The sequence below is a fragment of the Marinobacterium sp. xm-d-579 genome, assembly GCF_013282935.1.
GTDB lineage: Bacteria > Pseudomonadota > Gammaproteobacteria > Pseudomonadales > Balneatricaceae > Marinobacterium_E.
On sequence record NZ_WBYP01000003.1, the window covers coordinates 1 to 57,671 of the forward strand.

General features: G+C 48.9%; 52 protein-coding genes (1 of these 52 running past the window's edge). 14 read left to right on the forward strand and 38 right to left on the reverse strand.

Annotated elements, in window-relative coordinates; genetic code table 11:
- Positions 1 to 332 precede the first annotated feature (332 nt).
- The gene (gene pfkA, locus XMD579_RS07170; RefSeq protein WP_173506145.1) at positions 333 to 1,337 is read left to right on the forward strand and encodes a 6-phosphofructokinase; all 1,005 of its coding nucleotides are present in this window, start codon (positions 333 to 335) and stop codon (positions 1,335 to 1,337) included.
- Between the two features lie 6 nt (positions 1,338 to 1,343).
- Here the strand turns inward: pfkA and XMD579_RS07175 are convergent, their stop codons facing one another.
- Entirely contained in the window at positions 1,344 to 1,985 is a 642-nt protein-coding gene (locus XMD579_RS07175; RefSeq protein WP_173489260.1) for an MBL fold metallo-hydrolase, read from the reverse strand.
- 14 nt (positions 1,986 to 1,999) lie between these two features.
- Positions 2,000 to 2,884, reverse strand: a complete 885-nt coding sequence (gene pbpG / locus XMD579_RS07180; RefSeq protein ID WP_173482137.1) for a D-alanyl-D-alanine endopeptidase — start codon at positions 2,882 to 2,884, stop codon at positions 2,000 to 2,002.
- Positions 2,885 to 2,988: 104 nt separating this feature from the next.
- Between pbpG and XMD579_RS07185 the strand changes: the two genes are divergently transcribed.
- Both XMD579_RS07185 and XMD579_RS07190 read left to right on the forward strand, forming a co-directional pair.
- Positions 2,989 to 3,867 (forward strand): SIS domain-containing protein, encoded by an 879-nt coding sequence (locus XMD579_RS07185; RefSeq protein WP_173484683.1) that lies wholly within the window; start codon positions 2,989 to 2,991, stop codon positions 3,865 to 3,867.
- 143 nt (positions 3,868 to 4,010) lie between these two features.
- A complete protein-coding gene (locus XMD579_RS07190) occupies positions 4,011 to 4,214 on the forward strand; it encodes a PA3496 family putative envelope integrity protein (RefSeq protein ID WP_173482139.1) in 204 nt (67 codons plus the stop codon).
- Positions 4,215 to 4,277: 63 nt separating this feature from the next.
- Here the strand turns inward: XMD579_RS07190 and XMD579_RS07195 are convergent, their stop codons facing one another.
- The 7 genes from XMD579_RS07195 to XMD579_RS07225 form a co-directional block, all read right to left on the reverse strand.
- Positions 4,278 to 5,258, reverse strand: coding sequence for a GlxA family transcriptional regulator (locus XMD579_RS07195; RefSeq protein ID WP_371743487.1), 981 nt, complete (start codon positions 5,256 to 5,258; stop codon positions 4,278 to 4,280).
- A gap of 121 nt (positions 5,259 to 5,379) precedes the next feature.
- Positions 5,380 to 6,717 carry a branched-chain amino acid ABC transporter permease gene (locus XMD579_RS07200; protein ID WP_173506146.1) on the reverse strand — a complete coding sequence of 446 codons (1,338 nt, stop codon included), beginning with the start codon at positions 6,715 to 6,717 and terminating at the stop codon, positions 5,380 to 5,382.
- Complete coding sequence (locus XMD579_RS07205) at positions 6,717 to 7,730, reverse strand: branched-chain amino acid ABC transporter permease (RefSeq protein ID WP_173506147.1); 1,014 nt, start codon at positions 7,728 to 7,730, stop codon at positions 6,717 to 6,719. Before XMD579_RS07205 ends, XMD579_RS07200 begins: the two co-directional genes overlap by 1 nt.
- Positions 7,731 to 7,733: 3 nt before the next feature.
- Complete coding sequence (locus XMD579_RS07210) at positions 7,734 to 8,438, reverse strand: ABC transporter ATP-binding protein (RefSeq protein WP_173482142.1); 705 nt, start codon at positions 8,436 to 8,438, stop codon at positions 7,734 to 7,736.
- Between the two features lie 6 nt (positions 8,439 to 8,444).
- Positions 8,445 to 9,215, reverse strand: coding sequence for an ABC transporter ATP-binding protein (locus XMD579_RS07215; RefSeq protein WP_173482143.1), 771 nt, complete (start codon positions 9,213 to 9,215; stop codon positions 8,445 to 8,447).
- Between the two features lie 64 nt (positions 9,216 to 9,279).
- Positions 9,280 to 10,479: an ABC transporter substrate-binding protein gene (locus tag XMD579_RS07220; protein ID WP_173482144.1), complete on the reverse strand. Its 1,200-nt coding sequence runs from the start codon at positions 10,477 to 10,479 to the stop codon at positions 9,280 to 9,282.
- Positions 10,480 to 10,770: 291 nt separating this feature from the next.
- Positions 10,771 to 11,241: an Lrp/AsnC ligand binding domain-containing protein gene (locus XMD579_RS07225; RefSeq protein WP_173482145.1), complete on the reverse strand. Its 471-nt coding sequence runs from the start codon at positions 11,239 to 11,241 to the stop codon at positions 10,771 to 10,773.
- Positions 11,242 to 11,387: 146 nt separating this feature from the next.
- Here XMD579_RS07225 and putA point away from each other — a divergent pair, with 146 nt between their 5' ends.
- Positions 11,388 to 14,819 carry a bifunctional proline dehydrogenase/L-glutamate gamma-semialdehyde dehydrogenase PutA gene (gene putA, locus XMD579_RS07230; protein ID WP_173489255.1) on the forward strand — a complete coding sequence of 1,144 codons (3,432 nt, stop codon included), beginning with the start codon at positions 11,388 to 11,390 and terminating at the stop codon, positions 14,817 to 14,819.
- A gap of 82 nt (positions 14,820 to 14,901) precedes the next feature.
- Complete coding sequence (locus XMD579_RS07235) at positions 14,902 to 15,759, forward strand: DMT family transporter (RefSeq protein WP_173483705.1); 858 nt, start codon at positions 14,902 to 14,904, stop codon at positions 15,757 to 15,759.
- A gap of 4 nt (positions 15,760 to 15,763) precedes the next feature.
- Here the strand turns inward: XMD579_RS07235 and glmS are convergent, their stop codons facing one another.
- Together glmS and glmU are read right to left on the reverse strand one after the other, a co-directional pair.
- A complete protein-coding gene (gene glmS / locus XMD579_RS07240; protein WP_173484681.1) occupies positions 15,764 to 17,587 on the reverse strand; it encodes a glutamine--fructose-6-phosphate transaminase (isomerizing) in 1,824 nt (607 codons plus the stop codon).
- Between the two features lie 5 nt (positions 17,588 to 17,592).
- Entirely contained in the window at positions 17,593 to 18,957 is a 1,365-nt protein-coding gene (gene glmU / locus XMD579_RS07245; RefSeq protein ID WP_173506148.1) for a bifunctional UDP-N-acetylglucosamine diphosphorylase/glucosamine-1-phosphate N-acetyltransferase GlmU, read from the reverse strand.
- 98 nt (positions 18,958 to 19,055) lie between these two features.
- On the opposite strand from glmU, the gene XMD579_RS07250 reads away from it, so the two are divergent.
- Entirely contained in the window at positions 19,056 to 19,796 is a 741-nt protein-coding gene (locus XMD579_RS07250) for a TrmB family transcriptional regulator (protein WP_173482150.1), read from the forward strand.
- On the opposite strand, the gene XMD579_RS07255 is transcribed toward XMD579_RS07250, so the two are convergent.
- The 19 genes from XMD579_RS07255 to XMD579_RS07345 form a co-directional block, all read right to left on the reverse strand.
- Positions 19,793 to 20,080, reverse strand: coding sequence for a TIGR03643 family protein (locus XMD579_RS07255; RefSeq protein WP_173482151.1), 288 nt, complete (start codon positions 20,078 to 20,080; stop codon positions 19,793 to 19,795). The genes XMD579_RS07250 and XMD579_RS07255 overlap by 4 nt on opposite strands.
- A gap of 289 nt (positions 20,081 to 20,369) precedes the next feature.
- Entirely contained in the window at positions 20,370 to 20,795 is a 426-nt protein-coding gene (locus XMD579_RS07260) for a F0F1 ATP synthase subunit epsilon (protein WP_173482152.1), read from the reverse strand.
- Between the two features lie 32 nt (positions 20,796 to 20,827).
- Positions 20,828 to 22,225 carry a F0F1 ATP synthase subunit beta gene (gene atpD, locus XMD579_RS07265; protein ID WP_173482153.1) on the reverse strand — a complete coding sequence of 466 codons (1,398 nt, stop codon included), beginning with the start codon at positions 22,223 to 22,225 and terminating at the stop codon, positions 20,828 to 20,830.
- A gap of 37 nt (positions 22,226 to 22,262) precedes the next feature.
- Positions 22,263 to 23,126 carry a F0F1 ATP synthase subunit gamma gene (atpG, locus tag XMD579_RS07270; protein WP_173482154.1) on the reverse strand — a complete coding sequence of 288 codons (864 nt, stop codon included), beginning with the start codon at positions 23,124 to 23,126 and terminating at the stop codon, positions 22,263 to 22,265.
- Positions 23,127 to 23,201: 75 nt separating this feature from the next.
- On the reverse strand, positions 23,202 to 24,746 hold the full coding sequence (atpA, locus tag XMD579_RS07275; protein ID WP_173482155.1) for a F0F1 ATP synthase subunit alpha: 1,545 nt from the start codon (positions 24,744 to 24,746) through the stop codon (positions 23,202 to 23,204).
- Between the two features lie 15 nt (positions 24,747 to 24,761).
- Positions 24,762 to 25,298 carry a F0F1 ATP synthase subunit delta gene (locus XMD579_RS07280; protein ID WP_173482156.1) on the reverse strand — a complete coding sequence of 179 codons (537 nt, stop codon included), beginning with the start codon at positions 25,296 to 25,298 and terminating at the stop codon, positions 24,762 to 24,764.
- A 12-nt stretch (positions 25,299 to 25,310) separates the two neighbouring features.
- Entirely contained in the window at positions 25,311 to 25,781 is a 471-nt protein-coding gene (locus XMD579_RS07285) for a F0F1 ATP synthase subunit B (RefSeq protein ID WP_173482157.1), read from the reverse strand.
- Positions 25,782 to 25,851: 70 nt separating this feature from the next.
- A complete protein-coding gene (atpE, locus tag XMD579_RS07290; RefSeq protein ID WP_169451839.1) occupies positions 25,852 to 26,085 on the reverse strand; it encodes a F0F1 ATP synthase subunit C in 234 nt (77 codons plus the stop codon).
- Between the two features lie 61 nt (positions 26,086 to 26,146).
- A complete protein-coding gene (gene atpB / locus XMD579_RS07295; protein WP_173482158.1) occupies positions 26,147 to 26,968 on the reverse strand; it encodes a F0F1 ATP synthase subunit A in 822 nt (273 codons plus the stop codon).
- Positions 26,969 to 26,993: 25 nt separating this feature from the next.
- The gene (locus XMD579_RS07300; protein WP_173482159.1) at positions 26,994 to 27,395 is read right to left on the reverse strand and encodes an ATP synthase subunit I; all 402 of its coding nucleotides are present in this window, start codon (positions 27,393 to 27,395) and stop codon (positions 26,994 to 26,996) included.
- 112 nt (positions 27,396 to 27,507) lie between these two features.
- The gene (locus XMD579_RS07305; RefSeq protein ID WP_173494535.1) at positions 27,508 to 28,374 is read right to left on the reverse strand and encodes a ParB/RepB/Spo0J family partition protein; all 867 of its coding nucleotides are present in this window, start codon (positions 28,372 to 28,374) and stop codon (positions 27,508 to 27,510) included.
- A gap of 9 nt (positions 28,375 to 28,383) precedes the next feature.
- A complete protein-coding gene (locus XMD579_RS07310) occupies positions 28,384 to 29,172 on the reverse strand; it encodes a ParA family protein (RefSeq protein WP_173489252.1) in 789 nt (262 codons plus the stop codon).
- 1 nt (position 29,173) lies between these two features.
- Positions 29,174 to 29,800 (reverse strand): 16S rRNA (guanine(527)-N(7))-methyltransferase RsmG, encoded by a 627-nt coding sequence (rsmG, locus tag XMD579_RS07315; RefSeq protein WP_173506149.1) that lies wholly within the window; start codon positions 29,798 to 29,800, stop codon positions 29,174 to 29,176.
- Positions 29,800 to 31,689 carry a tRNA uridine-5-carboxymethylaminomethyl(34) synthesis enzyme MnmG gene (gene mnmG, locus XMD579_RS07320; protein ID WP_173482163.1) on the reverse strand — a complete coding sequence of 630 codons (1,890 nt, stop codon included), beginning with the start codon at positions 31,687 to 31,689 and terminating at the stop codon, positions 29,800 to 29,802. Before mnmG ends, rsmG begins: the two co-directional genes overlap by 1 nt.
- A 500-nt stretch (positions 31,690 to 32,189) precedes the next feature.
- Complete coding sequence (gene mnmE / locus XMD579_RS07325) at positions 32,190 to 33,557, reverse strand: tRNA uridine-5-carboxymethylaminomethyl(34) synthesis GTPase MnmE (RefSeq protein ID WP_173482164.1); 1,368 nt, start codon at positions 33,555 to 33,557, stop codon at positions 32,190 to 32,192.
- A 345-nt stretch (positions 33,558 to 33,902) separates the two neighbouring features.
- Entirely contained in the window at positions 33,903 to 35,561 is a 1,659-nt protein-coding gene (gene yidC, locus XMD579_RS07330) for a membrane protein insertase YidC (protein WP_173494537.1), read from the reverse strand.
- 6 nt (positions 35,562 to 35,567) lie between these two features.
- Positions 35,568 to 35,954 carry a ribonuclease P protein component gene (gene rnpA, locus XMD579_RS07335; RefSeq protein WP_173482166.1) on the reverse strand — a complete coding sequence of 129 codons (387 nt, stop codon included), beginning with the start codon at positions 35,952 to 35,954 and terminating at the stop codon, positions 35,568 to 35,570.
- Between the two features lie 24 nt (positions 35,955 to 35,978).
- A complete protein-coding gene (rpmH, locus tag XMD579_RS07340) occupies positions 35,979 to 36,113 on the reverse strand; it encodes a 50S ribosomal protein L34 (RefSeq protein WP_173482167.1) in 135 nt (44 codons plus the stop codon).
- A 169-nt stretch (positions 36,114 to 36,282) separates the two neighbouring features.
- Positions 36,283 to 37,359 carry a TRAP transporter substrate-binding protein gene (locus XMD579_RS07345; protein ID WP_173482168.1) on the reverse strand — a complete coding sequence of 359 codons (1,077 nt, stop codon included), beginning with the start codon at positions 37,357 to 37,359 and terminating at the stop codon, positions 36,283 to 36,285.
- A gap of 342 nt (positions 37,360 to 37,701) precedes the next feature.
- On the opposite strand from XMD579_RS07345, the gene XMD579_RS07350 reads away from it, so the two are divergent.
- The 6 genes from XMD579_RS07350 (at position 37,702) to gyrB (ending at position 46,172) form a co-directional block, all read left to right on the forward strand.
- A complete protein-coding gene (locus XMD579_RS07350; RefSeq protein ID WP_173482169.1) occupies positions 37,702 to 38,265 on the forward strand; it encodes a TRAP transporter small permease subunit in 564 nt (187 codons plus the stop codon).
- Positions 38,266 to 39,735, forward strand: coding sequence for a TRAP transporter large permease subunit (locus tag XMD579_RS07355; RefSeq protein ID WP_173482170.1), 1,470 nt, complete (start codon positions 38,266 to 38,268; stop codon positions 39,733 to 39,735). It abuts the gene before it with no gap.
- A 279-nt stretch (positions 39,736 to 40,014) separates the two neighbouring features.
- Positions 40,015 to 41,475: a chromosomal replication initiator protein DnaA gene (dnaA, locus tag XMD579_RS07360; protein ID WP_173482171.1), complete on the forward strand. Its 1,461-nt coding sequence runs from the start codon at positions 40,015 to 40,017 to the stop codon at positions 41,473 to 41,475.
- 25 nt (positions 41,476 to 41,500) lie between these two features.
- A complete protein-coding gene (gene dnaN, locus XMD579_RS07365) occupies positions 41,501 to 42,604 on the forward strand; it encodes a DNA polymerase III subunit beta (RefSeq protein WP_173482172.1) in 1,104 nt (367 codons plus the stop codon).
- Positions 42,605 to 42,649: 45 nt separating this feature from the next.
- Entirely contained in the window at positions 42,650 to 43,756 is a 1,107-nt protein-coding gene (gene recF, locus XMD579_RS07370) for a DNA replication/repair protein RecF (protein WP_173482173.1), read from the forward strand.
- The gene (gyrB, locus tag XMD579_RS07375) at positions 43,749 to 46,172 is read left to right on the forward strand and encodes a DNA topoisomerase (ATP-hydrolyzing) subunit B (protein WP_173482174.1); all 2,424 of its coding nucleotides are present in this window, start codon (positions 43,749 to 43,751) and stop codon (positions 46,170 to 46,172) included. The genes recF and gyrB overlap by 8 nt, the downstream gene beginning before the upstream one ends.
- Before the next feature lie 128 nt (positions 46,173 to 46,300).
- On the opposite strand, the gene XMD579_RS07380 is transcribed toward gyrB, so the two are convergent.
- The 8 genes from XMD579_RS07380 to def all read right to left on the reverse strand — a co-directional run bounded on the left by XMD579_RS07380 (position 46,301) and on the right by def (position 55,773).
- Positions 46,301 to 46,885, reverse strand: coding sequence for a hypothetical protein (locus XMD579_RS07380; RefSeq protein ID WP_173482175.1), 585 nt, complete (start codon positions 46,883 to 46,885; stop codon positions 46,301 to 46,303).
- Positions 46,886 to 46,999: 114 nt separating this feature from the next.
- Positions 47,000 to 49,051 (reverse strand): glycine--tRNA ligase subunit beta, encoded by a 2,052-nt coding sequence (gene glyS / locus XMD579_RS07385; RefSeq protein ID WP_173506150.1) that lies wholly within the window; start codon positions 49,049 to 49,051, stop codon positions 47,000 to 47,002.
- On the reverse strand, positions 49,051 to 50,004 hold the full coding sequence (glyQ, locus tag XMD579_RS07390; RefSeq protein WP_173482177.1) for a glycine--tRNA ligase subunit alpha: 954 nt from the start codon (positions 50,002 to 50,004) through the stop codon (positions 49,051 to 49,053). Before glyQ ends, glyS begins: the two co-directional genes overlap by 1 nt.
- 102 nt (positions 50,005 to 50,106) lie before the next feature.
- On the reverse strand, positions 50,107 to 51,555 hold the full coding sequence (locus tag XMD579_RS07395) for a TrkH family potassium uptake protein (protein WP_173506151.1): 1,449 nt from the start codon (positions 51,553 to 51,555) through the stop codon (positions 50,107 to 50,109).
- Between the two features lie 7 nt (positions 51,556 to 51,562).
- On the reverse strand, positions 51,563 to 52,957 hold the full coding sequence (gene trkA, locus XMD579_RS07400) for a Trk system potassium transporter TrkA (protein ID WP_173484674.1): 1,395 nt from the start codon (positions 52,955 to 52,957) through the stop codon (positions 51,563 to 51,565).
- Positions 52,958 to 52,964: 7 nt separating this feature from the next.
- A complete protein-coding gene (gene rsmB, locus XMD579_RS07405; RefSeq protein WP_173506152.1) occupies positions 52,965 to 54,275 on the reverse strand; it encodes a 16S rRNA (cytosine(967)-C(5))-methyltransferase RsmB in 1,311 nt (436 codons plus the stop codon).
- Positions 54,268 to 55,200 carry a methionyl-tRNA formyltransferase gene (gene fmt, locus XMD579_RS07410; RefSeq protein ID WP_217364103.1) on the reverse strand — a complete coding sequence of 311 codons (933 nt, stop codon included), beginning with the start codon at positions 55,198 to 55,200 and terminating at the stop codon, positions 54,268 to 54,270. Before fmt ends, rsmB begins: the two co-directional genes overlap by 8 nt.
- Before the next feature lie 57 nt (positions 55,201 to 55,257).
- Positions 55,258 to 55,773, reverse strand: a complete 516-nt coding sequence (def, locus tag XMD579_RS07415) for a peptide deformylase (protein WP_173482181.1) — start codon at positions 55,771 to 55,773, stop codon at positions 55,258 to 55,260.
- Between the two features lie 139 nt (positions 55,774 to 55,912).
- Here def and XMD579_RS07420 point away from each other — a divergent pair, with 139 nt between their 5' ends.
- A complete protein-coding gene (locus XMD579_RS07420; RefSeq protein WP_254443775.1) occupies positions 55,913 to 56,935 on the forward strand; it encodes a LysM peptidoglycan-binding domain-containing protein in 1,023 nt (340 codons plus the stop codon).
- 53 nt (positions 56,936 to 56,988) lie between these two features.
- A protein-coding gene (gene dprA / locus XMD579_RS07425) for a DNA-processing protein DprA (protein ID WP_173482182.1) crosses the window boundary here: on the forward strand, positions 56,989 to 57,671 show its 5' portion. 391 nt of this gene lie beyond the right edge of the window; only the first 683 of its 1,074 coding nucleotides appear in the window; its start codon is at positions 56,989 to 56,991; its stop codon lies off the right edge, out of view.

Consider the following 57,671-nt stretch of genomic DNA (forward strand, 5'->3'; position numbering starts at 1 on the left):
TCAAGAAAAACATTACGCTAAATGAATTCACATATAGGTTGCTTGTCTTGTTAAGCTTTTGTGCTCAACCTCAACAAGCGCCCACACGCATTACCTGATTAATTGTTAAAGAGCGTGCCACCGATCTCTTGGCGGCTGCTTGAGTACTCGTCTCAAGCGAGGTGCATATCTTACCGATATTAGACTTAGGGTCAACGTCTATTTTGGTTTTTTTTCACTTTTTTTAAAAAAAGATTAAAACTGATCATTAACTGTACAAAAGCCCCTATTTTTTGCTCATTTTTTACCCAAATTATCGCTAGTATTCAGGGATAAGCACTTTTGGACTCTTTATGTATCAGTTACCTCAGTACTCCCACATTACATCCTTTTCTAAAGTTGCCATCTTAACCAGTGGCGGAGATTCACCTGGAATGAATCCAGCTATTCGTGCATTGGTCAGAACAGCGACCTCTTTTGGTATAGAGGTGATCGGTATTCATCGCGGATATGCAGGATTGCTGAATGAGGAGTTCGAAACACTGAATTCCAAAAGTGTCAGTGGACTCTGTCATAGAGGGGGAACCTATCTAAAGAGTGCTCGCTGTCTTGAGTTTCATGAAGCGGCCACACGACAACGCGCTTTCGATATTCTCTCCAAGCACGGCATCGAAGCATTAATTGTCATTGGGGGTGACGGCTCACTTTCAGGTGCTCACGAACTCTATCAAGAGTTCTCCATTCCCGTTATTGGTCTTCCAGGGACCATTGATAATGATATCTATGGTACTGATGACAGTATTGGGTTTGATACCGCTGTAACGACCGCCGTCGAAGGCATCGATAAAATCAGTGATACCGCCTATTCACATGATCGTCACTTCTTAGTTGAGGTAATGGGGCGTAACTACGGCCTGCTTGCCTGTCATGTTGCGATTGCCGCCGGCGCTGAAATGGTTATTGTTCCCGAACACCAGTCTGATATTACCGATATCAGCCAACAGCTGGCACAGCGACGCAAAGAGGGCATTGGTTCCAGTGGCATTATTGTCGTCGCTGAAGCTGGAAAGAGTGGCTGGTCTAATCAACTCTCTGAAGAGATGAGACAGCTCGGTGAAGACCCTAGAGTCTGTGTCTTAGGTCATCTGCAGCGTGGTGGAAAGCCAACAGCGCATGACCGCCTGCTTGCTGCTACGCTGGGTAACTGCGCCATTCATACACTGCTTGAAGGGAAAACGGATGTGATGGTGGGGGTAACAAAAGGTGCAGTGAGCACCACACCCCTAGAAGCCGTCATTACCCAGAAGAAGGGGTTGCCCGTTGAAGTGATGGACCTCATCAACGAGCTACAACACTAAGAATCACTAGCCCCAGCGATCGGCCACAAAGGGGTTGGTGAGTCGCTCATCACCAAAGGTCGATTCAGGACCGTGCCCCGGTATAAAGCGGATATCATCGCCAAGAGGAAACAGCTTCTCTTTAATAGAGCTGATTAACGTTGCATGATCACCCTGTGGGAAGTCGGTACGACCAATCGAACCTTTAAACAGGACATCACCCACCTGAGCAATTTTTGCCTTACGATCAACAAACACCACATGCCCTGGGGTATGACCCGGACAGTGAATGACATCCAGTGTGATATTACCAACCATAACGGTGTCACCATCATTGAGCCACTGATCCGGCACAAAGCCCTGCACCTGCTGAAAACCAAACATCTGACTCTGCTGCTCTAACCCTTCGATCCAGAACAGATCAGCTTGCTGAGGACCAATGATCTTTACATCCATCGATTTTGCTAGGGTAGCTGATGCACCGGCATGATCAATATGGCCGTGAGTCAGCAGAATCTTCGTCAGCGTCACGCCCTCTTCTTCGATCGCCGCCATGATTTTTTGCAAATCGCCACCTGGGTCCACAACGGCCGCCTCTTTAGTCTCTGGACACCAGAAGAGAGTGCAGTTCTGTTCAAAAGGTGTGACGGGAATGACACGATAAGCCATAGCTACCTCTGGGATCAGCGCGATGCTGTCATCAATGATTTTAATTTTTGATCACGGTAATTCGCAGCACCTCTTGGTACCTTGCCACTGCTGCCTTTTTCAAGCCAACGTTTGATGCGTTGCGCATCGGCTAGGTGGGTGCGTTTACCGTAGGAGTCCAATAGGACAATGCCTAAATTACGACCTTTGATGCGTGTTTTAAGAACCAAACACCGGCCTGCATCATCGGTATAACCGGTTTTACTGATCTGAATGGACCAACTCTTTTTATTAACCAAGGTATTAGTATTAAAAAACGCCATGGCCGTGCGTGGCCGTTTAAAGATCACATCACGTTTGGAAGAGGTCGTTACTTTGGAGAGAGTTGGATAGAGACTCACGGCCTCCAGCAGACGCATCAGATCACTTGCAGTAGAGACGTTCTTTTCAGAGAGCCCGGTAGGCTCCTGGAATCGAGTGTTGGTCATACTCAAGCCCTGTGCCGTCCAGTTCATATTATCGATGAACTGCTTAGCACCGCCAGGGTAAGCGTGAGCCAAAGTGGCCGCTGCGCGGTTTTCCGATGACATCAAAGCGATGTGTAGTACATCTGCTCGCGGAAGATTACTTCCAACACGAATGCGAGAGTGAACATTGCGCATCTCCGGTATCTGATTCACTTCAATCGTGATCCGCTCCTTCATCGGAAGGCGGCCATCTAAAGTTACTAATCCTGTCATCAACTTCGTCAACGACGCGATCGGTTGAACGCGATCGGCGTTGCGCTCATAGAGCACCTCTTGCGTGTCCAGGTCTTTGATCATGACACTGACAGAGGCAAGGTCTAGTTTAGCGGGATCAGGAGCTGCCACAGCCGTCGCGCTAAAAAGAACAAAAAATAGGGTAAATATAGATCGCATGAACCAACAAATCCTAATATCTATTATTAGGATACCGAAGCTACTGCAAGATTTGTATGCCTTGATATACTATCTCGCAACACTCTATAGAAATGGATCCTAGCGTGAACTCAGCTAACCTTCTTAAACAGATCAGCGATGCCAAAGCCAAGCTGCGTAAATCAGAACAGAAAGTGGCTGATTACGTTCTAGCTCAGCCAAATGACATCATTCATATGCGTATTGTTGATCTGGCATCTGAAGCGATGGTCTCTGAGCCGACGGTGGTTCGTTTCTGTCGAGCGCTTCAATACGATGGTTTCCAAGATTTTAAGCTGACCTTAGCGCAAGCACTGGCCAGTAACTCAACCTTCGAACAGTTCTCAATGAACCATGACGACACCGTTCTGGAGTTTAAGCAGAAGATCTTTGACTCCATGATGGGTAATCTGGTCGAAGCACGAGAGCAGTTAGATGACCGAGCGCTAGAGGAGGCCATTCAGGCGATCGCTTCAGCGCGTCGAGTGGAGTTCTATGGCCTGGGTGCATCTGCGCCGGTCTGTGCCGATGCACAACACAAACTCTACCGCCTTAAGATCTCTGCAGCCGCCTATTCAGATCCTCACATGCAGACCATCTCAGCCGTCACACTTGGCGAAGGGGATGTGGTGGTTGCCATTTCACAAACGGGTACCACCAAGGACCTTCTACACAGTGTTAAGCTTGTTAGAGATACTGGCGCAACCGTTATCACGCTCTGCCCAGCCAACACCCCACTAGCTGAACTGGCAACCATACCGATCTTTATCGACGTAGAAGAGGACAAAGACCTAAGTACTCTGATGTCATCTCGCGTGGTCCACCTTGTTGTCATCGACGTAATAGCTGTTGGAGTTGCGATGCGGTTGGGACCTAATGCCGTCGAGCATCTTAAGACGATCAAACGCAGTCTTAGAAGTCTTCGTCAAAACGATCGTCGCCTGATGATGCGCCGACCTGACTAACGCATTTTACGTTTCACTTTTTCGTAACACTTTTTTACGACAATCGTCGCGGTTGCATTACTGAGACGCTTTCAGTAAAAAGATATTAGAACAGTGTAGCCATGAGCGATCCGTTCATGGACGTTTGCTTAGGAGGTTGACCTATGCTGATTCGTGAAGAAGAACTAGATCCAGTAAAAACTCAAATTTTTGATCTGCTTGTGGGCTTCGAAGAGGAGAAGACGCAGGAGGAGCAAAAGTGTCAATCACAGCGACTGCTTAATGCTCGCAGAGCCATAGAGCAGCGTCGCGAAGAGCAAGAGCTCTCGACCTATTTCAATGAAGAGAGTTGGTTCGACGAAAAATAGTCGCAACCGCTCACAATAAAAAGAGAGATCGAGGCAGAGCCTATTGGAAATTTGATCTCTCTTTTACGCTTTTTCACCCAGTTCAATCATGCGGTGCACACCCGTTCTTGCCTCTCTTGGCGTCAATCCAAACTGCTTTTTGTAACAACGTGAAAAATAGCTAGTGGATGTAAATCCCGCTTTTTTCGCAACCGTTTGAATCGGAAGACGAGTCGACTTCAACTGCTGACGTGCAAACTCAAGACGCAAACTCATGTAGTAGTTTGTCGGTGATGAGTTCAGGTGCTGTCTAAACAGTCGCTCCAACTGTCTGGTTGAGAGCCCAACTCGATCGGAGATCTGCTCACAACTTAGAACCGGTTGAATGTGCTCACGCATCAACTCCAGCGCTTGTGTCAGGCGAGGGTGACTGCCGTGTTGGCGAAGCTGCAGCTTCATACGCTGCTTATCATGAGCAGGACGGATGTTGGGGTGAATACAGTGCTCAGCGACTTGGTGGGCTAAAGATTCACCATGGCGAATCGTAATCAGCTGAAGAATCATATCCAAACCCGACAAACCACCAGAACAAGTCATCAGGTTGCCATCAATCTCATAAAGCTCTTCACTGACGTTAAGATCTGGGTAGAGCTCCGTCAGCTGATCACGCTCCTCCCAGTGGACCGTACAGGTTTTACCCTCTAACACACCGGCTTCAGCCAATAACAGAGAGCCCGTCGAGGTTGCACCTAAACTGATACCATTGCGAACCAAATTCTGTAGCCAATCGTTCAAGTAGGTTTCGGACTCTTGTTGAGCACCGATACCGCCAACCACCAACATACGATCAATCGATTCAGTATCGTTCATGCGACGTGTGGGTTGGAAACGCATACCTGTCGAGCAGGTAACGGTCTGATCGGCTGGACCATAAAAGTGCCACTCATAAAGAGTTTGACCACTTAACTGGTTCGCAAGACGCAGCGGATCAATCGTCGCCGCAAAGGAGATGATCGAGAAACCGGGCATTAGGAAAAAGCCGAAGTGTTCTGGTTTCTGCTGCACAATTGACCTACAAGTAATAGAAGTTATTACCCTAGTCTACGCTAGTTGAGAAAAGATAGGTCACAAAAATGAAAATGGGGCCGGACTAGAAGCCCAACCCCACTCATAGTAGTGCTATGAATCAGTGCTTACGAGCCGTTCGCTCGGGGATTAATCCCTCTGGGGCATATCGTAATGCAATCAGAAGCACGATACCGACCGTCATCAGACGCATGTGAGCGGCACTGTCCATCAAGTGCAGACGTAGCCAGTGAGTTGGCTCCATGAAAGAGGTTAGGGTATCCACTAACCAAAGACCAATCGGCTCCGCTTCGATCCAGAAGAACCAGATGAAGAAACCGCCCAAGACTGCACCCCAGTTATTGCCCGAGCCACCAATGATCACCATGACCCAAATGAGGAAGGTGAAACGCAATGGCTGGTAACCAACCGGTGTAAACTGACCATCCAGAGTCGTTAGCATTGCACCAGCAAGGCCAATAACCGCTGAGCCAATCACAAAGATCATCAGGTGACGTTTAACAACATCCTTACCCATTGCGGCAGCGGCCACTTCGTTGTCACGAATAGCGCGCATCATACGACCCCAAGGTGACTTAAGTGCCGTCTCAGATAAGTACATCAAGATCGCAATGACAACGATAAACAGCCCTGCGTAACATACTTTAACGAATAGAGACGAGGCCTCTGCCACTTCCATACCCCAGTCTGCAGCAAATTGCTGGAACCAAGTTGCCTGTTGTAGATCCACCTCATAAGGAACCGGACGAGGTAGACCGTTGACGTTTTTAACACCGCGTGTCAGCCACTCTTCATTCTTAATGAAGTAGAGAACGATCTCAGAAATACCCAGCGTTGCAATCGCTAGGTAGTCAGAGCGAAGCCCCAAAGCAACTTTACCAATGACGTAAGCCGCACCGGCCGCAAACACCATACCCACAGGCCAAGAGAGGATGATTGGCAGACCTAAGCCACCAAGATATCCAGTCACTGAGGGGTTAACCGCTTCGATTGCTTCAACGGAAGGGAGGAAGAATAGACGCATCAGGGCATAACCCACAGATATGATGACAAACAGCATCCAATAGCCAGTCTTCTTACTCTTAGCCCCAAACTGTTTCCACGCCAGGATCGACACGAAAATGGTCGCAATTAGAATCAACAGGCCGACTAAAATGCCCTGACCACCCGCAGCACGCGCCTCTTCAACCGGTGGCATAGAGACCAGAACCGCGGCCAAACCACCCAGTGCTGCAAAGCCCATCACACCAACGTTAAAGAGACCGGCATAACCCCACTGCATGTTGACACCCAGTGACATGATGGCACTGATCAAACAGAGGTTAAGAATGGTAAAGGCGACAGACCACCCCTGACCCACACCGACGATGACAAGCAGAAGCGCCATCACCGAGTAGAGAATCGGAGTGCGATATTGATTAAAAAATGTCTGATTCATTACAAGGTCTTCCCACTAAAGATACCGGTAGGTCGCACAATCAGTACGATAACCAAGATGATGAATGAAACCGCAATCTTGTAATCGGTGCCCAACAGCTGAACCAACGAATCAGGTTGGAAACTATCAGGCCCCAAGTAGGTCACGACTTTCTTGTAGGCGAAGGTGACAGCAATCTCCGAGAAAGCGATCACGTAACCACCCGCAATGGCACCCAACGGGTTACCAACCCCACCGACAATCGCTGCGGCAAAGATTGGTAGGAGCAGCTGCATAAAGCTGAATGGCTTAAAGCTCTTATCCAATCCATACAGAGTACCGGCAATGGTCGCTAGCGCACCCACAAGGATCCAGGTAATCATCACGACACGATCAGGGTTGATGCCCGACAGCAGTGCTAGGTTTTCGTTGTCTGAAAAAGCACGCATCGATTTGCCGGTACGTGTTTTGTTCAGGAACCAGAACATGGCTGCTACCACAAGAATCGCAGTAATAATGGTCACCGCCTGTGTCATCTTAAGTGCGAAACCTTCATCAAGACCCGTCGCACGTTTGAAATCACGCGCCGAGAAGATGAAACGAGTTCCGTCAAAGAAGATCTGATCACCAGGGCCGATAATGAATCGCACCAGACCACCGATAAAGAACATCAAACCGATTGAGACAATCAGGAAGATTACCGGACTCGCCTTGCGCTGGCGATGATATTTGTAAACGGTTTTATCAAGGATCAACGAGAGTGCGACAGCACCGGCAATACCCAAAGGTAGCGCCAGCAGGGCCGTTGGCAGCGGTGCAATAGAGACACCCAGCGCCTGTAAACCCCAGGTACCAAAGATGGTGATCATGGTACCAAAGGCCATCATTTCACCGTGTGCGAAGTTGGAGAAACGCAACACACCGTAGACCAGAGTGACACCAAGTGCACCGAGCGCCAACTGACTGCCGTAGGTCAGTGCAGGAACAAGAATAAAGTTCGCCAGAACAATTAGGGCATTAATAAAGTCAGTCATCGATTAACCCCCCAAGAACGAGCGACGAACATCAGGGTTAGCCAACAACGCTTCGCCTGTATCTGTGAATCGGTTAGAACCCTGTACCAACACGTAGCCTTTATCGGCAATCTCTAGCGCCTGTTTCGCATTCTGCTCAACCATCAAAATCGCTACACCTGTGCGAGCAATCTCTATGATTCGATCGAATAGCTCATCCATCACAATGGGTGACACACCGGCTGTTGGCTCATCCAGAAGCAGAACCTTAGGTTGCGTCATCATGGCACGACCCACCGCGACTTGCTGGCGCTGACCGCCTGAAAGCTCACCGGCTGGTTGGCGGCGCTTCTCTTTCAAAATGGGGAAGAGTTCATAAACCTGTTCAATCGAATCGGAGATATCGTCTTCACGAATGAAGGCGCCCATCTCAAGATTCTCTTCAACCGTCATCGAGGTGAATACATTGTGGGTTTGAGGCACAAACCCCATCCCTTTAACCACGCGTTCTTCAGGTTTGAGGTGGGTAATGTCTTCACCATCAAACATGACCTGACCTTCTCGCAACGGCAACATGCCAAAGGTAGCCTTCATTGCTGTCGACTTGCCAGCACCGTTAGGGCCAACGATAACCGCGATCTCACCTCGATCCACACCAATGGTGCACTCTTTGAGGATATCCGCAGCACCGTAGCCGCCGGTCATACTCTGACCTATTAAAAAACTCATGTACGCTTACCGCTTATGTTTCAAACCGGTACCGAGGTAAGCCTCGATCACCTGCTCATTGTTCTTAACTTCATCAACCGTACCCTCGGCTAAAACAGTACCTTCCGCCATACAGATAACCGGGTCACAAAGACGCGCTATGAAGTCCATATCATGCTCAATCAGGCAGAATGTGTAACCGCGCTCCTGATTCAGCTTTTTAATCGCATCGCCAATCTTGTAGAGCAGCGTACGGTTTACACCGGCACCGACCTCATCCAAGAAGACAATTTTAGGATCCACCATCATGGTGCGACCCAGTTCCAGAAGCTTCTTCTGGCCACCTGACAGGTTGCCAGCCAGTTCATCTGCAACGTGACCAATCTCTAGAAAATCGATCACCTCGTCCGCTTTCTCACGCACACGCTGCTCGTCAGCACGCACTAGATCTTTGCGGAACCAGGTATTCATTAAGCTTTCGCCAGCTTGATTAGGTGGTACCATCATCAAGTTTTCGCGAACCGTTAATGAAGAGAATTCGTGAGCCAACTGGAAGGTGCGCAATAGACCCTTACCAAACAGCTCATGTGGCTTAAGTCCGGTAATGTCTTCACCATCAAGGGTGATGCGACCTGAAGTGGGCGAGTGGTGGCCTGCGATCACGTTAAACAGCGTCGTTTTACCTGCACCGTTTGGACCGATTAGACCGGTAATTGAGCCCTTCTTAATGTGAAGGGACGCGTCATTCACGGCATGAACACCGCCAAAGCGCTTATGGAGATTTTCTACAACAATCATAATGCTCAAATGTAAAAACGGCTCGAGATTCAGTGAACCCCGAGCCTGTTTTATGCGCTATCGCTTAGCGGTAACGAACAGTTGTGTTCTGCTGGTCTTTAACCAGAATCTCACGGTAGCTACCTGCTGACTCACCGCCGCCGATCAACTCAACCGCAGTCGCACCAACGTAGTCAATCTGACCGCCGTTAGCTAGGATCTCAAGACCTTTCGCTAGCTCACCTGGGTAGATTTTCTCGCCTGGAGCGTTTGCGATTTCAAAGACGTGATCTTTAACGACTTTAGAATCTTTAGTGCCTGCTGCCTGCATCGCTAGAAGCGTCATAGCCGCTGCATCGTAAGAGTAGTCAGAGTATGGGCCAGGTGCCGCACCGGTAGCCGCAGTGAACATCTCTTTGTAAGAGTCTGATCCAGGGCTGTCAGTACCTGGAACCGTACCGATTGAACCGTTTAGATCCGGACCGATTGCAGCTGTTAGGCTGTCACCGATCATCGCATCAGGTAGGAAGAAGTGATCAAATGCACCCGCATCTAGAGATGACTGAATGATGCCTTTACCACCTTGGTCAAGGTAACCAGCAACCACTAGGATGTCACCACCTGCCTGAGCAAGAGCACCCACTTCCGCACCGTAATCGCCTTTGCCATCTTCGTGTGGAGTGTTGATAGTCACTTTACCGCCAGCCGCTTCGAAGTTTGACTGAATGCTGTCCGCTAGGCCTTTACCGTAATCGTTGTTGGTGTAAGTCATTGCGATCGACTTGTAACCTTTCTCCTGAAGCATTTCAGCAATTACTTGACCCTGACGAGCATCAGATGGTGATGCACGGAAGAAGTAACCGTTATCTTCAAGAGTTGAAAGCGCTGGTGAAGTCGCTGAAGGAGAGAACAGAAGAACACCGTTTGGCATCGCTACGTTCTGTAGGATTGAGATCGTTGCACCAGAACAAAGAGCACCCACAATCGCATCCACTTTCTCAGCTGAGATTAGACGCTCAGCGGCTGCAGCGGCAGCAGAAGCATCAACACAGGTTGAGTCAGCACGAACTGGAGTAACCTTAGCACCACCAAGAAGCTTGCCGCTATCAGCAACTTCTTTCATAGCCATCTCTGCACCTGCAGCCATATCAGCAGCAAGTGATTCAGCAGGACCTGTAAAGCCTAGAGCAACACCAAGACGAACTTCGCTTGGCATGTGGCTGCCAGCTTGCGCCGCACCCGCGATCATTGAAGCTGCAGCTACAGCCAATGCTAATTTTTTCATTCTCTTCTCCTTATAATGAAACATCACACCACTTTATCGATTAAGTAGTAGCGATCAGTGTCTGCAGTTTTTCAACTGGCAACGCATTAACATTATCGAATGTTGACCATTCAGACAACAGATTTCAGTTACGTATTGGTCAGACCATCTGATCAATTGATGGTTAATCAATTATAGAACAGACCTGATGGGTGATTTTGCCTATTTATTGAACAGAAACTGGAAAATATTCTTTTTATTCATATTATAAAAATCAATTTTCCTAGAAATTAGAGAAATTTAGGTGATTTGCTAACCATCAAAGACTTGGCCATGCTCTTTAACAGCCTCCATACAGACAAAGGTAGAGGTACTAGAGACATAGGGTAGCTCTGAAATAGTTTCACCCAGAACCTCTCGATAGCTCGCGATATCGCGTGTACGCACTTTAAGGATGTAATCAAAGTCTGCAGCCATCATATGGCACTCCTCTATTTCAGACACAGCGCCAACTGCATCATTAAATGAAGCAAGAGCAGCAGCCCTGGTGTCACTGAGCTTAACCTGCACAAAGGCAATATGATTAGTATCGAGCAGTCCGTAATCCATGATTACGGTATAGCCACGTATCACTCCATTGCTTTCTAGCCGCTTCATTCGAATTTGGCAGGGGGTTTTAGATAATCCCACTCTATCAGCCAACTCAGTGACCGTTATCCGCCCGTTTTGCTCTAAGGTTTTTAATATCGCCAAATCATAATTATCTAAAGACACATTAGTCATATCGCCTACCAATAAAATTATTTAACTATTAGTTATCTAAATTAAAGCGAATAATAAGTTTTAAAGTCTATATATACCTATAAAAATAGACAGAAGCCCTATAAGTCTAAATCTATAATTGCATTATCAATTTAGAGGGGCTAAACATGAACGCTCAAAACACACACATCCAGATACCCTATTGCGACCAATCAGAATTAGATCAACTGCAACAGCTCATCGAGAAAGAGCAACTTCTGCAGTGGGTCACGCCTGACCTCCAGACAGTGGCGAGCAACCTAGTCACTGCGATTCGTAACAATTTTAAGCCGTCTATCCTTGAGCAATTCCTTCGTGCTTATCCTTTAGACACGCAAGAGGGACTATCGTTGATGACTTTGGCTGAGGCCTACCAACGCGTACCGGACAAACAGACGGCTAACGAACTGATTATTGATAAGCTCGCTAACCGCGACTGGTCCGTTAAAACGGCGCAGACCAGTGCACTTGTTCGCGGCGCCAGCATGGGACTGCAACTGGGCAGCGCTAGCCTCAAGATGAAACCCCTTCGCAGCGCAATACTCGCCGCGATGCGAATCGGAGTGGGTGCAGGTATGCGGCTGATGGGTCGTGCCTTCGTCCTAGGTGAAAGCATTAAAAGCGCCCAAGAGCGCGCCGGCAAACTTGAGTTCCAAGGTTACACTTTCTCTTACGATATGCTGGGTGAGGCGGCTTATACTCAGGCCGACGCCGATCGCTATTTCAATTCATACCGCAACGCCCTGCTAGCACTGATCGAGCAGTCGAAATCAACCCAGATCGAAAAGAATCCAGGCATCTCAGTAAAGTTGTCGGCGCTGCATCCGCGTTACGAGCTATTCAATGAGGACGAGGCAGTTACCCAATTAAGTGAGCGCATGCTGTCACTCTGCTCACTTGCTAAGGAGCACAATATTGGCCTCAATATTGATGCTGAAGAGTGCGCACGCCTTGAGATATCGCTCGATATCATTCGCAACCTGATTGAAGCGCCTGAGCTTTCCGGTTGGGATGGTCTGGGTATTGTTGTGCAAGCTTACAACCGCAAAGCTTATTCGGTACTGGATCAACTCTACGCTTGGGCAGATCAGAGCAATCGCAAACTGATGGTGCGTTTGGTTAAAGGTGCCTACTGGGATACCGAAATCAAACTTGCGCAGGAGCAAGGGCTGGACCATTTCCCGGTGTTCACCGCAAAGCATCACACCGATGTCAGCTACCTCGCCTGTGCGCGCAAACTGGTGCGTTACGGCGACCGCATCTACCCACAATTTGCTACTCACAATGCCCAGACAGCAGCCTGTGTACTCAACTGGGCCAAAGAGGCCGGCATTGCATTCGAAATGCAACGTCTTCATGGCATGGGAGAGGCGCTGCATCAAGAGCTCTTGGAGAAGCACCAGACAGGTTGTCGTATCTATGCGCCCGTTGGAACGCATAAAGATCTACTCGCCTACCTAGTGCGTCGTCTGCTTGAAAATGGAGCCAACTCCTCATTTGTTAGCCAGCTTGCTGACGAGGCTATCCCGCCACAGCAGGTCGTTGCGAGTCCGGTGCATCAGAAACTCATCGAGCAAGCGGTAACACCCGGCAGCGCAATATTCACTGATAGGAGTAACTCTCGCGGTTTTGACCTTGGCGAACAGGCAGAAGTCGATGCGCTTTTAGCAAGCCGCTCACTCTTTATGCAGACAATTTGGGGCGAGACAGGTGACGTCCCTGTTGTAGAGCCTTACTCGCAAGAGCTATTGGGGCACTATCAAACGACTGATCTGAGCTCAGTCGATCAGCTGTTCAATCAGGCCAAGGTTGCCCAAACGGCTTGGGCAGACAAGCCACTCAAAGGAAAACTCTTGCGACAGATCGCAGATCTTTATGAACGCGACACTCCTGAGTTACTCGCTCTACTGGCCAGAGAAGCAGGAAAGACTCTTGCTGATGCAATCAATGAAATTCGTGAAGCGGTCGACTTTCTGCGTTATTACGCCGATGAGAGCGACGGACTTGATCAACAAACTGAGGCACGAGGTGTGGCTGTCTGCATCTCACCTTGGAACTTCCCGCTGGCGATCTTTACCGGTCAAATTGCGGCTTCTGTTGGTGCCGGCAATGCAGTGTTGGCTAAACCGGCCGAACAGACCAGTTTAGTCGCTCGCAAAGCGATAGAACTCTGGAAAGAAGCGGGCATGCCAACTGACCTAGTACAACTTGTGTTCGGCACAGGCGCACAACAGGGTAATGCACTGGTCTCACACCCAGACGTGAACGCAGTGATCTTTACCGGCTCGACAGCCACAGCGAAACGTATTGAGAAGGCACTTGCGCATAACGCTGCGCCAGATACTCTGCTGGTCGCTGAAACTGGCGGCCTGAATGCGATGATTGCCGATGCATCTGCGCTACCAGAACAAGTGGTTAAAGCGGTTATGGCATCAGCCTTCCAGAGCGCCGGCCAGCGCTGTTCAGCGCTGCGTATGCTCTACGTCCAGCGAGAGGTTTACCCGCAGATCCTCGAGATGATCACCGGCGCCATGGCGCTGTTAAAGGTGGGCGATCCAAGCGAACTGAAGTGCGATGTGGGTCCTGTTATTGATGCTAAAGCTGCGCAAGCGTTGAATACTTATATTGAAGAACAACGCTCAAGAATTGTGTATCAAACTAAAACTCAAGAGCTCGACGGTCATTTTGTTACACCAACCTTGCTTGAAGTTGATGGTATCCATGATTTGGACTTCGAGCGCTTTGGCCCGATTTTACATATTGCTCCATACAATGCGGATCAACTTGATGATGTGGTCAACGATATTAACGCGCGTGGATATGGCCTAACCTTCGCAATGCATTCACGCATACAGAACAGAACTGAGCGGCTCTGTGCTGAACTCAACGTGGGGAACTGCTACATCAACCGCAACCAGATTGGGGCTATAGTCGAGTCTCAGCCTTTTGGCGGGGAAGGTATGTCAGGGACCGGACCTAAAGCGGGTGGGCCAAACTATCTCGTCAATCTAACACAACCGGAGACAATTGAGAGTCAGTATCAACCTAACCCCTTAGACCTGCTATCAGCAGAACAGGTGCAATCAGCATGGCAGACTCTGCGATCTCAATTTAAACCTCTTGCTCGTGAACTTCTAACACAATGCCCTAGTGTTACGGGTGAAGATAATCAGCTATTCACATCAGCTAGAGGTTATTGGTTAGTCGCTGGCGACGAGCAAGCTTGGCAGCAAGCCATTGCAAGTGCATCAACCGGCAACCCAACGCTACTGCTAACCAAAAAGAGTCCTGACAGTGACATCATGAAAGATCTACCCATTATCTGTTTGGCCGGCGATCTGGATCCAGGACTGTTAACTGAGCTTGCAGACTTGGCAGGCGTATCTGTTAGCGCTCACGAAGCGTTATGTAAGCAGATTCGTATTACTCTCAGTCAAAGGGAGGGGGCGATCATTCCACTTCTCAAGTCTAAAGGGCACTCGGTTTACCACCGTAAAGAGCAACATATTTGCGAAGACACCACCGCTTCAGGGGGAAATGCAGCACTGCTAATGAGTTAATAGTATCGTTAACTCAAGACAGGCAAGGGGGTGATTTGCTATAACTCTTCAGTAGATTATCCCCTAGGTATCAAAGCCCATCATGCAACCATCAACCATCGGTATTCTGTTCTGTTTAGCGTCCATGTTGTCGTTTGCTATTCAGGACATCATCACTAAACACCTGCTAGTAGGGGGTTTGCCCCTAAGTCAGTTGTTACTGGTGCGATACCTGTTTTTTACCCTGTTTGCCGTCATGCTTGCCGGAGGGTTGCGGCAATCTGTTGTGGGACTTAAATCGGCACAGCCGATGCTGCAGCTGGGTCGTGCGGCGCTGTCGATTACCGAGATAATCTTTATTAACCTGTCATTCACGCTGATGTTGGTGGCAAAGGTACACGCGATCGTCGCGCTTTTTCCCCTGATTACGTTGGTTATGGCGCGATTTATCCTGAAAGAGGAACTGACGAGAAGAAGGGTGATAGCGGTTTTGATCGGTCTTACCGGTGCGATGATTATCATTCAGCCGAGCAGTGCCGGTATCTCGATCGAGTTACTGATGCCGCTGAGTGGCGCCATTGCATTAGCCAGTTTCTCGATTCTAACCAAATACCTGAGTGGCAGAGATGGATTCAAAACACACACCCTCTACATGGGGCTAGTAGGTTTGGTGCTGGCGCTGCCATTTGGCCTGTTTCAGTGGATTCAGCCATCGACAGAGCAGAGTGCACTGCTAATCGCATTAGCCATTATGAATATTGGCTCCCAGCTTTTTTACATTAAAGCGATGGACTATGCAGATGCGAGCACCCTGCAGCCGTTTAACTACACGCTGCTACTCTTTGCCACTCTGGCTGCATTAATTCTACTGGGCGAGGTACCCACACTGATGACGCTACTTGGCGGCGCCATCATCGTTGTGGGTGGTTTGATTGCCATGGGGCGGTTAGCCCCAAGGTAGTTTGCTACTCTACGGTTACTGATTTCGCAAGGTTGCGGGGTTGGTCGACATCGGTGCCTTTTAGAACAGCTACATGATAAGAGAGTAGCTGAAGAGGAATGGTGTAAACCAGCGGTTCTAACCAGAAATCGACAACGGGCAGTTCAATGACATGAATACCCTCTTCCTCTTGGATAGTACCTTCTTCCGCGAAGACAAATAGCTCACCGCCACGCGCTCGAACTTCTTGAAGATTCGCTTTCAGCTTATCCAGCATGTCGTTACGCGGGGCAACGGCAATGACCGGCATCTCTTTGTCGACCAGAGCCAGTGGACCATGCTTTAGCTCACCGGCAGGGTAGGCTTCAGCATGAATGTAAGAGATCTCTTTGAGCTTAAGTGCGCCTTCCATTGCAACTGGATAGAGCGCGCCTCGACCTAGGAAGAGCGAGTGGTGCTTCTCAGCAAACGCTTCTGACATCTTCTGAATCTGATCATCCAAGCCAATCACTTGCTCAAGTAAACCAGGTAGTTGGCGCAGTGAGTGGATGATGTAGGCCTCTTTCTCATCGGTCAGCCCCTGTCGGCGGGCCAGCGCGACCGTTGTCAGCATCAGAGCAACAAGCTGTGACGTGAACGCTTTAGTAGACGCTACGCCAATCTCTGGACCTGCCTGTGTCATCAGAGAAAGTTGTGATTCACGGACCAGCGAGCTACCAGGAACGTTACAGATAGCTAATGAACCCGCCACTCGAGATTGAATATCACGCAGTGCGGCCAAGGTGTCAGCGGTCTCACCCGATTGAGAAATCGTCAGCAATAGAGTGCCTTCGGGTACAACGGCTTTGCGGTAACGAAACTCAGATGCCACCTCTACCGAACATGGCAAATTAGCTAATTCTTCGATCCAGTAACGCGCCACCATACCGGCATGATAGCTAGTACCACAGGCAAGAATTAAAACCTGCTTAGTGTTATCAAACAGTTCTGCAGCCTCTGCACCAAAGCACTGCTCAAGAAGACGATCTCCGGTTAAACGACCTTCAAGCACATCCGCCATTACAGTCGGCTGCTCATAGATCTCTTTCATCATAAAGTGCTTAAATTCGCCTTTTTCAGCTGCACTTGCTGAGTGCTCGTAACGCGACACTGCTCTCTCAACCGATTGACCTGTCGCATCCCAAACACGAATCTCATCACGAGTCAGGCAGCCAATATCGCCATCTTCAAGAAACATGAAACGGTCTGTAACAGGAAGCAGTGCAAGCTGATCGGATGCGATAAAGTTTTCGCCAATGCCAACACCAACAACCAGCGGACTGCCTTTGCGTGCGGTATAGAGCTGGTCTGGTAGATCCTTGTGTACCACGCCCAAGGCGAATGCACCCTCAAGACGGGCGATGACTTTTGGCAAGGCTGCAAGAAGTGAATCTTCTGATTTAAGAAGCTTAGCAAGTAAGTGAGCGATTACTTCTGTATCAGTCTCAGATGAGAATTGAAAACCATCAGCAAGCAATTCAGCTTTTAGCTCTTCGAAATTTTCGATGATACCGTTATGAACAACAGCAACACTATCTCCTGACATGTGCGGGTGAGCGTTGTGCTCTGCAGGCACACCATGAGTGGCCCAACGCGTATGCGCAATGCCAAGTGTACCTGTGATCGGTGACGCTTCTTGAGCATCCTTAAGAGCCTGTACTTTGCCAATACGGCGTAGACGATTCACAGATTGACCATCATGAATGGCCATGCCCGCTGAGTCATAGCCGCGATACTCCAATCGACTAAGACCCTCTAATAGAATACCGCTGACCTGGCGTTCAGAGACTGCACCTACAATACCGCACATAACGATTAACCTTTCTTTATTGGGCGTTTCCAGCCCGAAATATTTATCTGCTTACCACGTGCAACGGAGAGCTGATCCTCTTCCACTTTACTGGTAATGGTGGAGCCTGCACCGATGGTTGCTCCTGCTCCCACTTGCACGGGTGCGACCAATGAACTGTTTGAACCAATAAATGCACGATCGCCAATCTCGGTCAGGGATTTGTTCACACCGTCGTAATTACAGGTAATGGTGCCAGCACCAACATTTACCTCTTCACCAATCTGTGCATCGCCAATGTAAGAGAGATGGTTCAATTTAGACCCTTGACCAACCAGAGCTTTCTTCGTCTCAACAAAGTTGCCGACTTTAACTCCAGCAGCAAGTTGTGAGCCAGGACGGATACGAGCAAAGGGGCCCAACTGACAAGCATCGGCAATAACAGCACCATCAATGTGGGTGTTCGCAAGAATCTCTACACCGTCACCGATAATCGAATTTTTAACGCTGCAATTGGGCCCAATCAAAACGTTTGAGCCAATGCGTACCTCGCCTTCTGCAACGAAGTTAACGTCAATGTGGCTATCTTGCCCTACCGTCAGTTGCCCTCGCACATCGAATCGAGCTGGATCAGCCAAGGTAACACCAGCATCCATCGCAGCATTGGCCTGCTGAAGTTGATACCAACGCTCTAATTCAGCGAGTTGTCGACGATTATTCACACCCTGTACTTCGAACTCAGATGTAGGATGAAGTGCCTGAACCGTTACACCCGACTCCGCCGCCATTGCGATCAAATCAGTTAGGTAGTACTCACCCTGTGCGTTATCGGAAGAGAGTTGCGGCAACCATTCGTTTAGATGATCGGTTGGCATCGCCATAATGCCAGTGTTCACTTCAGTGATCGCCAATTGCTCTTCATTGGCATCCTTCTGTTCCACTATACCCACAACATCGTTAACCGCACTTCGAAGAATACGGCCGTATCCCGTCGGATCGTCTAGGTTAACGGTCAGAAGCGACACTTTACCCGTTTGAGCGACCTGTACCATCTGCTCTAGCACACTCGCCGGTGTTAATGGCACATCGCCGTAAAGCACTAGCGTAACACCGCCTGCACGAAGACCCGCTGAGGCCTGTGCAACGGCATGGCCCGTGCCTAGCTGCTCAGCCTGTGTATAAAATTGGCAAGATAGATCGGACAACGCCTCTTTAACCTGATCCGCACCATGGCCAACCACAATATGCATCGCGCTGTTGTTTAACTGACTCGCTTGATCAATGACGTGCTTTACCAGCGATTTTCCTGCCAAAGTGTGAAGGACTTTAGGGAGTTTAGATTTCATACGGCTGCCTTGACCGGCCGCAAGAATGACTACATCTATCGACATTAACGGGTGTTTCCAAAAACAAAATTTATCCACTTGACGATACTTTAACCTAAGTGCACACTGCTGCAAGGTTAAATGTCATAAAAAAATTGACAAATATGGATAATTCGCTGTTTTTAGAGATCGGTCTTAGCGACCGTGACGTCTCAATCTACAAGGCCCTGCTAGCGCTTGGCCCCAGTTCGATTCGTACCATTGCTGAGCGTGCAGGGGTCAATCGCGGCACAACCTATGAAGCACTGAAGCAGATGCAGGCGTTAGGTGTGGTCAGCTATCTGCCAAAAGGTAAGCGCCGCATCTTCACAGCACGTGAGCCTGAAGTGTTGGTAGAACTGGCTGAAGAACGCCGTAAACGCTTAGATCTCGCTGTTGAAGAGTTAAAGCGTCGTGTCATACCCGAGCTGCATCAACTCTCGCCTGATTTTAGCGCAGCCAATGTTCAGTGGTATGAGGGTGACGAGGGGATTGAGCAGGTACTCAGAGATATCCTTAACAGTGTTAGCTCAAACCCTGAACCGATCTACTCTGTCTTCTCATCAAAACCGATTCGAAAGCATCTCTACCGTCCCTTCCCGAACTTCACAGCACAGCGTGTTGCTCGAAAGATCAAGGTACGGGTTATCGCGATTGGGGATGGGGGTGAAAGTGCTGATCTATCAGAACGTAAATGGATCAAAACCGAGGGGCCAGTAGACGCCGCTTATATAGCGATCTATCCACCAAAAATTGCCATCATCTCTTTAGCGTCTGATAACTACCCAACTGCGGTGGTTATCGATTCAAGTGAAGTAGCGGCCGCGCAGAAGATCATATTTGATACACTCTGGCGCCTGCTTTAGCGCTTAGGCTTACTGACCATCTTGTACTGGCGAGAGCAGTAGCCGCGATCAATCCCCTCTGGACGCTTTTTAAGATGTTTAGTGTTGCGACCAGAGACCCGTTCACGCCACATACGAAACGAACTGGGCTTCATCTCACGCTGCATCAACTTGATCACTTGTGGCTCTGACAAGCTGTACAACCCCTCAATCGCTTCAAAGGGTGTGCGATCTTCCCAAGCCATCTCAATGACTCGCGAAATCGCCTCTTCTGACAGGCCGGCGTGTGCTAGCTTTTGTGACATCTAAACCTCTGAAAAATAAAGCAGATGTCGTTGTGTACGCCAGCGTATGTGTTTTAGTTCAGATGAGAGGTAGCTTATGAGTGCAGATGACAGGCTGAATGCCTGTCACTGTGTACTAAACCAGCTACGGAGTGACCGTGACAGGCTTTCAGCCTGTCATCGGCTTTGTCAGCGTCTACCAGAGACTGTAGCGTAACTCCTGAGTCGTGTCAGACTAAAGGTCAGACACGGTGCTTTTTCAAAGCACAAAAAAAGGCAGCCGAAGCTGCCTTTTTTGATCGTGTAGATCTTATTTGCCGAGTTTGCGGCGAATTGCATCGAGGGTACGAAGCTGTGCAGCTGCTTCAGCAAGCTGAGTCGCAGCACGTGAGTATTCGAACTCACCCTGCTTGTCAGCCATTGCTTGTTCAGCATGCTTCTGTGCTTCTACAGCGGTTGCTTCATCAAGGTCACCCGCACGAAGTGCAGTATCAGCCAACACAGTAATCTTGTGTGGTTGAACCTCTAGGAAGCCACCAGATACGTAGAAGATATCCTCTTCACCGCCCTGCTTGCGAAGCTCGACAGGGCCTGGTTTGATTTCCGACAAAAGCGGAGTGTGACCTGGGTAGATACCCAGCTCACCCAGGCTACCTCTCACAGAGACGAATTCGATAAGGCCAGAGAAGATCTCTTCCTCAGCACTTACGATGTCACAATGAACAGTCATAGCCATTTCAATTACCTCTTCAGGTTCCGCTTAAGGGATTACATGCCTTTGGCTTTTTCGACTGCTTCGTCGATGCCGCCAACCATGTAGAACGCCTGCTCTGGTAGAGAGTCGTATTCACCGTTCAGGATGCCTTTAAAGCCACTGATAGTGTCTTTAAGAGAGACATATTTACCTGGTGCACCAGTGAAGACTTCTGCTACGAAGAATGGCTGAGATAGGAAACGCTGGATCTTACGAGCGCGTGCTACCGTCTGCTTATCTTCTTCAGAAAGTTCGTCCATACCTAGGATCGCGATGATGTCTTTAAGCTCTTTGTAGCGCTGTAGGACACCCTGCACTTCACGTGCAGTCTCGTAGTGCTCAGAACCGATTACTAGCGGATCAAGCTGACGAGAAGTAGAGTCTAGTGGGTCTACCGCTGGGTAGATACCTAGCTCTGCGATCTGACGAGACAGTACGACTGTTGCGTCAAGGTGCGAGAAGGTTGTCGCTGGTGATGGGTCAGTCAAGTCATCCGCTGGTACGTATACCGCCTGGATAGAAGTGATCGAACCAGTCTTAGTCGACGTGATACGCTCCTGAAGTACACCCATCTCTTCTGCAAGAGTTGGCTGGTAACCTACCGCTGAAGGCATACGACCTAGCAGTGCTGATACCTCTGTACCCGCAAGTGTGTAACGGTAGATGTTGTCGACGAATAGAAGTACGTCACGACCTTCGTCACGGAACTTCTCAGCCATTGTAAGACCAGTCAACGCTACACGTAGACGGTTACCTGGTGGCTCGTTCATCTGACCGTAAACCATCGCTACTTTCGACTTGTCGAACTGCTCAACGTTTACTACGCCTGCTTCCTGCATTTCGTGGTAGAAGTCGTTACCCTCACGAGTACGCTCACCTACACCTGCGAATACAGATAGACCAGAGTGCTGAGTTGCGATGTTGTTGATCAACTCCATCATGTTTACGGTTTTACCTACGCCGGCACCACCGAACAGACCGATCTTACCACCCTTAGCGAAAGGACAAACAAGGTCGATTACCTTGATGCCTGTCTCAAGCAGTTCGTTAGTCGCTGCTTGGTCTGCGTAAGAAGGTGCTTTACGGTGAATTGGGTAACGCTCCTCTTCACCGATCGGGCCACACTCATCGATTGGGTTACCTAGTACGTCCATGATACGACCTAGGGTCGCTGTACCTACAGGTACAGATACTGGAGCACCAGTGTTTACAACGTCCAGACCACGGCTTGCACCTTCAGTCTGACCCATTGCGATAGTACGTACGACACCGTCACCCAGCTGTTGCTGAACTTCTAGTGTCAGGTTGGTTTTAGTGACGTTTAGTGCGTCATAAACCTTCGGTACATCTTCACGTGGGAATTCCACGTCAACGACTGCACCGATAATCTGAACAATACGTCCGCTACTCATGTTCGGATCCTCTTAACTTATTAGCCTGTTAACTGCTTTAAACAGCAGCAGCACCACTTACGATTTCAGAAATTTCCTGTGTAATCGCTGCCTGACGCGCTTTGTTGTAGATCAACTGAAGCTCGTCGATTAGGTTGCCGGCGTTGTCGGTTGCATTCTTCATTGCCAACATACGCGCTGCCTGTTCACAGGCGTTATTCTCAACAACTGCTTGGTACACCATTGATTCAACGTAACGAGTCAAAAGACCTGTTAGTAGATCACGAGCATCTGGCTCGTAGATGTAATCCCAGTGGTGGTTGAGAGTGTCGTCGTCTTCTTCAGCCTGAAGGGGCAGAAGCTGTTCAATAGTCGGCTTTTGCGTCATGGTGTTAACGAACTCGTTCGATACCACGTATAGACGGTCAAGTTTGCCTTCGTTGAAGCTATCAAGCATCACTTTTACTGAACCGATTAGCGCTTCCAACTCTGGTGCATCGCCTAGGCCGCTTGTTGCTGCCTTAACGTTACCGCCGTAGTTACGGAAGAAGCTAACTGCTTTACCACCAATTGCACAGAAATCGATCTCGACATTCTGTGAATTGAACTCCTTCATTTTGCCAATAGCAGCCTTGAACAAGTTAACGTTCAGGCCACCACAGAGTCCGCGATCAGAACCGACAACAATGAAACCTACTCGTTTCAGGTCGTTGTTCTGCATGTAAAGGTGTTTGTATTCAGGGTTAGCTTTCGCTAAGTGCTGAATCACACCACGGATACTGCGTGCGTATGGACGAGAAGACTCCATGCGATCTTGGGCACGGCGCATCTTAGATGCAGCAACCATTTCCATGGCGCTGGTAATCTTACGTGTGCTACCGATACTCGCGATCTGCGTCTTAATCTCTTTTCCGACTGCCATAAATCCGCCTCTATTCCTTGACTTAGTATCGGCTGAACAGAGTCTGTTCAGCCGTTCTGCTCATAACTCGAGCGCTTACCAAGTCTGGGTAGATTTGAACTTCTCGATGCCAGCTTTGAATCCAGCAGCGATTTCGTCATTGTAATCGCCTGATTCATTCACTTTAGCCATCAGGTCAGCATGCTCCGAGTTGAAGTATGCAACCAATGCAGCTTCGAATGCACCGATTTTGTTCAATTCTACGTCGCTCAGGAAGCCTTCGTTCGCAGCGTACAAGCTCAAGCCCATCTCAGCGACAGACATTGGAGAGTACTGCTTCTGCTTCATCAGTTCTGTAACGCGCTGACCGTGCTCTAGTTGTGCACGAGTCGCTTCGTCAAGGTCTGAAGCAAACTGCGAGAACGCTGCCAATTCACGGTACTGTGCAAGTGCTAGACGTACACCGCCACCCAATTTCTTGATGACTTTAGTCTGAGCCGCACCACCTACACGTGATACTGACAGACCTGCGTTGATCGCAGGACGAATACCTGAGTTAAACATACCAGTTTCAAGGAAGATCTGACCGTCTGTGATCGAGATAACGTTGGTTGGTACGAACGCCGAAACGTCGCCACCCTGAGTCTCGATTACAGGTAGAGCAGTCAATGAACCTGTTTGTCCTTTAACTTCACCTTTAGTGAACTCTTCTACGTAGTCAGCGTTAACACGCGCTGCACGCTCTAGTAGGCGTGAGTGTAGGTAGAATACGTCACCTGGGTATGCTTCACGACCTGGTGGACGACGAAGAAGAAGTGAAATCTGACGGTAAGCCCAAGCTTGTTTAGTTAGGTCATCGTAGATAATCAGTGCGTCTTCACCGCGGTCACGGAAGTACTCACCCATTGCACAGCCTGCGTATGGAGCTAGGAACTGCATTGCTGCAGGATCTGCTGCACCCGCTGCTACAACGATCGTGTGATCCATTGCGCCGTGCTCTTCAAGCTTACGTACTACGTTAGCGATAGTAGACTGTTTCTGGCCCACTGCTACGTAGATACATTTGATACCAGTACCTTTCTGGTTGATGATCGCGTCGATCGCAATTGCCGACTTACCGATCTGACGGTCACCGATGATCAACTCACGCTGACCACGGCCGATTGGTACCATTGCATCGATCGCTTTCAGACCAGTCTGAACTGGCTGGTCAACAGACTGACGAGCGATAACGCCTGGCGCTACCTTCTCTACTGCGTCTGTGATTTTTGCGTCGATAGCACCTTTACCGTCGATTGGGTTACCTAGTGCGTCTACAACGCGACCAAGTAGCTCAGGACCTACTGGTACTTCAAGGATACGGCCAGTACATTTAGCCGTCATGCCTTCTTTAAGACCTTGGTAATCACCAAGAACTACGGCACCGACAGAGTCACGCTCAAGGTTAAGCGCCATACCGTAGACGCCACCAGGGAACTCGATCATTTCGCCGTACATTACGTCAGCTAGACCGTGGATCAGGATGATACCATCGGATACGCTAACGATTGTGCCCTCGTTACGGGCTTCTGAAGACACATCAAGTGACTCGATGCGCTTCTTGAGAATCTCGCTGATCTCAGATGGATTCAGTTGCTGCATTTCTATTCCTCATTCTCAGGAATTCATCGCTTCGGCCAGTTTCGCAAGTCGAGCACGAACCGAACCGTCGATCACAAGGTCGTCTGTACGAACAATTACACCGCCTAGGATAGACTTGTCTACCTGTGCAGTGACTGCTACTTCACGACCCAACTTGGTGCTAAGCGCCTTAGCCAATTTCTGCTGCTGTTCATCAGCAAGATCGAAGGCAGTTGTCAGATCCACTTCAATTGAAGCTTCCTGAGCTGACTTCAGCTTTTTGAACTGTGCAGCGATCTCTGGCAACAGAGCCAAGCGCTGATTTTCTGCCAATAGAGCCATAAAGTTTTGGCCCGCTTGGTCGATGTCGCCTTCTAAAAGGCCATTCAGCGTCCCAGCTTTCTGCTCAGACGTTAGGGCTGGGTTTGCCAGCACCTGGGCTACTGTCGCATCCGCTACACAAGAGGCAGCGATTGACAGCATGTTAGCCCACTGATCGAGGCTGCCCTTGCTAGCTGCATATTCAAATGCAGCTTTTGTGTAGGGCCGAGCGACTGTATTGAGTTCAGCCATCGTAAACCTCGCTTAAAGCTCCGCAGCTAGTTTTTCAACTAACTGTGCGTGTGCTTTCTCGTCAACAGAGGCTTCCAGAATTTTTTCAGCGCCAGCTAGTGCTAGTGCTGCAACCTGTGCACGAAGAGCTTCCTTCGCTTGGTTGATCTCTTGTTCGATTTCCGCTTCAGCAGCAGCTTTAACGCGATTAGCTTCTTCGCGCGCTTGCTCTTTAGCTTCGTCAACAATCTGGTTAGCCCGCTTGTTGGCCTGTTCAATGATGGCAGCTGCTTGCTCTTTAGATTCGCGCAGATTATCTGTCGCTTTCTCTTGAGCTAGCTTCAGATCGCGCTCAGCGCGTTCTGCCGCATCAAGACCATCTGCAATCTTCTTCTTACGCTCAGCCAGTGCACTTGTTAGTGGTGGCCATACGTATTTCATACAAAATACGACGAAGATGAAGAACGCGATAGCCTGACCAATGATGGTGAGATTGATATTCACGCCATTATCCTCGCGGTTGTCTGATTAAAAGTAGTGAAACCCATGGGGTATCTAGTTAAAAAACTACTTGTTAGCCAGCAACAGCGAACAGTACGTATAGACCAAGACCAACACCGATCATAGGAACAGCGTCGACAAGACCCATTACGATGAAGAACTGAGTACGTAGTAGTGGGATCAGTTCTGGCTGACGAGCAGCACCTTCAAGGAATTTGCCACCTAGAACGCCGATACCGACCGCAGCGCCTACAGCGCCTAGACCCATCATCAGTGCACCAGCAATGTACAGCAATGCCATTTCCATCGTTTTTCTCCGATTTAGTTAATTTAAGGTTATTACAGTTAGTAAACTCTTGTTATTCCGCTTAGTGATCTTCGTGGGCCATCGCCAAGTAGACGATTGTTAGGACCATGAAGATAAACGCCTGAAGCGTAATAACTAGAATGTGGAAAATTGCCCATGGAACCGACAGGATCCATTGAGCCCAGAACGGCAGCAGTGCAATCAGGATGAAGATCATCTCACCTGCGTACATGTTACCGAAAAGACGTAGTGCTAATGATACTGGCTTAGCCAGTAGACCAACCACTTCTAGGAAGAGGTTGAATGGCAGCAACCATTTGCCTAAAGGCTGGAAGCTAAGCTCTGCTAGGAACCCGCCAAGACCTTTCTGCTTGATGCTGTAGTAAAGAATAAGTGCAAAGACGCTCAACGCCATACCCGCGGTCGCGTTTACGTCAGTCGTTGGAACCACTTTCATGAAGTGGATACCCATCTCTGCTGCTAGGAATGGAATCCAGTCAACGGGAACCAAGTCCATGGTGTTCATTAGGAAGATCCATACAAAGATGGTCAACGCCAATGGAGCGATGAGTGCATTTTTGTAGTGGAAGATACTCTTCACGTTGTCATCGATGAACTCGATGATGGTTTCTACAAAGTTTTGAGCGCCGCCAGGTACATCACTTGTCGCACTTTTAGCCACCTTACGGAAGAACCACACGAACGCTAGACCAAGAGCAATCGACCAGAACATTGTGTCTACGTTGATCGCCCAGAAGCCCATCTCAGCAGCTTCTTGCGCACTGTGCGCAAAGCCAAGACCGTTAACAGGGTGGTTACCAAAGGTAAGGTTGGTTAAGTGGTGAGCAATATACTCTGAGGAGGTAACTGTTCCAGATGCCATTCTCAGTTTCTCTCTTTATCGAAGGTTAAGAATCCGTTTTAACGCCGAACTGCATGATCAGATTACTGACCTGAAGCAGAATCAACATCGCAAATAAGGAAAAAACACTGATGGGTTTTACCAGCACAAACGCCAGTGAAAAACTGATGGCCATCAATGCCATTTTCCATATTTGACTCGCATACAACTCTGCGAGTGTCCCTTGTGCAGACCCCTGTGTCTGCTTGTTAAAGTGCTTGTTTGCGAAATAGGCGTTGGGAATCAAGTAGATTAAACCACCTATAAGCATTGAGTACGCTGCTACAAAATCGATAAAAACAGCGACTGCACTTAGCACTAACAGGATGCCTGACTGATATTTCAAAACGGTGAAATATCGAGCTTTCGCCCTATCAGAACGCTTACCAATGAGGTTTGGATTCATCATCTTTGCCCAAAAGTAGTGCGTTTATCCCAGCTAATGCGGGCGCAATTGTAGGTGAAAAGGGAATAAGCATCAAGCACAGAGTAGTCTAACTATGACTAAGGTCTTGTTCGGGTTAATCGCGAAGTTGTTTAACGATCGCTTTGAGTTCTTTAGCATCATTGTAGCTGATCACAATCTTACCCTGACCCTTTGCGTTTTCGCTCAGTGTCACTTTGGTAGATAGCAGTCGAGTCAGATCTTCAACGATACGCTCATGCTTGCTGGTAAGCTCTGGCTTCGCTTTAGGCTCCGTTGGATTTTGCAAAGTGCGCACCAACAACTCAGTTTGACGAACCGATAAGCCTTTAGCCACAACCTCTCGACCGGCATCGATCTGTAACGCTTCTGTGAGAGGCAGTAACGCACGCGCATGACCCATCTCAAGGTCTCCATGCTCCAACATACGTTTGACTTCGTCGGTCAGGTTAAGAAGACGCAGAAGGTTGGCAACGGCGGTACGCGATTTACCAACGGCATCAGCCACTTCTTGCTGTGACAGTTCAAACTCCTGCTGAAGGCGCTGCAAGGCTATGGCCTCTTCGATCGGGTTTAGGTTTTCACGTTGAATGTTTTCGATGAGTGCCATCGCAATGGCCGCTTCATCAGGAACATCTCGAATGACAACAGGCACACGCTCCAAACCAGCCATCTGGGCTGCACGCCAGCGACGCTCACCCGCGATGATTTCAAAATTATCACCACCGATGGGACGCACCACAATCGGCTGCATAATGCCTTGCGCTTTAATCGAAGCGGCTAGCTCTTCAAGCGCTTGAGGCTCCATATCACGGCGGGGTTGGTAACGACCACGACTTAGGCGCTCAACCGCCAGTTCAGTGAGTTGCGTAGAGTCACTCGATTGGTCGTTCGCGACAGTCGGTGCAGAACCGGAAAGTAGGGCGTCTAAACCACGACCCAATCCACGACGTTTTGTGCTCATTTCAACTCCTTAAGAAACCGCTTGGGCTTGCTCTTTGTCGGTACGACGAACCAGTTCACCCGCCAGTGCTAGGTAAGCAATCGCACCTCGAGAATTTTTATCGTACATGATCGCCGGAAGACCGTGGCTGGGGGCCTCTGCTAAACGGACATTACGTGGAATAACCGTACGGTAAACCTGATCACCAAAGTACTCTAAGAGGTGATCAGAGACATCCTTGGTCAAACTCATGCGTGGATCGAACATGGTGCGTAAAATACCCTCAATCTTCAGTCGAGGGTTTAGACGTTCATGGATCTTATCGATGGTGCCCACCAGTGCACTGATCCCTTCGAGAGCATAGTATTCACACTGCATAGGGATAATAACCCCGTCAGAGCTAGCCAGTGCATTCACCGTTAGCAAACTCAGCGAAGGTGGGTTATCGATCAGAATGAAATCGTATTGGTCAGCCACAGCATCGAGCGCCATCTTCAGACGAAACTCTCTACGTGTCATCTGCAGAAGTTCAACTTCTGCCGCCGTTAGGTCGCCATTGGCCCCTAAAACATCGTAGCCTACTTCTAAATTGGTGATGATCGACTCTTTGGCGCTCGCTTGATCGGTTAATAGCTCATAGACCGAGAGTGTAAGATCATGCTTATCAACACCAGAGCCCATGGTCGCATTACCCTGAGGATCTAGATCGATAAGCAGAACGCGCTTGTGCATAGCAGCCAGTGATGCCGCTAAGTTCACGCTGGTGGTGGTTTTACCAACCCCACCTTTCTGATTGGTGACCGTTAAAATCTTGGCCAACTTACACTCTCCCAATTTTCAACAGGTGTCGCTCTTCATCAAGACCGGGCACTTGAAGGGGGTAACTCTCGATTAAATGGTACTGATTTGGCAGATCTGCCAACTCTTGATCAGGATAACGGCCCTTCATCGCAAGAAACAGACCCTGATCCGCTAATAGCTCAGCACTTAACGTTACCATATCTTTGATAGAAGCAAAGGCCCTAGAGGTAACTTGTTGGAACGTACGTCCCGCAAACGCCTCAACCCGACCATGAACCACCTCTAAATTCGATAGATTCAACTCAACTTTTACCTGATGCTGAAACCGAGTTTTTTTACCGTTGCTGTCCAGAGTAACAACTGGCATATCAGGATTAAGAATGGCCATAGGAATTCCAGGTAACCCAGCACCACTACCGACGTCGATAAGGTCGGTTTTTTCTACGTAGGGCGCAATCGCGACACTGTCCAAAATATGTTTTATCAGCATCTGTTTTGGATCGCGTATCGCCGTCAGATTGTAGGTTTTGTTCCATTTCTGTAACAACGCTAAGTAGGCCAACAGCTGCTCAACCTGTAATTCAGATACAGACAGGTTTAACCGACTTAGACCTGACTCTAAATCGTTTTTTGGATTGTAATCCATTAACTGGCCGCCTTAGCTTGAAGCTGAAGTTTCTTCAAATGAACCAATAACAGCGAGATAGCCGCTGGCGTCATGCCCTGAATCCTTGAAGCCTGAGCAATAGTCACCGGGCGGACATGCTCTAGCTTAGATTTTAATTCGTTTGAGAGACCACCAACGGCATCATAATCGAAGTCCTCAGGCAAAGAGGTATTCTCTTGACGACGCATCTGATCAATCTCTTGCTTCTGACGATCAATATAACCGGCGTACTTGATCGAGATCTCAATCTGCTCTTCAGCCGCCGCCTCAATCTCAACCTCAGAAGGTTTAATGGATTTGATATCGGCATAGCTAAGTTCAGGACGCTTTACCAGATCAGCAAGGTTGTACTCACGTGCCAACGGTGAACTCAGCTTGGGTTCCAATGCAGCCGCTTCTGCTGACTTTGGTTGAATCCAAGTCGATGAGAGCCGTGCCATTTCACAATCAATCTGATCGCGTTTAGTCGAGAAGGCGGTCCAGCGATCATCACCAACGACACCCAGTTTGCGACCTATCTCGGTCAAACGAATATCCGCGTTATCTTCGCGCAACACCAAACGGTATTCAGCACGGGAGGTGAACATACGGTAAGGCTCTGATGTGCCGTGCGTAATCAAATCATCAACCAAGACACCGATGTAGGCTTCGTCACGACGCGGATACCACTGATCCTGATCCAGTGCACGAGCAGCGGCATTCATACCGGCCAACAACCCTTGTGCGCCCGCCTCTTCGTAGCCTGTTGTGCCATTGATTTGACCGGCAAAGTAGAGACCAGAGATCACTTTGGTCTCAAGTGTGTGTTTCAAATCCTGAGGATTGAAATAATCGTATTCGATGGCATAACCCGGACGTGTGATATGAGCGTTTTCAAAACCGCGCATTGAACGGATGACCTCAAGCTGCACATCAAATGGCAAACTGGTTGAGACACCATTTGGGTAGAGCTCGTGCGTGGTTAACCCTTCCGGCTCAACGAAAACCTGGTGGGAGTCTTTGTCCGCAAAGCGGTGAATCTTATCTTCAATGGAAGGGCAGTAACGCGGTCCTATCCCTTCAATAATCCCAGAGTACATCGGCGAGCGATCAAGGTTATTTCGAATAATCTCGTGTGTCCGCTCATTGGTATGCGTGATGTAACAACTGATCTGTTCTGGTTGGTCACTCGCCTGGCCCATAAACGACATGATAGGCGTTGGTGTATCACCAGGTTGTTCTTGCATCACTGAGAAATCGACACTGCGTGCGTCAATTCGTGGCGGTGTACCCGTTTTGAGACGGTCAACGCGAAGAGGATACTCACGTAAACGCTCTGCGAGTCGTAATGAAGGCGGATCACCGGCACGACCACCCTGATAATTTTGCATACCAATGTGAATCAAACCGCCAAGGAAGGTACCTGCTGTTAAGACAACGCTGTTTGCAAAGAAACGAATGCCAGCTTGGGTCACAGCACCGCGAACTTCATCATTTTCTACGATGAGATCATCGACCGCCTGCTGAAAGATATCGAGGTTAGGTTGGTTTTCAAGAATAGAACGGATGGCTGCTTTGTAAAGAATACGATCCGCTTGTGCACGTGTGGCACGCACAGCGGGACCTTTGCGTGCATTAAGCGTTCTAAACTGAATACCGCCCTTATCGGTAGCACGAGCCATCGCACCATCCAGTGCATCAATCTCTTTAACAAGATGACTCTTACCAATACCACCGATGGCCGGGTTACATGACATTTGACCCAGTGTCTCAATATTGTGAGTCAATAGCAGGGTTTTAGCCCCTTTACGTGCTGATGCTAATGCCGCTTCAGTGCCAGCGTGACCGCCACCAATAATCAACACGTCATAACGATCTGGATAATCCACTCTCTACCTCTTAGCTGCCTTTTCAAACCTAGACAGAAATATGGCGCGGATTATACCTAGGGATTGCCATTGAAGAAATGGTTAAAAAATAGCCAACCTGCTGTTTGTAGAGTGAGAGTAGATAAATAAAAAATAAAATAAATATATAAAGAGAGTTTATTATTTTTAATATTATTTAAGTAGGCTGATTTCTGTTATTAACTGATTAAAAATCAATAAAAACAGTAGTTTGTAGAAATTATAACCCGCTTATAAAGCGCGAATAGCTTGAACATTTGTTGTGTGTGGGTTGTGTATAAGTAGGCTAGTTATACACAATTTATTTTATTCACAGTTTAATCGTCCAATTACTCGGGGTTAGTCTGACAGTTTTTCCACAATCGAAGAATTATTACCGCGTTTTGTGAGCTATTCTTTGGATAACTATTGAATATATCCACAACAGATGCTCAGCATTCGCCTTTTATCTGTGAGTAACTCTATTTTTGGATTGTGGAAAACTATTTACCGATACAGAAAGAGCCGAAAATCTTTCCAAGCAGGTCATCCGCTGAAACTTTACCGGTTATTTCACCTAACACCTGCTGTGTCTGCCTCAGATCTTCCGCCAGAAGTTCACCAGCACCTTGGGTATCTAACTGCCAAAGACCGGTGTTTAATAGCTCCTGTGCCTGTTCTAGAGCCTCCATATGGCGTCTACGCGCCATAAAAGCGCCTTCAGCATTGCCTTGATAGCCCATAATGGACTTTAGATGCTCCCGAAGCAGATCAATGCCTTGCTCATCTTTGGCTGAGAGTCTAATCAGTGTGTTTTCACCCTGTTGTTCAAGACTAGTACTCTCGTCTGTTAGGTCGATTTTATTGCGAACTAAGGTGACATGGCTCAGATCACCGTTGAGTTTTTCGACCATCTCAGGCCACAGCGTTTGTGGATCCGTTGTCTCTGAGTGGCTAGCATCCACGAGCATTAAGATACGATCAGCCGTTTTGATCTCCTGCCAAGCGCGATCAATACCGATCTGTTCGACTCGATCAGGTGCATCACGTAAGCCAGCGGTGTCGATAATGTGCAGTGGCATGCCATCAATGTGTATCTGCTCTCTCAAGACATCTCGTGTTGTCCCCTCAATGTCGGTGACAATTGCTGAATCACGCCCCGATAGCGCATTGAGCAGACTCGATTTTCCGGCATTAGGACGGCCAGCAATCACGACAGTCATACCCTCTCTCATTAAACTGCCTTGCTGCGCTTGGCTCTGAACCTGATTGAGTTGCTCAATAATGTTGACCAGATCACCACGCACTTTGCCGTCGCTTAAAAAGTCGATCTCTTCATCAGGGAAGTCGATGGCTGCTTCTACATAGATGCGCAGGTTGGTTAGCTGATCGACCAATTGATCAACTTCACGCGAAAAAGCGCCTTGCAGTGATTTTAACGCACAGCGAGCTGCCTGTTCTGAAGAGCTTTCAATCAGATCAGCAATGGCTTCAGCTTGAGTGAGATCGAGCTTATCGTTTAAAAATGCTCGTTCTGAGAATTCACCTGGTCTAGCCATGCGAGCACCTAGCTCAATGGCGCGGCGAATGATGAGATCGATGACAACGGGACCACCATGACATTGAAGTTCGGCAACATCTTCACCGGTGAAGCTATTGGGTCCAGGAAAAAGCAGGGCGATGCCTTCGTCGATCTGTTGATCAGTTTCATGAAAAGGGGTGTAGTGAGCGTAACGGGGTTTGGCTTTAAACCCGATAAATGCCTCTAAAATTTCAGCAGACTTAGGCCCTGAAAGACGAACAATCCCGACGCCCCCTTGGCCAGTGGCGGTTGCTTGTGCAACGATCGTATCTTTACTGCTGCTGATCATCTGAAGTCTTTCTCCAATCAATAAAAAGGGCTCCGAAGAGCCCTAGGGAACCTGCGAACAAGTCCCACACGCCTCTGGCTGACAAGGCAATTCGAGATTGAGGCAGCGATTACAGGCGGGCTGGTTGCCCGGCGAAAATCGCTAACGAAAAGATTGACTTGCCCTGTCAGCCCCAAGGGGCTGGGCCTGAAACAGCCAAGAGCTTTGTCAGACAACTTGAAAAGGACTAGTCATTCCCTACGTTGTCTTTCGCGCTCTAGGCTGTTTCAGACTCCCGCAGAGGCGATGCGGGTCTTATTCGCAGGTCCCCTAGTGTGTCGCGTGGGGATTTAAGCTGCAAGTTGCTTATTTAGAATCACCCGCTTCGATCTGTTTGTTGATTACATACTGCTGTGCAATTGATAGGACGTTGTTCACCAACCAGTATAGAACCAGACCCGCTGGGAACCATAGGAAGAAGAAGGTGAAGACGATTGGAAGCATCTTCATGATCTTCGCCTGCATTGGATCTGGAGGCGTTGGGTTCAGCAGCTGCTGAATGAACATGGTCGCACCCATCAAGATAGGCATGATGAAGTAAGGGTCCATCTGCGACAGGTCTTGGATGTAACCAATGAACGGCGCGTGACGGATTTCAACCGCTTCCATCAATACCCAGTAAAGTGCGATGAAGATCGGCATCTGAGCAACGATAGGAAGACAGCCACCGAGAGGGTTGATCTTCTCTTTCGAGTAGAGCTTCATCATCTCCTGAGACATCTTCTGACGATCATCACCGTAGAGCTCTTTAAGACGAGCCATCTCTGGACCGAACTTGCGCATTTTTGCCATCGATTTGAACGCTTTAGCATTCAAGTGGAATAGGGCAGCTTTCACCAAAATCGTGACACAGATGATGGCAAGACCGTAGTTACCAACGATCGAGTAGAGCCACTTAAGAACCATGTAGATCGGTGAAGCGATGAAGAAGAGAATACCGAAGTCAATCGTAAGATCTAGGTTCGGAGCGATCTTCTCCAGCTGATCAGTATCTTTAGGACCCGCATACAGCGTTGCCGAGATCTGGCCTGTCTGACCTGGAGCAACAACAGCAGAGGGTGCTAAGAATCCAGCAATGTAGTTACCGTTAAGCTGACGGGCCTGGTAGGTGTACTCCTGACCTGGATTAGGGATCCAAGCACTCATGAAGTAGTGCTGAATCATTGCAACCCAACCGTCTTGGCTCTTCTCGCTGTAACGGCCGTCGTCGATATCATCGAAGCTGACTTTGTTGTAGTTGTTCTCTTGAGTTGAGAACACAGGGCCTAGGTAAGACTGCATACCCATATCGGTTGTTTCTGAAGGATCAGCACTGCGATCACGCTTAAGTTGACCGAACAGAGTCGCTTGCCAGTTTGAGTCACTGTTGTTGGCAATCAGGTAGTCCATCGCAATGGCGTTGCTACCGCGTGTGAAGGTGAATCGCTTAGTAATGGCTACGCCGTTATCGACTAGGTTCAGATCTACAGCCAGTGTATCGGCACTGCCCATGTCGTAACTAGCTTCAGCAACTGAGTAGAGTGGACGACCCTCTTTAGACGCATCTGGGCCATTAGGACCGACTAAACCTGATTGGGCTACGTAGGTACGGTTAGCGTTCTGCTCAAGCAGAACCAATGGATCTTCGCCTTCCAACGTCGCTTTATGATCGAGCAGTTTGACTTCAATGATGTCACCGCCACGTGGATCGATCAGAATGCCGAACTTATCAGTGGTTACACTGACCAGATCACCTGTTGCTGCAGCCAGTGTGGACGTTGCTGCACCTGCGGTTGGTAGATCAGCTTCAGCTGCTGGCGCTGCGCTTGGCAGGTCGTTACCTGCGGCTGGCTGGTACGCTGAAACTGATTCAGTTTGAGTTTGTTGTGCTGCGACGGGAGTGTTGTAATCAGCATTCCACTGGAGAACCAGCATGTATGAGATTAGACCGAGTGCGCCGAGTAGAATGACTCGCTGTATATCCATGGCGAATTAACCATTACCTTTATTTGAGGTTTGGGCTTTTAAAGCCTGCTTGTTTAAACGTTTCCAACTTTTCGCTATGAGCGCATGTAATTGCTCGTTTTCCAGCTCATCAATACCACGTCGAGATAAAACAACAATGTCGACATTAGGGAGCTGATGCTGGTTAAAACGAAAAGACTCGCGAATGATACGACGAACGCGGTTTCGATTCACGGCTCTGCGAATATTTTTTTTGGAAAAAACGAATCCGATGCGGGGATGATCAGATTGGGAGTGGCGGGCAAGAATCAGTAGATGAGTATCACTGACCTTAAAATCGGCTTTGTCGAATACCCTTTTGAAATCACCGCCAGTTAAAAGTCTTAACTGGCGAGGGTATTCGAACTCAGCCATTTGGCATTCAGCAAGTCCGCTTAATTATGCAGACAAGCTAGCGCGGCCGCGTGAACGACGACGAGCAAGCACTTTACGACCGTTTTTAGTAGCCATACGAGCACGGAAACCGTGGTTGCGCTTACGCTTTAGTACGCTTGGTTGAAATGTTCTTTTCATTGCCTTGTCCTATTACAAGTCATTTATACGTCACAGATGTTGTATGGACATCTGCCTAAAAATCGAGACGCAAAATTCTATAGAAATCGCTAAGCAGTTGCAAACCTTTTGTTTGCTATCCATAAAAAAACCAGCCCGAGAGCTGGTTTTTTATCAGCTAAACGAGCTATTAGCGCATTTTACGCTGCATGTAGCCGTCTAGAGGACCTTCTGAAACAGACATCCACTGGTTCTGGTCTTTCTGGAACGCAGCCATGCTGTCGTAGATGCGTTTGAAGTCTGGGTGTTCAGCAGAAAGCTCTTTGTAAGTTTCCTGTGCAGCTTCCCAAGCAGCATCCATTACGTCTTTCGGGAAGACCTTCATCTTAGTACCACCCGCTAGGATAGTCTTAAGTGCTTCTGGGTTCTTCGCATCGTAGAAGGCAGTTGTCTTAACGTTTGCACGCTCAGCTGCTGCTGCAACAATGTTCTGGTACTCAACTGGTAGAGCGTCGAACTTCTCTTTGTTGATGTAGACAGAAAGGTTTGGAGCCGCTTCCCACCAACCTGGAGTGTAGTAGTACTTAGCAACCTTGTTGAAGCCCATCTTCATGTCATCGAATGGACCAACCCATTCAGCTGCATCGATAGTGCCTTTCTCTAGTGATGGGAAGATATCGCCACCCGGGATAGACTGAGGCACAACGCCTAGCTTCTCGATGATCTTACCGCCCATACCACCGATACGCATCTTCAGACCCTGAAGATCGTCTAGTGATTTAACTTCTTTGTTGTACCAACCACCCATCTGTACACCCGTGTTACCTGATGGGAATGGAACGATGTTCGATTTAGCGAAAAGCTCTTTGATCATTTCGCCGCCACCACCGAAGTTGTACCAAGCTTGGAACTGACGGTAGTTAAGGCCGAAAGGAACGGTTGTATCTAGAGCGAATGCTGGGTTTTTACCGAAGTAGTAGTATGACGCTGTGTGACCTGCTTCGATCGTACCGTCTGATACTGCGTCAAAGATCTGCATAGTGCCTACGATTTCGCCCGCAGGGAATACACGAATCTTGAATTTACCGTTGGTCATCTTCTCTACTTCTTCAGCGAAGTAGACACCGCCCATGTAGAAGCCGATACCTGGAGGTACAGCCGACTGTAGGCGCCAGTTAAGTTCTGGAAGCTCAGCAGCTGAAGCTGCAGTTGCTGCTGAAACGGCTGCTGCTAGTACAGCACCTTTAAACAGATCTCTACGTTTCATGATATTTCCTTGTGTTTGCCTTTTCGGCGTTTATTGTTAGTTAGGACACAGCTAATACTAGCTATAACCAGCCACCATGCAAGAGTATTAATTATTTGCCTGAATCAACCTGCTACTTTGGTCTAACTAATCAGGTGATCTGGTAGGACCAGTTAACCCTTAAATTTCTCTTTGATGGCTCAAACATGGCCATTTAATAGGCTTTTCGATCTGAAATTAAGACTTAAGTCTATATCTATCGTTTGTTCTGGTATGACCAGTTGCAACCTCTTCTTGTACCACACTTGAAAACCGGTCACACTGCGAGGCTATGACAAATAGATCAGAGAGCGTGTTTAAGGAATGAAAGCTTTACTGAAATTCTCAGCGGGCATTGATGCAATCAATGGCTGGGTTGGCAACTACATTAAATGGTTAATTCTTGCAGCGGTATTGGTCAGTGCAGGTAACGCAACAACTCGTTATCTGTTCAGTATCGCGTCTAATGCAATGCTGGAGTTGCAGTGGTACCTGTACGCTGCTGTGTTTACGGCGGCAGCGGGCTATGTGCTTAAACTAAATGAGCACGTACGCATCGATGTGGTGAGTCAGCGCATCTCACCAAGAGCCCGCAACTGGATTGACGTTATTGGTCTGCTCTTCTGTGTGATGCCGGTCAGCCTCTACATCTGCCTACAATCCATTCCCAATCTTTTAGAGACCTATGCTAACCAAGAGGTGAGTCAAAATGCGGGTGGCCTGCTGCGTTGGCCAGTGCGTGCAATGATTCCTCTCGGTTTTGGTTTGTTATTCATTCAAGCATTCAGCGAATTGATTAAGCGCTGGGCTTTTCTAAAAGGCTATATCGAAGATCCGCTGAGTAAAGGTGGTCACGTAAACATGGACGACGAGCAGGAGACGGCGTAAATGGAATTTCTAGCGGATAACATCGCGCCGATTATGTTCGGCACTCTGATCATCTTCCTTCTATCGGGCTTCCCAGTTGCGTTTAGTTTGGCAGCTAACGGCATTCTGTTTGCGATCATTGGTCATGAGCTTGGTCTATTGGATTGGGTGCTGCTTCAGGCAATACCTGAACGTATCTACGGCATTATGCAGAACGACACTTTGCTGGCGATTCCGTTCTTCACCTTCATGGGGATTATCCTGCAACGCTCAGGCATGGCAGAGGACTTGCTTGAATCGGCAGGGCAGTTGTTTGGGCGAGTACCGGGTGGTCTTGGTTATGCTGTCATTCTTGTCGGTGCGCTCCTCGCGGCAACGACGGGTGTTGTGGCAGCATCGGTGATTTCAATGGGCCTTATCTCCTTGCCGGTTATGATGCGATACCGTTATCACTACCCGACAGCGGCGGGTCTTCTGACCAGTGCCGGCTCGCTGGCACAGATCATCCCACCTTCACTGGTGTTGATCGTACTGGCCGATGTGCTTTCACTGTCAGTTAAAGATGCTTACATGGGTGCTATGCTACCGGCGGCAATGGTTGTGAGCTTCTTACTTCTATACATGTTCGCATTGTCGATCTTCAAACCGGCGATGGTTCCACCACTGCCAGCAGAGGCGCGTACTCTTCAGGGCACCAAGCTGATGGTGTCGGTTCTGACCGCGATGCTGCCACCGATCATTTTGATCTTCTTGGTATTGGGAACCATCTTCGTTGGTTGGGCAACACCGACCGAGGGTGGGGCAATGGGTGCTGTGGGGGCTCTATTGCTCTCGATCATCCGTCGTCGTCTGACGCTGGAGGTTATCAAAGGGGCTCTGGACTCAACGGCCAAACTGTCGACCTTCGTCATGTTTATTTTGGTTGGTTCATCTATCTTTGCTCTATCCTTCCGAGCAGTAAACGGTGACCTATGGATTGAGCACCTGTTTAGCTTTATCCCTGGTGGTGAGCTTGGCTTTGTTCTATTTGTCAGCTTATTGGTATTCGTACTCGGCTTCTTTATCGACTTCTTCGAGATAGCATTCATCTTGATGCCACTAATTGGCCCGGTTGCGGCAAACATGGACATCAACATGGTGTGGTTCCTCGTCGTGGTTGGATTGAACATGTCGATGTCGTTCTTAACACCTCCCTTTGGCTTTGCACTCTTCTACCTGCGAAGTGTGGCTCCAAAGAGCGATTACAAGGATGAGATTACCGGTCGTTTGGTACATGGCATGAAGACCATGGAGATCTACCGAGGGGCTATTCCATTCATCCTGATTATGCTGACATCACTGGCGTTGATCATCATCTTCCCAGAGATAGTGACCTACAATCTTGATGCACCTTTGGATGTTGATCTGGATACGATAGAGATCACTATCGATGGTATGGGTGGTGGTGACGACCCATGGGGCGCTGACGCGTCGGACCCATGGGCTGAGTAATACTATCTACGTTGAAAAGGCTGCTTCGGCAGCCTTTTTTGTGCCTGTTTTTACGTTGATTGTCAGTTTTTTGTGAATAAGTCTGTTTATAACTTATGAAAAAGCTGTCATTTAGTTGTTAAGTTCTGGAAAAAGTCGGATATAGGTCAAAGGTTGTGAGGGCTTGTAACCTATTGATTTAAAAACCTTGCCGCTATTTATCTGAAAATTCTGTGGATAATTGCACCCATTGGGGATAAGATTCAACCATACTTCTAAAAACCCACTGGGACTCAACAAATGTTTCAAGATCTATGGCAACAATGCCTAGAAACGCTAAAAGATGAACTGCCGTCACAGCAGTACAACACTTGGGTTCGCCCATTGCGTTTGGATCTAGAGACCGAGTCGCACATTGTTCTACTGGCCCCAAACCGTTTCGTAAAGGATTGGGTCGCGGATAAGTTCGTTACCCGCTTTCAAGATGTCGTTGAACGCTTGAGTGGTGAATCTGCGCCACTTATCGAAATAAGCATAGCAGGGTCCGTTGCCTCACCCGTCACTCGTACTCGACCAGAAGTGGCTCGAGCAAAGCCAATGCGTGTTGAGGCTCAAGAGTCCCAAGCTGAATTCACGTCGACCTCTATTGTTGCCCCTTCTACTGATATTATTCAGCCTGAGCTTGAGGTTCAGCCAGAGGTGATGGAGCGAACGGTGCAGGTCGAGGGTGGTTTGCGCCATCAGACCAGTTTAAACCCCAGCTTTACGTTCGAATCCTTTGTTCAAGGTAAATCAAACCAGCTAGCCTCTGCTGCGGCTCAACAGGTGGCCGATAACCCGGGTGGTGGTTACAACCCACTCTTTATTTATGGTGGTGTCGGCTTAGGTAAAACTCACTTGATGCATGCTGTGGGTGCAGAAATGCTTAAGCGTAATCCCAACGCTAAGATTGTCTACCTGCACTCAGAGCGCTTCGTAGCCGATATGGTTAAAGCACTTCAGCTGAATGCGATTAATGACTTTAAGCGCTACTACCGCTCGGTCGATGCACTGTTGATCGATGACATTCAGTTCTTTGCCAACAAGGATCGCTCGCAAGAGGAGTTCTTCCACACCTTTAATGCGCTACTTGAAGGTGGCCAGCAGATGATCTTGACCAGTGATCGCTATCCTAAAGAGATCGGTGGCATGGAAGAGCGCTTGAAGTCTCGTTTTGGTTGGGGTCTAACCGTGGCTATTGAGCCGCCAGAACTTGAGACGCGCGTCGCTATTCTTATGAAAAAGGCGCACGAAGCGCGAATTAAGCTTCCAGATGATGCCGCCTTCTTCCTTGCACAGAAGATTCGTAGTAATGTCCGAGAGTTAGAAGGTGCTTTGAAGCGAGTTATAGCGAACGCTCACTTCACTGGTAGTCCGATCACCACGACCTTTGTCAAAGAGTCGCTGAAGGATCTACTGGCATTACAGGACAAACAGGTTAGTATTGATAACATTCAGCGAGTGGTGTCTGAGTACTATAAGATCCGTGTAGCCGATCTTCACTCAAAACGCCGCAGTCGCTCAGTCGCTCGTCCAAGACAAGTTGCTATGTCTTTGTCTAAGGAGCTTACTAACCACAGCCTACCAGAGATAGGCAACGCATTTGGCGGTCGAGATCACACCACGGTCTTGCACGCGACACGAAAAATTAAAGAGTTGCGTGACAGCAATGCTGAGATCGCAGAAGATTACAAAAACCTGCTTCGTCATTTGACGACCTAACTGACAGACTGAGATAGGAATACGCATGAGATTCGTCATCACTCGTGAGGCTTTGATTAAACCACTACAGCTTGTTGCCGGCGTGGTTGAACGCAGACAGACACTGCCTGTGCTCTCGAACATTCTGATGGTGGCTGAGGGTGATCAACTCTCACTAACCGGTACCGATCTCGAAGTCGAGTTGGTAGGGCGCGTGCAGCTTCAAGAGCCGGCACAACCAGGTTCAGTGACCGTTCCAGCACGCAAGCTGATGGATATCTGTAAATCGCTCTCTGATGACGCTCGTATCGAGATGGAGTTGAGTGGTCAGAAGATGATCATCAAGTCGGGTCGTTCTAAGTTCTCACTAACAACCTTGGCGGCGTCTGAATTCCCGAATGTTGAAGATAGCCCACAAGCCTTCGAGTTAAGCTTGCCACAGTCAGAACTGCGTCAGTTGATCGAAAAGACAGGCTTCTCTATGGCGCAACAGGATGTCCGTTATTACCTAAATGGCATGCTACTGGAAGTAAGTGAAGACTCACTTCGTTCGGTTGCGACCGATGGTCACCGTCTGGCTACTTCGGCTTCTGCAGCGGATGTGCCAGCGGGTGGTGCGCATCAGATCATCGTGCCTCGTAAAGGTATTCTTGAGCTAGCTCGATTACTCCAAGGTGGTGACTCACCGGTTACACTGGTTATTGGTGCATCACACATTCGTGCCAATGTCGGTGACTACACCTTCACGTCGAAGCTGGTTGATGGCAAGTTCCCTGACTACCAACGAGTGATCCCTAAAAACGGTGACAAGGTCGTTCTTGGTGATCGCCAAGAGCTGCGTCAGGTATTCCAGCGTATTGCGATTCTATCGAACGAGAAATATCGAGGTGTGCGTCTGACGCTCAGCGATGGCTACCTTAAAGTGACGGCAAATAACCCAGAGCAGGAAGAGGCAGAAGAGACTGTAGCTGTTGAGTACGAAGGTCCTTCGATCGATATCGGTTTCAACGTTAACTATCTGCTCGATGTACTCTCTATTCTTGGTTCCGATGTGGTTCGTTTCACCTTAGCTGATGCAAACAGCAGTGCGCTGATTCAAGGCTTCGATGATCCAAACTCAACCTACGTCATCATGCCAATGCGCATGTAATTAACGCTTCAATAGAGGCCGTCCCTAGGGCGGCCTTTTCTGTTTATGCGCATCAAGCGACTACAACTCTCTAATCTTCGATCCATTCAATCCCTGGCCTTTGATGCGTCAGCGGATATCAACATCATTCACGGTCAAAACGGCAGCGGCAAAACCAGTATTCTGGAAGGTCTTCACTTCTTGTCTGTGGCCCGCTCATTCAGAACGCACCAGAGCCGATATGTCATCTCTGAGGGCCAACAACAACTGACCTGTTTTGCGAAGATTGAGGGTGAATCTGATTCCGGTGGTCTAGGTGTTGAACGAACCCAGCAGGGCGATGTGCGTGCCCGTTTCAGAGGTGAAGAGATCGACTTAACGGCCCTTGCTGGCTTAGTCCCGATGCAGGTGATCGACTCTGAAAGTTTCACACTTTTAGACGGTTCACCGTCTGTTAGACGACAATTTATCGATTGGGGTGGATTTCACCATTCTACGGGGTTTATTTCCGTCTGGAGAGGCTTTCAAAGAGCGTTAAAACAAAGGAATTCACTGCTAAAACGTGGTAATATTGATCGGTCGTTACGCGAGGTTTGGGATAGAGAATTTATCCTTCACGCAGAACGACTTACAGAGCTTCGAAGCGCTTATGTTGATGCCCTTTTACCGCACTTTACAGGCATTGCTGAGCAGTTGGTTCGAGAGGTCGTTACGGATCTACGTTTTAGCCCGGGTTGGGACAAAGATCAGGATCTACAGACTCTGTTAAATGAGAGTTTTGAACGTGATATGCGTCAGGGATTTACCTCCCTTGGGCCACAGCGTGCTGACCTTAAATTCAAGGTTGGAAGTCGCAGTGCCGCTGAGCACTTATCACGAGGCCAGAAGAAATTGGTCGTTAGTGCACTTAAACTTGCGCAGGGTCAGCTCTACGAGGCTACCCGAGGTCACTCCTGTATCTACTTGATCGATGACCTCCCTGCTGAGTTAGATAAAGAGCACCTGGCAACGTTTTGCTCGTTCTTGAAACAGAGCAACAGCCAAAGTTTTGTAACCTGTGTTGAGCCAAGCTCAATGCTAGAGGTATGGGGCGCAACTACTGACGGTGCCCTATTGAACGTCGATTCAGGTCAGTTAACTGCAAAGCAGACATTTGGAGAGATCTATGAGTGAATCAAACCAAGATTACGATTCGTCCAGTATTAAGGTTCTTAAAGGCCTTGATGCCGTGCGCAAGCGCCCAGGGATGTATATCGGTGATACCGACGACGGTAGTGGTTTGCATCACATGGTGTTCGAGCTGGTCGACAACGGCATTGATGAGGCACTCGCAGGTTTCTGTAGTGAGGTGGGCGTAACCATCCATGCTGACGAGAGTATTACCGTCAGCGATAATGGTCGCGGCATTCCGACGGATATCCACGAAGAGGAGGGTGTCTCTGCGGCCGAGGTTATCATGACGGTCCTCCACGCCGGTGGTAAGTTCGATGACAACACCTATAAAGTCTCAGGTGGTCTTCACGGTGTTGGTGTGTCGGTGGTAAACGCCCTGTCGACTGAGCTGCGTTTGACCATTCGTCGTGCTGGTCAGGTTCACGAGCAGGTTTACAACCACGGTGTACCGGCAGAGCCTCTAAAAGTGATCGGTGAGACGGATACCAGTGGTACGATCGTGCGCTTCTGGCCTAGCCCTGAAACCTTCACCAACATCGAGTTCCAGTACGACATTCTTGCTAAACGCCTTCGTGAACTCTCATTCCTTAACTCAGGCGTTCGTATTCGTCTTAAAGATGAGCGCTCTGGCCGTGAAGAAGTCTTTGAATACGAAGGTGGTCTAGCTGCCTTTGTTGATTTCCTTAACCAGAACAAATCGCCTATTAACAGTATCTTCCACTTCAATGCGATGCATGAAAATGGTGTTGGCGTTGAGGTCTCTCTACAGTGGAATGACTCATTCCAAGAGTCGATTCACTGTTTTGCCAACAACATCCCACAGCGTGATGGTGGTACCCACTTATCGGGCTTCCGCGCCTCCTTGACGCGTGGTTTGAACAGCTACATAGATTCTGAGTCGTTAAACAAAAAAGGCAATGTCAGCACCAGTGGTGATGACAGTCGTGAAGGTCTAACGGCGATCATCTCTGTTAAAGTGCCAGATCCTAAATTCTCTTCACAGACCAAAGATAAGCTGGTTTCGTCTGAAGTTAAGACAGCAGTCGAGCAGTTGATGGCAGAGCACTTCAATAACTACTTGCTAGAGAACCCATCTGAAGCGAAAGCGGTTGTGCAGAAGATGATGGATGCGGCGCGTGCCCGTGAAGCCGCGCGTAAAGCGCGTGAGATGACGCGTCGTAAAGGTGTGTTGGATATCGCTGGTCTACCGGGTAAATTGGCAGACTGCCAAGAGAAAGATCCGGCACTCTCTGAACTCTACTTGGTGGAGGGTGACTCGGCGGGTGGTTCTGCTAAGCAGGGCCGTGATCGTCGAACTCAAGCCATCCTTCCGCTTAAAGGTAAGATTCTTAACGTTGAGAAAGCACGTTTTGACAAGATGCTGACTTCAGCTGAAGTCGGTACTCTGATTACTGCACTAGGGTGTGGTATCGGCCGAGATGAGTTCAACGTTGAAAAACTTCGTTACCACAGCATCATTATCATGACCGATGCGGACGTCGATGGATCTCACATTCGTACCCTTCTATTGACCTTCTTCTTCCGTCAAATGCCAGAGTTGATTGAGCGTGGCTACATCTACATTGCTCAGCCGCCTCTGTACAAAGTGAAGAAGGGCAAGCAAGAGCAGTACCTAAAAGATGATGAAGCGATGGATATGTACCTGCTTCAAGGTGCTTTGGAAGGTACTTCACTCTATCCTGCTGAAGATGCGCCTGCTATCACTGGTGCAGCGCTTGAGACGCTATTTGGTCGCTACCGTAAGGTGATGGCAATGATCAACCGTCTCTCGCGAATCTACCCAAGCCAGGCTTTGATGCAGTCTCTCTATGTTCCGCGTTTGGCGGCCGATTCGCTGGGTGATAAAGCGACGGTAGAGGGTTGGGCTAAAGAGCTACAAGCTAAGCTAGATTCTATTGTTACGTCGGGTTCAGAAGTCTACACAGTGGATGTTGAGTACGACCAAGAGCACAGCTCTTATGTGCCGGTGGTTAATGTATTGCTTCACGGTATTACGAATGCGTTCCGTTTTGAGGCTGACTTCTTCCGCTCTAAAGATTACGACTTGATCGTTGATCTTGGGGCAGAGCTTTCTGGTCTGTTAGCGGATGGTGCTTACCTTCAGCGTGGCGAACGTCGTATGGATGTGACAGAGTTGGGCGAAGGCATTGAATGGTTGATGGGTCTTGCGCGTCGCGGCAGTAACATTCAACGCTACAAAGGATTGGGCGAGATGAACCCTGATCAGCTTTGGGAAACAACCATGGATCCTGATGCGCGCCGCATGCTTAAAGTGACGATCGAAGATGCTATCTCTGCTGATCAGTTGTTTACCACGTTGATGGGTGATGAGGTTGAGCCTCGTCGTGACTTTATCGAGTCCAACGCACTGAATGTCTCTAACCTAGATGTTTAATGTTTAGTGTTTTAGAGAAAGGGCGCCTATAGGCGCCTTTTTAATTTGTTTCACGTGAAACAAACTCCTTGTTTCTATTTCTAAGTTTCAATCTTATTTGATAAAAAGTTTCACGTGAAACATTTGAATCAATCGTCGCTAAATTCACTGTGCATCGCTTGAGTGAATCCGTCCATTGAAAATCTAATAGTAAAATCAGAACTAGACTTCGGTTGATAGTCGATGAACGTATGGCTTTCAAACATGTTTAAAAGTAGCTGGTTGTCATTTGGGATGGTCGGTGTGACAAATTGAAGATCGGCCCGCTTATCGTCACAACTGGCAGTAAAAGAGATAGGTATCTGATTGACGAGTGAGTGATAAATAGAAGGGCTGCTAAGGCAATCACTGACGCTGAGAATGAAGCCGGTTGTTAGAGCTCCATCCGTGTCATCACCAAAATACACCGCATATTTATCAAATTCATTAATGCTTCGGTGGAGATGTGTCGCAGAGAGAGGCTTGTTAAGCATATTAAATGGAATCATTTCGAACCCTATATAACTGTTCAAACCAAGTGCATATTTGATCTCTTCACCATTCGGGTGCTGGTTAAAAATGATAATTCGATCATCCTCATTGGTTATGGGTTTATCTAGGAAAAGTGTGTAAAACACTAAAAGGCCAATAATGAAATAGGCGATGGCGGTGAGTTTGGGATTAACTTTTTGCATCTTGCATCCTTGCAGTCAGTGGTTTGATTCAACACTATGCAAAGTAGTAGAAAAGCAGATATTTACAAATAAAAAACCCGAGCAGTGCTCGGGTTTTTTGATGGCCAATTAAGTTTAGCCAGCCAATTCGGAGATATCGGCGATTCCACCAAATAGCTCTTTAAGTTGTTGCAGCATCGCAAGACGGTTTTGCTTAACGTCAGCGTCATCTGCCATGACACGAACCTCTTCGAAGAAGCGGTCGATTGGCTGACGAAGATCAGCTAGAGCTTGAAGAGCGCCCTGGTAATCGCCTTCACCTGTCATTGATGCAACTGAACTGCTTAAACCCTTGAGTGCTTGAGCAAGCTCTTTTTCAGCCTCATCAGATAGCAGTGCATCGTTGATAGCGGTAGACGGTGTAGAATCTAGTTTCGCAAGGATATTACCAACGCGCTTGTTGCCAGCAATCAGTGCTGAGGCCGCTTCAAGTTGTGTAAAGGCCGCAACAGCATGAGCACGACGCACAAAGTCTAATGGTTTGCTTGGGCGAAGACCGTGGATCGACAGGTAGATCTCAGCGCTAATGCCCTCTTCTTCAAACCAGAAACGGAAGCGTTCCAGCATGAATTCAAAGACATTATCAGCAGCACTGTCCAAAGCAGGGAGTGCTTGGTAGTTTGATGCTGCAGTCTGAAGAAGCTCTTTAAGATCAAGATCTAACTCATGTTCAACGATAATACGAAGCACGCCCAATGCTGCACGACGCAGTGCAAATGGATCTTTAGAACCTGTAGGCGGCTGGTTGATCGCAAACAGACCGACTAGTGTGTCCAAGCGATCTGCCAAGGCTACAGCAATGCCCGTTTTAGAGGCAGGTAGATCGTCACCGGCAAACTTTGGCATGTACTGCTCGTAGATCGCCTGTGCAACTTCTTGCTCTTCACCATCGTGCAGTGCGAAGTGGTAACCCATAAGGCCCTGAAGCTCTGTGAACTCATAAACGGTATCTGTTAGCAGGTCACACTTAGCAAGTTGTGAAGCACGAGCGGCAAACGCTTCATTACCGCCAATCAGTTTGGCAATGGCAGTGGCCGTTGCTTCAATGCGAGCAGCTTTGTCGGCGACTGTGCCAAGCTCGTTTTGGAATACGACACTCTTTAGCTTCTCTAGGCGATCAATAAGAGGCGCCTTCTTGTCCGTTTCAAAGAAGAAAGCAGCATCAGCTAGGCGAGGGCGAATCACCTTCTCGTTGCCTGCAATCACCTGCTGAGGATCTTTAGACTCAATGTTTGAGATCGTAATGAAGTACGGCATCAGCTTGTTGTTGCTATCGACAAGGTGGAAGTACTTCTGGTTCTCTTTCATTGAAAGGATTAGGACTTGCTCAGGTACCTCAAGGAAGCGCTCTTCAAAACGTCCAGCCAATGCAACAGGCCATTCGTTCAGTGCACAGACTTCGTCCAGAAGATCTTCGTCAATCTCAGCAGTTCCGCCAATACGAGCAGCTTCAGCTAGCACTTGTTCACGAATCATTTCACGACGCTCAGCGAAGCTAGCCACAACTTTACCGGTGTTACGAAGCGTGGCAGCGTATTCACCTGCAGTCATCAGCTCAATATCATGTGGGTAGTGGAAGCGGTGGCCACGTGATTTACGGCCAGAAGTGACCTCAAGTAGAGTACAAGGCAGAACCTCATCACCCAGCAGCGCAACGATCCATTTAACAGGGCGAACAAACTCAGTACGGCTAGCCGCCCAACGCATACGCTTAGGAATCGGCAGGCCGCTCAAAGCGGTCTCAAGCATTCCTGGTAGAAGTTCTGAGGCAGGTTTGCCAACCTCAGTACCGCGGTAGACGTAGTAGTCACCCTTGTCGGTATTCTCAATGACAAGGTCTTCAAGAGAGACACCGCAGCTGCCAGCAAAACCTTTAGCGGCCTGTTCAGGTGCTTTTGCAGAGGGGCCGCGTTTTTCAATGTTACGATCAGGCTGTTGGCTGTCTAGCTCTTTAACCAATACGGCCAAGCGACGTGGAGCAGCAAATAGCTCTAAAGATGAACAGTTAAGCTGAGCATCGTTCAGTTGAGCCGTGAGGCTTTTACCCAGTGCGTCTGACAGAGAGAGAAGTGCACCCGGTGGTAGCTCTTCAGTACCCAGTTCAAATAGAAAATCTTGATTACTCATTACTCGGCTCCCTCCAGTGATGCTAGGACCTCTTGGCGAATAGACTCTTCTGCCATTGGGAAACCAAGCTCTTTACGCTTGTTGTAGTAAGCTTCGGCAACACCGCGAGCTAAGGTACGAACACGAAGAATGTAACGTTGACGCTCAGTCGCAGAGATCGCGTGACGCGCATCCAGTAAGTTGAAGGTATGCGATGCCTTCATGACCTGTTCATAAGCCGGTAGCGGTAAGCCGACATCCAGCAGTTTTTGACACTCTTTTTCGTAGTGCTCAAAGTTGCTGAATAGGTGTGGCACATCGGCGTATTCAAAGTTGTAAGTCGACTGCTCGACTTCATTTTGGTGGAATACATCGCCGTAGGTTACAACGGTACCGTCCGGTGCCTTAGACCAAATCAGATCGTACACACTGTCTACCTCTTGAACGTACATTGCTAGACGCTCTAGACCGTAGGTGATTTCGCCAGTGACCGGGTAACACTCAAGACCGCCAACCTGTTGGAAGTAAGTGAACTGAGTGACTTCCATGCCATTCAGCCAGACTTCCCAACCAAGACCCCAAGCACCCAATGTAGGTGATTCCCAGTTGTCTTCTACAAAGCGTACATCGTGTGTCAAAAGATCAAAGCCAAGACGTTCAAGCGAACCAAGGTAGAGCTCTTGGAAATTGTCTGGGTGAGGCTTCATCACAACCTGAAATTGGTAGTAGTGTTGAAGACGGTTTGGGTTCTCACCGTAACGGCCATCGGTTGGGCGTCGGCTTGGTTGAACGTAAGCTGAGTTCCAGCTCTCTGGGCCGATAGCACGCAGAGTGGTAGACGGGTGGAAAGTACCAGCACCCACTTCCATATCCAGTGGCTGAACAATTACACAGCCTTGCTCGGCCCAATACTGTTGTAGGGCAAAGATAAGACCTTGGAAGGTGCTTACATCAGGTTTGACAGTGTCGGTCACGACAGAAGTCCTCGGCTAGGATTTTTTGCAAAAAATTAGCCGAGAATTATACAGCATTCCTTAAGAATTTAAGAGGGGCGTAACCCTATCCATTTAATAGGGTTATCGGCGCCAGAAAGCCGGTGTTAGTAGGACTAATAAGGTAAATACCTCAAGACGTCCAAGCAACATCGCAAAGACCAGAATCCATTTGGCGGTATTCGGTATGTCACCATAGTGTGCCGCAACATCACCAAGGCCTGGGCCAAGGTTGTTGAGCGTAGCGCCCACTGCCGACCATGCCGTTACTTGATCCAGTCCAGTGGCTAGCAGAGCTACCAGCATCACCACAAAGACGATCAAGTAGACCGAGAAAAACCCCCAAACCGCTTCAAGCACTTTATTTGAAATTGGGCGTCTTCCCAACTTCACTGGCATGATTGCGTTCGGGTGAATCAGGCGCACAATTTCACGGTAACCCTGTTTTAGAATCAGCAGTAGACGTATCTGTTTCATGCCACCACCGGTCGATCCTGCACAGCCCCCGGCAAAGGCTGCCAAGAAGAGTAAGAAGGGCAGCATGGCGGGCCAGTGTGCAAAGTCCGCGACGGCAAAGCCGGTCGTCGTTGCAATGGAGACAACCATAAAGACCGCTTTGCGCAGCGCCTCAATCGATTCATAGGTACCAGTAAAGTCGAGCACAAACAGCGTAAACAGCGACAGGCTGATCAGAGAGAAGAGGTAGAACTTGAACTCTGGATCTGAGAAGTAGTGGGCGACACTGTGCTGTCTCCAAGCGGCAAAGTGAAGGCCGAAGTTGATCCCCGAAAGCACCATAAAGAGTACACAAATCATCTCGATCAGTGCGCTGTCATAGAATCCAATACTGGCATCGTGTGTTGAGAACCCGCCAATGGCAACAGTAGAGAAACTGTGGCCAATCGCATCGAACAGCTCCATTCCTGCCGCCCAGTAGCCCAGTGCGCAGGCAATCGTCAGCGTCAGGTAGATGTTCCAAAGCGCTTTGGCAGTTTCGGTGATTCTAGGTGTCAGCTTTGAATCTTTTACCGGGCCAGGTGTTTCAGCGCGGTAGAGCTGCATCCCACCGATGCCCAGCATTGGCAGTATCGCGACGGCTAGTACGATGATACCCATACCACCCAACCACTGCAGCTGCTGTCGATAGTAGAGCAGGGACTTGGGAAGCGTATCCAGTCCAGTGATGACGGTCGCTCCTGTTGTCGTCAGACCAGAGACGGCCTCAAACAGAGCGTCGGTAAAGGTAAGGTTTGTTTCGGCCGAAAAGTAGATAGGTAACGAACCGAAGAAGCCCAGTACCGTCCAGAATAGAACGGTAATTAAGAAGCCGTCGCGTGTTCGCAGATCTTGGCGGACTCGCATGAAGGGGAGCCAAATCAAAAAACCGGTAAACAGCGTGACGAAGAAAGCCCCAACAAAGGCCTGAATATTGCCATCGTCGTAGATCATCGAGACGAGGGCTGGCGGAAGCTGAGTGATGCTGAATATCATCAACAGCAGGCCAAGTATTCTGAGAATCACTTTGAAGTGCATGGGAGCCTCAGAAGAAGGTTAGGCCGACGGTAAAGAGCTTCTCTACCTCGCCAATTTGACGGTTATCGATAAGGAACAGAATGACGTGGTCGCCATCTTCAACCACGACGTCATCGTGGGCAATCAATACCTGGTTGTCTCTCACAATGGCACCGATGGTCGCACCTGCGGGTAGCGCAATATCCTCAATGGCGCGCCCAACTACTTTAGAGCTTGACGGGTCACCGTGGGCGATCGCTTCAATCGCCTCTGCTGCACCACGGCGCAGAGAGTGAACCGCTGCTACATCACCGCGACGAACGTGGGCTAGTAGGGCACCAATGGTGGTCTGTTGTGGTGATATGGCAATGTCGATAACGCCACCCTGGACAAGGTCAACATAGGCCGGGTTGTTGATCAGCGTCATCACCTTTCTGGCGCCTAAACGTTTGGCCAGCATCGACGCCATGATGTTAGCTTCGTCGTCGTTGGTTAGGGCACAGAAGACATCGACATCATCAATATTCTCTTCGAGAAGCAGTTCAGAGTCAGAAGCGCTGCCATGCAGAACAATGGTGCGATTTAGATCGCGTGCCAAGTGGTTGCATCGATCTAGGCTTCGTTCAATCAGTTTGACCTGGAAGTCATCCTCAATCGATTCAGCTAGTCGGAATCCGATGTTGCCACCTCCGGCAATCATGATGCGTTTGTAAGGGTTATCTAATCGGCGCAGTTCGCCCATAACCGAACGTATATCGCCGGCAGCGGCAATAAAGAAGACCTCATCGTCCGCCTCAATGACCGTGTCACCGGTTGGAATAATAGGGCGATCCTGTCTGAAAATGGCTGCCACACGGGTGTCGACATTGGGCATGTGCGCTCTAAGCAGTGCGATCTCACGACCCACCAGCGGGCCACCGTAATAGGCTTTCACGGCAACCAATTGCGCTGCGCCATCGGCAAAATCGAGAACCTGAAGGGCACCTGGGTGATGGATCATCCTAGCAATGTGTTGTGTCACCAAGTGCTCAGGGCTGATCAAAACATCTATTGGGATGCCGGCAACGTTGTTCTCTTTCTGCGTATTGAAGAGCTTACCTTCAGAGTAGTTGTAAGCTTGGTCACGAACTCGGGCAATCAACTTTGGTACGCGAAAATGCGACCAAGCGACCTGGCAGGCAACCATGTTGATCTCATCTGAGTTAGTCACTGCGATCAACATGTCGGCATCTTCTACGCCAGCGCTATGCAGAATAGTTGGCAGCGAAGCTTGACCTTCAACCGTACGAATATCTAGGCGGTCTGCAAGTTCTCTGAGTCTTGGGCCATCGACATCAATGACAGTAATATCGTTGGATTCACTGGCGAGATGCTCTGCTAGAGAGCCACCCACCTGTCCTGCACCCAGAATAACAACGTTCATGTAACGCTTAAGCCTCTTCTATTCGCTTGATGCGGGCGTAGTAGAAGCCATCATGGCCTCCATTTTGTGGAAACAGCTGCCGACCGGCAGGTCTCTCTATGCCCCATTCTGCGACTATTTTGCACTCTTTCGCATCCGAGTGCTCTTTCAAAAATCGTTCGACAACACGCTCGTTCTCTTGTGTGAACACTGAGCAGGTTGCATACAGCAATGTACCACCAGGCTTGAGCATATCCCATAGGTTATTAAGGATCTCAAGTTGAGTGGTTGCAAGACCCAGGAGATCTTCGTTACGACGCAGTACTTTGATGTCAGGATTACGACGAATGACACCGGTAGCACTACAGGGCGCATCCACCAGAATGCGATCGTAAGCGTCACCGCTCCACCAATCCCGTTGAGCGGCATCACCGACAATGACACCCGCACTCTGCTCTAGTCGTTCTAAATTCTCTTCGATGCGCGCGACTCGTCGAGGCTCTAACTCCAGCGCATCGATCTCAATATCATCTTCCAGTTCAAGAAGGTGGCAGAGTTTTCCACCGGGAGCGGCACAGGCATCGAGTATGCGTTCGCCCGCTTTTACACCCAGCAGTTTTGCAGCCAATTGTGCCGCTTCATCCTGAACCGAGACATGCCCCTCAGCAAAGTGTGGCAGCTTATCCACAGAGCAGGGCGTCGTTAGGTAGATGGCATCGCTCGAGAACAATCCAGCACTTGCCTCGATCTCTGCACTGTTAAGTATTTTAAGGTAGGTATCACGATCGCTTTTCGAACGATTGACCCGCAGACACATCGGTGGGCTCTGATCGTTTTCGGTCATTACGCTCTGCCAGTGATCGGGCCAGTTGTGTTTGAGTTTTGCGATTATCCACTCAGGGTGATTCCAGCGACCAGTCTCGGTCTGCTGGATATCAGCTTCTAAACTATCCTTTTCACGCTGGTAACGACGCAGTACGGCGTTCAACAGTTTGGCGGCCCAAGGCTTACCCATCTGCTTAGCGCCTTCAACGGTTTCGTTGATGACAGCATGTTCAGCCGTCGAGAGATGTCTCAATTGGTAGAGCGCGCTCAACAGTAGGGCAAAGACGTCAGTGTCCTCTTCTCTAAAAGGCTTGCGCAGACACTCACGGCTGAGCGCTTCAAGCTGTGGATAGAAACGAAGCGTGCCGTAGCAGATCTCTTGAAACAGAGCGCGGTCACGAGGTTCAACTCGAGAGAGCATGCCTGGCAGTCGGCTAGAGAGTGAACCGTTGTGTTGTAACAGCTGCGATAGAAAAACAGCCACTTGCACCCTTAGGTTAGCGGTATTACTCAAAGTGCATACCCTCTACAAACGGGTGGTTGTTTGAATTGAGTAGTGCCGACGCTTCAGTGGCGCGACCGCCTGGCATCTGAATGGTTTTGATTAGCAAAGAGCCTTCGCCACACCCGATCAGGACACCCTGTTTATCGGCTTTGATCAGAGCGCCAGCATCACCGGCTTCTGATTGTGCTTCCGCTCTCCAGATGCGGACGCTTTTATCATCAAGGATTGTGTAAGCCACTGGCCAAGGAGAGAGGCCGCGAACCTGACGGGCGATCGCGTCTGCCGACTCAGTCCAGTCGATTTTACCTTCAGCTTTCTCAAGCTTATTGGCGTAGTTAGCTAACGCATCGTCTTGAATTTCTGGAGTTAACTCGCCTGCTAACAGTGCAGGTAGTTGCTCAACCAGCATATTGGAGCCGAGTACTGCTAATCGATCATGCAGTTCTCCGCTACTCTCCTGTTTATCGATTGGCGTAAACACCTTAGCCAGCATAGGCCCAGTATCCAGCCCAGCCTCCATCTGCATCAGCGTCACACCGGTCTCTTTGTCACCTGCCAGCAGTGCGCGGTGGATCGGAGCAGCACCACGCCAACGCGGCAGAATAGAGGCGTGTACATTAACGCAACCCAGTTTTGGTGTATCCAATACAACCTGCGGCAGTATCAAGCCGTAGGCAACAACAATCATTAAATCAGCGTCGATCGCAGCCAGTTCCGCCTGAGCCGCTTCATCACGCAGTGAGAGTGGTTGAAACACGGGAATATTTGCTTTCAGTGCAATCTGCTTAACGGGGCTCGCTTGTAACTTCCTACCACGGCCCGCTGGTCGATCGGGTTGGGTGTAAACGGCTACCACATCAAAGCCGGAATCGATCAGAGCCTGTAGATGAGAGGCGGCAAAATCTGGGGTTCCGGCAAAAATAATTTTAGACAATTCGATATCCTAAAATGAAACAGGCTTGCCAAGGTGAGCGGCAAGCCTGTCTGATCTTTAAGCCTGAGCGGCTTCTAATTTATGTTTCTTCTCGAGTTTTCCGCGGATTCGATCACGTTTTAATCGAGAGATATGGTCAACAAATAGCTTACCATTCAGATGATCCAGCTCGTGCTGAATACAGACCGCTAGCAAACCGTCAGCAATTAACTCATAAGGTTCGCCATCACGACCAATCGCATTCAGCTTAACGCGCTCTGGGCGAACGACGTTTTCGTAGAAGCCAGGGACAGAGAGGCAACCCTCTTGCATCTGTTCAGTCTCGTCGGTTAACACTTCAAAAGAGGGGTTAATTAGAACCAGTGGCTCATTGCCCTCTTCGGATATATCGATTACGACGATCTGTTTATGAATATTGACCTGTGTTGCGGCCAGACCAATGCCCGGAGCGTCGTACATGGTTTCAAACATGTCATCGATGATCTTGCGTACCTCATCATCGACCGTCTCAACCGGTTCAGCAATGGTGCGAAGGCGCGGGTCTGGGAACTCTAAAATTTTAAGCAGTGCCATACCGTTTAGTGATCTCTCTCAATCGGATAACTAGTAACATTGTTAATATTGTCTATTATACCTATTAGGACTCTGTTTGCATGTGGTACACGTTAAGCAGTGCAATCGAATAGATAAGCGTCAAACGCTGAAGGATAGTATGTTTAAACGGATAAAACAGATCGCTGCCGTTGCATTAGGTATAACCTCTATGCTGGCGCAAGCTGACACCATCAAGTTGGCGCAAGATGCCCCCTCGGAATACACCGTTGTTAAAGGGGATACCCTGTGGGATATCTCCGCGCGTTTTCTCAAAAGCCCTTGGCTCTGGCCTAAGGTTTGGGAAGTAAACTCGCAGATCTACAACCCTCATCTGATCTATCCTGGAGATGTCATCTACCTCTACTGGGAAGATGGTGAGCCTCGCCTGGGTCGTAAGCCGGGTACAGTGGTGTTAACGCCTGAGGTCAAAGTCGTGCCACGCGAAGAGGCTATCGCTTCGATCCCTCTGCGTGATGTGCAAGCCTTTCTCAATGATAGCCGAGTGGTAGATAATCAAATGTTAGCGGATGCGCCCTACGTTCTGGGTGGTAAAAACCAACGCATCCTTGCTGCCAATGACGATCGAGTCTATGTTCGAGGTGAATTGTTAGATGACAGTCGTCAGCAATCTCTCTACCGTCCTTTGACCGAGTATGTAGATCCGAACACCGGTGAGTCTTTGGGTTATGAGCTGCATCGCGTCGCTGATGCGCTGGTTCGTGGTTCTGAAGGCGACACTATCAGTGTTGATATTCGCAAGAGTACTGAAGAGGTGCGTTTAAAAGATATTCTGATTCCAACCGGTGAAGCGCCACTGGTGACTCGGTTTATGCCGCGCCCTGGTCCAGAGCTCGATAATGTTGAAGTCATCGCCGTGTTAAATGGCGTTGCCAACATTGGTCAGTTTAACAGTGTCACAATCAATGCTGGCGAGCGCGAAGGAATCGAGCCAGGCAGTGTTTACGCGATCTACAATCGTGGCGAAGAGATTCGTGACCCTAAAACAGGTGAAAAACTTCAACTACCAGCCGAGCGTGCCGGTGAGTTGATGGTCTACAAAACCTTCGACAAGGTCAGTTATGCACTGGTGATGCGTGCAACCGAAGTGATTCAGGTTGGCGACCCGCTTCGTCAGCCTTAACGTCACAATATTAGACAATCGCTGCACATGGATGTGCAGTGTCAGGAGCAAGGATGCCAGCCGAATCGATCGACTGGGTTGCACTGCGCCTTTTGGCTATGCGACCCGCTTCCAATTTAAAATTCATTCAACACACTGACTGGCCTGATCGGCTAAAAGACTCTAAGTGCTTAATAGAGCAGTTAGAGCTTTTTAACGAAAGTCAGTTCGCTGTCAGGCAGATAAAGTCACTCTACGATCATGCCGAAAAGCATCTAAATGTCATTAAAAACATAGATTGTGACGTTATCTGCTTTGAAGATAGCCGTTATCCCGAATTGCTTAAATCGATCTACGATCCGCCCGTGGTGCTCTTCTCAAAAGGCAATGTGCAAGCATTGAGCGACCCTCAAGTCGCTATGGTGGGTGGGCGAAAATCATCCAGCTTGGCCCGTGCAACCGCACAGCGATTTGCTCAAGAGTTAACCCAATCGGGCGTACATGTCACCAGTGGATTAGCCATAGGCATTGATCACGCAGCTCATCTCGGCGCAATACAAGCCGGCCCCGGTTCAACAATCGCCGTTATGGCAAACGGCCCAGATCTGGTTTATCCACAACGGCATCAACGGCTGGCCCAGCAGATATTGGACTCAGGCGGGCTGTTAGTCACTGAGCAGTTGCCCGGTATCCAGCCCAGGCCCTACCTATTTCCAGAGCGTAATCGCATCATCAGTGGTATGAGTTTGGGAACCTT

Bases quoted from the DNA above. Each gene is read 5' to 3' on its own strand.
- pfkA (WP_173506145.1), top strand. From the start codon at position 333: ATGTATCAGTTACCTCAGTACTCCCACATTACATCCTTTTCTAAAGTT.
- XMD579_RS07175 (WP_173489260.1), bottom strand. From the start codon at position 1,985: ATGGCTTATCGTGTCATTCCCGTCACACCTTTTGAACAGAACTGCACT.
- pbpG (WP_173482137.1), bottom strand. From the start codon at position 2,884: ATGCGATCTATATTTACCCTATTTTTTGTTCTTTTTAGCGCGACGGCT.
- XMD579_RS07190 (WP_173482139.1), top strand. From the start codon at position 4,011: ATGCTGATTCGTGAAGAAGAACTAGATCCAGTAAAAACTCAAATTTTT.
- XMD579_RS07200 (WP_173506146.1), bottom strand. From the start codon at position 6,717: ATGAATCAGACATTTTTTAATCAATATCGCACTCCGATTCTCTACTCG.
- XMD579_RS07205 (WP_173506147.1), bottom strand. From the start codon at position 7,730: ATGACTGACTTTATTAATGCCCTAATTGTTCTGGCGAACTTTATTCTT.
- XMD579_RS07210 (WP_173482142.1), bottom strand. From the start codon at position 8,438: ATGAGTTTTTTAATAGGTCAGAGTATGACCGGCGGCTACGGTGCTGCG.
- XMD579_RS07215 (WP_173482143.1), bottom strand. From the start codon at position 9,215: ATGATTGTTGTAGAAAATCTCCATAAGCGCTTTGGCGGTGTTCATGCC.
- XMD579_RS07220 (WP_173482144.1), bottom strand. From the start codon at position 10,479: ATGAAAAAATTAGCATTGGCTGTAGCTGCAGCTTCAATGATCGCGGGT.
- XMD579_RS07225 (WP_173482145.1), bottom strand. From the start codon at position 11,241: ATGACTAATGTGTCTTTAGATAATTATGATTTGGCGATATTAAAAACC.
- putA (WP_173489255.1), top strand. From the start codon at position 11,388: ATGAACGCTCAAAACACACACATCCAGATACCCTATTGCGACCAATCA.
- XMD579_RS07235 (WP_173483705.1), top strand. From the start codon at position 14,902: ATGCAACCATCAACCATCGGTATTCTGTTCTGTTTAGCGTCCATGTTG.
- glmS (WP_173484681.1), bottom strand. From the start codon at position 17,587: ATGTGCGGTATTGTAGGTGCAGTCTCTGAACGCCAGGTCAGCGGTATT.
- glmU (WP_173506148.1), bottom strand. From the start codon at position 18,957: ATGTCGATAGATGTAGTCATTCTTGCGGCCGGTCAAGGCAGCCGTATG.
- XMD579_RS07250 (WP_173482150.1), top strand. From the start codon at position 19,056: ATGGATAATTCGCTGTTTTTAGAGATCGGTCTTAGCGACCGTGACGTC.
- XMD579_RS07255 (WP_173482151.1), bottom strand. From the start codon at position 20,080: ATGTCACAAAAGCTAGCACACGCCGGCCTGTCAGAAGAGGCGATTTCG.
- XMD579_RS07260 (WP_173482152.1), bottom strand. From the start codon at position 20,795: ATGGCTATGACTGTTCATTGTGACATCGTAAGTGCTGAGGAAGAGATC.
- atpD (WP_173482153.1), bottom strand. From the start codon at position 22,225: ATGAGTAGCGGACGTATTGTTCAGATTATCGGTGCAGTCGTTGACGTG.
- atpG (WP_173482154.1), bottom strand. From the start codon at position 23,126: ATGGCAGTCGGAAAAGAGATTAAGACGCAGATCGCGAGTATCGGTAGC.
- atpA (WP_173482155.1), bottom strand. From the start codon at position 24,746: ATGCAGCAACTGAATCCATCTGAGATCAGCGAGATTCTCAAGAAGCGC.
- XMD579_RS07280 (WP_173482156.1), bottom strand. From the start codon at position 25,298: ATGGCTGAACTCAATACAGTCGCTCGGCCCTACACAAAAGCTGCATTT.
- atpE (WP_169451839.1), bottom strand. From the start codon at position 26,085: ATGGAAATGGCATTGCTGTACATTGCTGGTGCACTGATGATGGGTCTA.
- atpB (WP_173482158.1), bottom strand. From the start codon at position 26,968: ATGGCATCTGGAACAGTTACCTCCTCAGAGTATATTGCTCACCACTTA.
- XMD579_RS07300 (WP_173482159.1), bottom strand. From the start codon at position 27,395: ATGATGAATCCAAACCTCATTGGTAAGCGTTCTGATAGGGCGAAAGCT.
- XMD579_RS07305 (WP_173494535.1), bottom strand. From the start codon at position 28,374: ATGAGCACAAAACGTCGTGGATTGGGTCGTGGTTTAGACGCCCTACTT.
- rsmG (WP_173506149.1), bottom strand. From the start codon at position 29,800: ATGGATTACAATCCAAAAAACGATTTAGAGTCAGGTCTAAGTCGGTTA.
- mnmE (WP_173482164.1), bottom strand. From the start codon at position 33,557: ATGATCAGCAGCAGTAAAGATACGATCGTTGCACAAGCAACCGCCACT.
- yidC (WP_173494537.1), bottom strand. From the start codon at position 35,561: ATGGATATACAGCGAGTCATTCTACTCGGCGCACTCGGTCTAATCTCA.
- rnpA (WP_173482166.1), bottom strand. From the start codon at position 35,954: ATGGCTGAGTTCGAATACCCTCGCCAGTTAAGACTTTTAACTGGCGGT.
- rpmH (WP_173482167.1), bottom strand. From the start codon at position 36,113: ATGAAAAGAACATTTCAACCAAGCGTACTAAAGCGTAAGCGCAACCAC.
- XMD579_RS07345 (WP_173482168.1), bottom strand. From the start codon at position 37,359: ATGAAACGTAGAGATCTGTTTAAAGGTGCTGTACTAGCAGCAGCCGTT.
- XMD579_RS07350 (WP_173482169.1), top strand. From the start codon at position 37,702: ATGAAAGCTTTACTGAAATTCTCAGCGGGCATTGATGCAATCAATGGC.
- XMD579_RS07355 (WP_173482170.1), top strand. From the start codon at position 38,266: ATGGAATTTCTAGCGGATAACATCGCGCCGATTATGTTCGGCACTCTG.
- dnaA (WP_173482171.1), top strand. From the start codon at position 40,015: ATGTTTCAAGATCTATGGCAACAATGCCTAGAAACGCTAAAAGATGAA.
- dnaN (WP_173482172.1), top strand. From the start codon at position 41,501: ATGAGATTCGTCATCACTCGTGAGGCTTTGATTAAACCACTACAGCTT.
- recF (WP_173482173.1), top strand. From the start codon at position 42,650: ATGCGCATCAAGCGACTACAACTCTCTAATCTTCGATCCATTCAATCC.
- gyrB (WP_173482174.1), top strand. From the start codon at position 43,749: ATGAGTGAATCAAACCAAGATTACGATTCGTCCAGTATTAAGGTTCTT.
- XMD579_RS07380 (WP_173482175.1), bottom strand. From the start codon at position 46,885: ATGCAAAAAGTTAATCCCAAACTCACCGCCATCGCCTATTTCATTATT.
- glyS (WP_173506150.1), bottom strand. From the start codon at position 49,051: ATGAGTAATCAAGATTTTCTATTTGAACTGGGTACTGAAGAGCTACCA.
- XMD579_RS07395 (WP_173506151.1), bottom strand. From the start codon at position 51,555: ATGCACTTCAAAGTGATTCTCAGAATACTTGGCCTGCTGTTGATGATA.
- trkA (WP_173484674.1), bottom strand. From the start codon at position 52,957: ATGAACGTTGTTATTCTGGGTGCAGGACAGGTGGGTGGCTCTCTAGCA.
- def (WP_173482181.1), bottom strand. From the start codon at position 55,773: ATGGCACTGCTTAAAATTTTAGAGTTCCCAGACCCGCGCCTTCGCACC.
- XMD579_RS07420 (WP_254443775.1), top strand. From the start codon at position 55,913: ATGTTTAAACGGATAAAACAGATCGCTGCCGTTGCATTAGGTATAACC.